52 protein-coding genes and 1 riboswitch (1 of these 53 running past the window's edge) are annotated in these 57,671 nt (G+C 38.6%); of the genes, 30 read left to right on the top strand and 22 right to left on the bottom strand.

The window, feature by feature from the left end; all coding sequences use genetic code 11:
• From mnmG to napF, 16 genes are all read left to right on the top strand, one after another.
• Positions 1-285 carry the end of a tRNA uridine-5-carboxymethylaminomethyl(34) synthesis enzyme MnmG gene (gene mnmG / locus QS62_RS02240; protein WP_066105280.1) on the top strand. It extends 1,605 nt beyond the left edge of the window, so the window shows 285 of its 1,890 coding nt (coding positions 1,606-1,890); its start codon lies off the left edge, out of view; the stop codon is at positions 283-285.
• Position 286: 1 nt separating this feature from the next.
• Positions 287-916 carry a 16S rRNA (guanine(527)-N(7))-methyltransferase RsmG gene (rsmG, locus tag QS62_RS02235; protein ID WP_066105277.1) on the top strand — a complete coding sequence of 210 codons (630 nt, stop codon included), beginning with the start codon at positions 287-289 and terminating at the stop codon, positions 914-916.
• Positions 917-1,145: 229 nt separating this feature from the next.
• Positions 1,146-1,472, top strand: a complete 327-nt coding sequence (locus tag QS62_RS02230) for an ATP synthase subunit I (RefSeq protein ID WP_231923670.1) — start codon at positions 1,146-1,148, stop codon at positions 1,470-1,472.
• Between the two features lie 44 nt (positions 1,473-1,516).
• Positions 1,517-2,326 carry a F0F1 ATP synthase subunit A gene (gene atpB / locus QS62_RS02225; protein ID WP_066105270.1) on the top strand — a complete coding sequence of 270 codons (810 nt, stop codon included), beginning with the start codon at positions 1,517-1,519 and terminating at the stop codon, positions 2,324-2,326.
• A gap of 56 nt (positions 2,327-2,382) precedes the next feature.
• Positions 2,383-2,637 carry a F0F1 ATP synthase subunit C gene (gene atpE / locus QS62_RS02220; RefSeq protein WP_013746002.1) on the top strand — a complete coding sequence of 85 codons (255 nt, stop codon included), beginning with the start codon at positions 2,383-2,385 and terminating at the stop codon, positions 2,635-2,637.
• Between the two features lie 55 nt (positions 2,638-2,692).
• Positions 2,693-3,163 carry a F0F1 ATP synthase subunit B gene (gene atpF, locus QS62_RS02215; RefSeq protein WP_066105266.1) on the top strand — a complete coding sequence of 157 codons (471 nt, stop codon included), beginning with the start codon at positions 2,693-2,695 and terminating at the stop codon, positions 3,161-3,163.
• A 12-nt stretch (positions 3,164-3,175) separates the two neighbouring features.
• Positions 3,176-3,709: a F0F1 ATP synthase subunit delta gene (gene atpH / locus QS62_RS02210; protein WP_066105263.1), complete on the top strand. Its 534-nt coding sequence runs from the start codon at positions 3,176-3,178 to the stop codon at positions 3,707-3,709.
• A gap of 12 nt (positions 3,710-3,721) precedes the next feature.
• Positions 3,722-5,263, top strand: coding sequence for a F0F1 ATP synthase subunit alpha (gene atpA, locus QS62_RS02205; RefSeq protein ID WP_066105260.1), 1,542 nt, complete (start codon positions 3,722-3,724; stop codon positions 5,261-5,263).
• Positions 5,264-5,290: 27 nt separating this feature from the next.
• Entirely contained in the window at positions 5,291-6,157 is an 867-nt protein-coding gene (gene atpG, locus QS62_RS02200) for a F0F1 ATP synthase subunit gamma (protein WP_066105257.1), read from the top strand.
• Between the two features lie 20 nt (positions 6,158-6,177).
• A complete protein-coding gene (gene atpD / locus QS62_RS02195; RefSeq protein WP_066105254.1) occupies positions 6,178-7,551 on the top strand; it encodes a F0F1 ATP synthase subunit beta in 1,374 nt (457 codons plus the stop codon).
• A gap of 38 nt (positions 7,552-7,589) precedes the next feature.
• Complete coding sequence (locus QS62_RS02190; RefSeq protein WP_066105249.1) at positions 7,590-8,015, top strand: F0F1 ATP synthase subunit epsilon; 426 nt, start codon at positions 7,590-7,592, stop codon at positions 8,013-8,015.
• Positions 8,016-8,257: 242 nt separating this feature from the next.
• A complete protein-coding gene (locus QS62_RS02185; protein ID WP_066105243.1) occupies positions 8,258-10,693 on the top strand; it encodes a DMSO/selenate family reductase complex A subunit in 2,436 nt (811 codons plus the stop codon).
• A 10-nt stretch (positions 10,694-10,703) separates the two neighbouring features.
• The gene (locus QS62_RS02180; protein WP_066105241.1) at positions 10,704-11,321 is read left to right on the top strand and encodes a DMSO/selenate family reductase complex B subunit; all 618 of its coding nucleotides are present in this window, start codon (positions 10,704-10,706) and stop codon (positions 11,319-11,321) included.
• Position 11,322: 1 nt separating this feature from the next.
• Positions 11,323-12,144 (top strand): DmsC/YnfH family molybdoenzyme membrane anchor subunit, encoded by an 822-nt coding sequence (locus tag QS62_RS02175; protein ID WP_066105238.1) that lies wholly within the window; start codon positions 11,323-11,325, stop codon positions 12,142-12,144.
• Between the two features lie 55 nt (positions 12,145-12,199).
• Entirely contained in the window at positions 12,200-12,811 is a 612-nt protein-coding gene (gene dmsD, locus QS62_RS02170; RefSeq protein WP_066105235.1) for a Tat proofreading chaperone DmsD, read from the top strand.
• 4 nt (positions 12,812-12,815) lie between these two features.
• Complete coding sequence (napF, locus tag QS62_RS02165) at positions 12,816-13,361, top strand: ferredoxin-type protein NapF (RefSeq protein ID WP_066105232.1); 546 nt, start codon at positions 12,816-12,818, stop codon at positions 13,359-13,361.
• Positions 13,362-13,425: 64 nt separating this feature from the next.
• On the opposite strand, the gene QS62_RS02160 is transcribed toward napF, so the two are convergent.
• From QS62_RS02160 to ttrB, 3 genes are read right to left on the bottom strand one after another with little or no spacing between them, the layout of a single operon-like run.
• Entirely contained in the window at positions 13,426-16,515 is a 3,090-nt protein-coding gene (locus QS62_RS02160; protein ID WP_066105228.1) for a tetrathionate reductase subunit A, read from the bottom strand.
• Positions 16,508-17,545: an NrfD/PsrC family molybdoenzyme membrane anchor subunit gene (nrfD, locus tag QS62_RS02155; RefSeq protein WP_231923669.1), complete on the bottom strand. Its 1,038-nt coding sequence runs from the start codon at positions 17,543-17,545 to the stop codon at positions 16,508-16,510. Before nrfD ends, QS62_RS02160 begins: the two co-directional genes overlap by 8 nt.
• The gene (gene ttrB / locus QS62_RS02150; RefSeq protein WP_066105224.1) at positions 17,542-18,273 is read right to left on the bottom strand and encodes a tetrathionate reductase subunit TtrB; all 732 of its coding nucleotides are present in this window, start codon (positions 18,271-18,273) and stop codon (positions 17,542-17,544) included. Before ttrB ends, nrfD begins: the two co-directional genes overlap by 4 nt.
• Positions 18,274-18,404: 131 nt before the next feature.
• On the opposite strand from ttrB, the gene QS62_RS02145 reads away from it, so the two are divergent.
• The 3 genes from QS62_RS02145 to QS62_RS02135 all read left to right on the top strand — a co-directional run bounded on the left by QS62_RS02145 (position 18,405) and on the right by QS62_RS02135 (position 22,835).
• Complete coding sequence (locus QS62_RS02145) at positions 18,405-20,120, top strand: sensor histidine kinase (RefSeq protein ID WP_269147572.1); 1,716 nt, start codon at positions 18,405-18,407, stop codon at positions 20,118-20,120.
• Positions 20,117-20,710, top strand: a complete 594-nt coding sequence (locus tag QS62_RS02140) for a response regulator (RefSeq protein ID WP_066105221.1) — start codon at positions 20,117-20,119, stop codon at positions 20,708-20,710. The genes QS62_RS02145 and QS62_RS02140 overlap by 4 nt, the downstream gene beginning before the upstream one ends.
• A 61-nt stretch (positions 20,711-20,771) precedes the next feature.
• Entirely contained in the window at positions 20,772-22,835 is a 2,064-nt protein-coding gene (locus tag QS62_RS02135) for a DUF262 domain-containing protein (protein WP_066105216.1), read from the top strand.
• Between the two features lie 88 nt (positions 22,836-22,923).
• On the opposite strand, the gene cysI is transcribed toward QS62_RS02135, so the two are convergent.
• From cysI to QS62_RS02090, 9 genes are all read right to left on the bottom strand, one after another.
• Positions 22,924-24,681, bottom strand: coding sequence for an assimilatory sulfite reductase (NADPH) hemoprotein subunit (cysI, locus tag QS62_RS02130; RefSeq protein WP_066105213.1), 1,758 nt, complete (start codon positions 24,679-24,681; stop codon positions 22,924-22,926).
• 12 nt (positions 24,682-24,693) lie between these two features.
• Positions 24,694-26,493 (bottom strand): NADPH-dependent assimilatory sulfite reductase flavoprotein subunit, encoded by a 1,800-nt coding sequence (gene cysJ / locus QS62_RS02125; RefSeq protein WP_066105210.1) that lies wholly within the window; start codon positions 26,491-26,493, stop codon positions 24,694-24,696.
• A gap of 6 nt (positions 26,494-26,499) precedes the next feature.
• Positions 26,500-27,789: a sulfate adenylyltransferase subunit 1 gene (locus QS62_RS02120; protein ID WP_066105207.1), complete on the bottom strand. Its 1,290-nt coding sequence runs from the start codon at positions 27,787-27,789 to the stop codon at positions 26,500-26,502.
• A 30-nt stretch (positions 27,790-27,819) separates the two neighbouring features.
• Positions 27,820-28,746, bottom strand: a complete 927-nt coding sequence (cysD, locus tag QS62_RS02115) for a sulfate adenylyltransferase subunit CysD (RefSeq protein ID WP_066105204.1) — start codon at positions 28,744-28,746, stop codon at positions 27,820-27,822.
• 8 nt (positions 28,747-28,754) lie between these two features.
• Positions 28,755-29,492 (bottom strand): phosphoadenylyl-sulfate reductase, encoded by a 738-nt coding sequence (locus QS62_RS02110; RefSeq protein WP_066105202.1) that lies wholly within the window; start codon positions 29,490-29,492, stop codon positions 28,755-28,757.
• 21 nt (positions 29,493-29,513) lie between these two features.
• Positions 29,514-30,932: a siroheme synthase CysG gene (gene cysG, locus QS62_RS02105; RefSeq protein ID WP_066105199.1), complete on the bottom strand. Its 1,419-nt coding sequence runs from the start codon at positions 30,930-30,932 to the stop codon at positions 29,514-29,516.
• 143 nt (positions 30,933-31,075) lie between these two features.
• Positions 31,076-32,068: a sulfate ABC transporter substrate-binding protein gene (locus QS62_RS02100; RefSeq protein ID WP_066105196.1), complete on the bottom strand. Its 993-nt coding sequence runs from the start codon at positions 32,066-32,068 to the stop codon at positions 31,076-31,078.
• Positions 32,069-32,249: 181 nt separating this feature from the next.
• Positions 32,250-33,668 (bottom strand): basic amino acid/polyamine antiporter, encoded by a 1,419-nt coding sequence (locus QS62_RS02095; RefSeq protein WP_066105193.1) that lies wholly within the window; start codon positions 33,666-33,668, stop codon positions 32,250-32,252.
• Between the two features lie 7 nt (positions 33,669-33,675).
• Positions 33,676-34,569, bottom strand: a complete 894-nt coding sequence (locus QS62_RS02090; RefSeq protein WP_066105190.1) for a homocysteine S-methyltransferase family protein — start codon at positions 34,567-34,569, stop codon at positions 33,676-33,678.
• Positions 34,570-34,714: 145 nt separating this feature from the next.
• Positions 34,715-34,806: riboswitch (TPP riboswitch) on the top strand.
• Positions 34,807-34,892: 86 nt separating this feature from the next.
• Between QS62_RS02090 and QS62_RS02085 the strand changes: the two genes are divergently transcribed.
• Genes QS62_RS02085 through QS62_RS02050 form a run of 8 tightly spaced genes read left to right on the top strand, consistent with a single transcriptional unit; the run spans position 34,893 to position 41,560 of the window.
• On the top strand, positions 34,893-35,633 hold the full coding sequence (locus QS62_RS02085) for an ABC transporter ATP-binding protein (RefSeq protein WP_066105187.1): 741 nt from the start codon (positions 34,893-34,895) through the stop codon (positions 35,631-35,633).
• Positions 35,634-36,389 carry an ABC transporter permease gene (locus tag QS62_RS02080; RefSeq protein WP_066105184.1) on the top strand — a complete coding sequence of 252 codons (756 nt, stop codon included), beginning with the start codon at positions 35,634-35,636 and terminating at the stop codon, positions 36,387-36,389.
• Positions 36,390-36,413: 24 nt separating this feature from the next.
• Positions 36,414-37,067: a thiaminase II gene (gene tenA, locus QS62_RS02075; RefSeq protein WP_066105180.1), complete on the top strand. Its 654-nt coding sequence runs from the start codon at positions 36,414-36,416 to the stop codon at positions 37,065-37,067.
• A gap of 22 nt (positions 37,068-37,089) precedes the next feature.
• Positions 37,090-38,052, top strand: a complete 963-nt coding sequence (locus tag QS62_RS02070; RefSeq protein ID WP_066105177.1) for an ABC transporter substrate-binding protein — start codon at positions 37,090-37,092, stop codon at positions 38,050-38,052.
• 9 nt (positions 38,053-38,061) lie between these two features.
• Complete coding sequence (gene thiM / locus QS62_RS02065) at positions 38,062-38,874, top strand: hydroxyethylthiazole kinase (protein ID WP_066105174.1); 813 nt, start codon at positions 38,062-38,064, stop codon at positions 38,872-38,874.
• Positions 38,867-39,688 (top strand): bifunctional hydroxymethylpyrimidine kinase/phosphomethylpyrimidine kinase, encoded by an 822-nt coding sequence (gene thiD / locus QS62_RS02060; protein WP_066105171.1) that lies wholly within the window; start codon positions 38,867-38,869, stop codon positions 39,686-39,688. Before thiM ends, thiD begins: the two co-directional genes overlap by 8 nt.
• On the top strand, positions 39,681-40,343 hold the full coding sequence (gene thiE, locus QS62_RS02055) for a thiamine phosphate synthase (RefSeq protein ID WP_066105168.1): 663 nt from the start codon (positions 39,681-39,683) through the stop codon (positions 40,341-40,343). The genes thiD and thiE overlap by 8 nt, the downstream gene beginning before the upstream one ends.
• A gap of 2 nt (positions 40,344-40,345) precedes the next feature.
• Positions 40,346-41,560, top strand: a complete 1,215-nt coding sequence (locus tag QS62_RS02050; protein WP_231923668.1) for an NRAMP family divalent metal transporter — start codon at positions 40,346-40,348, stop codon at positions 41,558-41,560.
• A 46-nt stretch (positions 41,561-41,606) separates the two neighbouring features.
• Here QS62_RS02050 and QS62_RS02045 read toward each other — a convergent pair whose 3' ends face one another.
• The 3 genes from QS62_RS02045 to rapA form a co-directional block, all read right to left on the bottom strand.
• Positions 41,607-42,383, bottom strand: a complete 777-nt coding sequence (locus QS62_RS02045) for a peptidylprolyl isomerase (RefSeq protein ID WP_066105165.1) — start codon at positions 42,381-42,383, stop codon at positions 41,607-41,609.
• A 108-nt stretch (positions 42,384-42,491) separates the two neighbouring features.
• The gene (gene rluA / locus QS62_RS02040) at positions 42,492-43,145 is read right to left on the bottom strand and encodes a bifunctional tRNA pseudouridine(32) synthase/23S rRNA pseudouridine(746) synthase RluA (RefSeq protein WP_066105162.1); all 654 of its coding nucleotides are present in this window, start codon (positions 43,143-43,145) and stop codon (positions 42,492-42,494) included.
• A gap of 3 nt (positions 43,146-43,148) precedes the next feature.
• Positions 43,149-46,067, bottom strand: coding sequence for an RNA polymerase-associated protein RapA (gene rapA / locus QS62_RS02035; protein WP_066105158.1), 2,919 nt, complete (start codon positions 46,065-46,067; stop codon positions 43,149-43,151).
• A 337-nt stretch (positions 46,068-46,404) separates the two neighbouring features.
• Between rapA and pnuC the strand changes: the two genes are divergently transcribed.
• Positions 46,405-47,079 carry a nicotinamide riboside transporter PnuC gene (pnuC, locus tag QS62_RS02030; protein ID WP_066105156.1) on the top strand — a complete coding sequence of 225 codons (675 nt, stop codon included), beginning with the start codon at positions 46,405-46,407 and terminating at the stop codon, positions 47,077-47,079.
• Positions 47,080-47,119: 40 nt separating this feature from the next.
• A complete protein-coding gene (locus QS62_RS02025; protein WP_066105153.1) occupies positions 47,120-47,407 on the top strand; it encodes an antibiotic biosynthesis monooxygenase family protein in 288 nt (95 codons plus the stop codon).
• Positions 47,408-47,463: 56 nt separating this feature from the next.
• Here the strand turns inward: QS62_RS02025 and hslO are convergent, their stop codons facing one another.
• From hslO to mltF, 7 genes are all read right to left on the bottom strand, one after another.
• Positions 47,464-48,336 carry an Hsp33 family molecular chaperone HslO gene (hslO, locus tag QS62_RS02020; protein ID WP_066105150.1) on the bottom strand — a complete coding sequence of 291 codons (873 nt, stop codon included), beginning with the start codon at positions 48,334-48,336 and terminating at the stop codon, positions 47,464-47,466.
• 99 nt (positions 48,337-48,435) lie between these two features.
• Positions 48,436-48,978, bottom strand: coding sequence for a cysteine hydrolase family protein (locus tag QS62_RS02015; protein ID WP_066105147.1), 543 nt, complete (start codon positions 48,976-48,978; stop codon positions 48,436-48,438).
• 4 nt (positions 48,979-48,982) lie between these two features.
• The gene (locus tag QS62_RS12225; protein WP_156550036.1) at positions 48,983-49,087 is read right to left on the bottom strand and encodes an IS3 family transposase; all 105 of its coding nucleotides are present in this window, start codon (positions 49,085-49,087) and stop codon (positions 48,983-48,985) included.
• 236 nt (positions 49,088-49,323) lie between these two features.
• Complete coding sequence (gene nhaA / locus QS62_RS02010) at positions 49,324-50,493, bottom strand: Na+/H+ antiporter NhaA (protein WP_066105142.1); 1,170 nt, start codon at positions 50,491-50,493, stop codon at positions 49,324-49,326.
• An 84-nt stretch (positions 50,494-50,577) separates the two neighbouring features.
• Positions 50,578-51,222 (bottom strand): orotate phosphoribosyltransferase, encoded by a 645-nt coding sequence (gene pyrE, locus QS62_RS02005; protein WP_066105139.1) that lies wholly within the window; start codon positions 51,220-51,222, stop codon positions 50,578-50,580.
• A gap of 11 nt (positions 51,223-51,233) precedes the next feature.
• A complete protein-coding gene (rph, locus tag QS62_RS02000; protein WP_066105136.1) occupies positions 51,234-51,953 on the bottom strand; it encodes a ribonuclease PH in 720 nt (239 codons plus the stop codon).
• Positions 51,954-51,998: 45 nt separating this feature from the next.
• Positions 51,999-53,435, bottom strand: coding sequence for a membrane-bound lytic murein transglycosylase MltF (gene mltF / locus QS62_RS01995; RefSeq protein WP_066105132.1), 1,437 nt, complete (start codon positions 53,433-53,435; stop codon positions 51,999-52,001).
• A 149-nt stretch (positions 53,436-53,584) separates the two neighbouring features.
• Here mltF and purL point away from each other — a divergent pair, with 149 nt between their 5' ends.
• A complete protein-coding gene (purL, locus tag QS62_RS01990; protein ID WP_066105129.1) occupies positions 53,585-57,493 on the top strand; it encodes a phosphoribosylformylglycinamidine synthase in 3,909 nt (1,302 codons plus the stop codon).
• The last annotated feature ends 178 nt before the right edge of the window (positions 57,494-57,671 follow it).

Genomic DNA, 57,671 nt, shown 5'->3' with positions numbered 1-57,671 from the left:
AAAGAAGCTGTAGAACAGGTTGAAATTTCAATTAAATACCAAGGCTATATTGAACATCAAAACGAGGAAATTGAGCGTCATAAACGACACGAAAACACCTTGATTCCAGAAAAATTTGATTATACTGCAGTAGTAGGTTTATCAAATGAAGTGCGAGCTAAATTAGAACAACATCGTCCAGTGTCAATTGGACAAGCTTCTCGTATTTCAGGTATTACACCGGCAGCGATTTCGATTTTATTGGTGTATTTGAAAAAGCAAGGTATGTTGAAACGTGGGGAATAAGATGTTACTTGGCAAATTAACGCAATTATTAGCGCAAGCCAATATTTCTTTGACCGATCAGCAAAAAGCTCAACTAGTGAAGCTAGTTGAGCTTTTACATAAATGGAATAAGGCTTATAACCTAACTTCTGTGCGTGATCCACAAGAAATGTTGGTGAAACATATTTTAGATAGTTTAGTGGTAAGCCCTTTTTTAAAAGGTGAGCGTTTTATTGATGTTGGAACAGGTCCTGGTTTACCAGGATTGCCATTGGCAATTATTAATCCGACTAAAAAGTTCTATTTATTGGATAGCTTAGGCAAGCGTATTAGTTTTATTCGTAATGCTATTAGAGAGTTAGGTTTAACTAACGTAGAGCCAATTCTTAGCCGAGTAGAAGATTATCAGCCAGAACAAAAGTTTGATGGTGTTTTAAGTCGTGCTTTTGCCTCGTTACAAGATATGACTGATTGGTGCCAACATTTACCGAATGAAAATGGTATTTTTTATGCTTTGAAGGGGCAATATCAAGAAGATGAAGTCAAAATGTTAAATGATGACTTTCAAATTATTGATGTTATTAAATTAACTGTCCCAGAACTGGTAGGTGAAAGGCATTTAATATGTGTTAAATCTGTAGCAAAAATTTAACAAAAAAGTACATAAAGAAAAAAAGAAACATAAAAGTTAAATTTTTTCTTAAAAATGTTAACTTTGTAACACTTTTATAGTATTAAATTGATTGCATAAAATAGAACTCCTCGTATAATTGATGGTGTTTGAAAGGGCGTTAAAGCCCTTATATTTAGTAGTAAGTGTCCAAAATATGTCAATTTGGTTTAGTCATACTAAAACACTGTATAAAAAAGTATTCATAATAATGGCAATTTTTATTGCCGTTGTTTTTGTTGGATTGTATCCATTTCAATCTATTTATGCTTGGGCTTTTCTATTTGGTGCTCTAATTGGCTTGATTCCACAGATCTTATTTGTTGGATTTTTGCTATTTAGAGGATTAAACACGCCTCAAGTGAATAAAGTTAAAGTGTTATATCAAGCAGAACTTTTTAAAGTTTGTATAACAATTTTGTTTTTCGTGATGTTGTTTGTCATAGATAAAACAATTTCACCACTGGGTCTATTCGGTGGTTACTTTAGTGTAATCATATTGAATAACCTATTGCTGTTTAGTTTGCGAAAACAGTAGCAATTTTAATAAATTAGCATCTTAACAAATCAGTAGGAACAAATATGTCTGCAGAAGGTTCAACTCTCACTTCTATGGAATATATCAACCACCACCTTGGCAATCTTAAAGCTGGTGAAGGTTTCTGGTCATTCCATTTCGATACCCTTTTATTTTCTGTTATTTGCGGTGTAGCATTTTTATATGTGTTTTACCGCGTAGCACAAAAAGTTACCACAGGAAAACCAACCAAATTACAAGCAGCTGTTGAGATCTTAGTTGAATGGATCAATGGCATTGTGACTGAAAACTTCCATGGTAGTCGTAATGTGGTTGCGCCATTAGCGTTAAGCATTTTTGTTTGGGTATTCTTAATGAATACTATCGACTTAGTTCCTGTTGATTACTTACCTAAATTAGCAGCAATTTTATCAGGTGATGATCACATCCATCTTCGTGCTGTACCAACAACAGATATGAACTTAACCTTCTCATTAGCGTTAGGTGTATTTGTTTTAATTATTTTCTATACAATCAAGTCTAAAGGTGTTAGTGGTTTTGTTAAAGAATACACAATGCACCCATTCAATCATTGGGCATTAATCCCTGTAAACCTTATTCTTGAATCTGTAACATTACTTTCTAAACCAGTGTCATTATCTTTGCGTCTATTCGGAAATATGTACGCTGGTGAATTAATCTTCATTTTGATCGCTGTGATGTATTCAGCCAATATGTTGGTTGCTGCGATGGGTATTCCATTACAAATCATTTGGGCAATCTTCCACATTTTAGTTGTTACATTACAAGCATTTATCTTTATGATGTTAACTGTGGTTTATTTAAGTATTGCTTACAATAAATCTGAACATTAATTGTTTTTTTAACCTCAGCATCTTTGCTGTTATCTTTAACCAAACTGGAGAAAAATATGGAAACTGTAATTAGTGCAACAATTATCGCTGCATCTATCATGTTCGCTTTTGCTGCTTTAGGTACCGCTATTGGTTTCGGTATCTTAGGGGGTAAATACTTAGAATCAGCAGCTCGTCAACCAGAGTTAGCAAACTCTTTATTGACCAAAATGTTCATTGTTGCTGGTTTACTTGATGCGATTGCGATGATTGCGGTAGGTATCGGTTTATACTTTGCGTTCGCAAACCCATTCGTTTCATTGTTAGGTTAATACATAACGGTTACTCTGTTATAGAGTAAATCACCAACTTCATAGGAGGTCCGTTGTGAATATCAACGCAACATTAATTGGACAAACAATTGCCTTTATCATCTTTGTATGGTTCTGCGTTAAATATGTTTGGCCACCGATTATTAAAGCTATTGAAGAGCGTCAAGCGCAAATTGCTAATGCGTTAGCTGCAGCTGAAGTAGCGAAAAAAGAACAAGCGGATACGAAAGCACTGATTGATAAAGAAGTCAATGCGGCTAAAACGCAAGCTCAATCTATTATTGATGCAGCAAATCGTCGTCGTAATGAAATCTTGGCGGAAGTTCAAACTGAAGCAGAAGCATTAAAAGCGAAAATTGTTGAACAAGGTTATGCTCAAATTGAAGCAGAACGTAAACGTGTTCAAGAAGAGTTACGCGTTAAAGTTGCTTCGCTTGCTGTTGCTGGGGCAGAAAAAATCGTTGCTCGCAATATTGATGAAGCCGCTAATAATGACATCATCGATAAACTCGTGGCTGAATTATAAGGAAGGTAAGCTATGTCAGAATTTACTACAGTAGCTCGTCCTTATGCAAAAGCGGCTTTTGATTTTGCAGTTGAACATGATCAATTGGCTCAGTGGCAAACAATGTTAGGTTTTGCGGCAGCTGTAGTTACTGATGATAGTATGCAAAATATATTAGTCAGCGATTTATCAGCAACTAAAATTGCCGATCTAATAGTGAAAATTTGTGGTGATCAATTAGATCAATACGGTGAAAATTTTATCCGTATTATGGCTGAGAATAAGCGTTTACAAGTATTGCCAGCCGTTTTAGCACAATTTAAAGAGTATGTGGATGATTACCAATCAACCACAGAAGTTTATGTTACCTCCGCTTTTCCATTAAGTGATGAGCAACAACAAAATATTATTACTGCGATGGAAAAAAGGCTTGCTCGTAAAGTTAAATTAAATTGCAATGTGGACAGTACCTTAATTGCTGGTGCAGTTATTCGTACCGATGAATTTGTCATTGATGGAAGTAGTCGTGGTCAAATTGCTCGTTTAGCTAATGAGTTGCAATTGTAAGAGGAAAAAAAGATGCAACTAAATTCTACAGAAATTAGTGAACTGATTAAAAAACGTATTGCCCAGTTTGAAGTCGTTAGCGAAGCACGCAATACTGGTACAATCGTTTCCGTGAATGATGGTATTATCCGTATTCATGGTTTAACTGAAGTAATGCAAGGGGAAATGATTGCATTACCTGATAACCGTTATGCTATTGCATTAAACTTAGAAAGAGATTCAGTAGGTGCGGTAGTAATGGGACCTTATGCTGATTTAGCAGAAGGTATGGAAGTTCAATGTACAGGCCGTATTTTAGAAGTTCCAGTTGGTCGTGGCTTATTAGGACGTGTGGTAAACACCTTAGGTCAGCCAATTGATGGTAAAGGCGAAGTTGAACATGATGGTTTCTCTCCAGTTGAAGTTATTGCTCCGGGGGTAATTGATCGTAAGTCTGTTGATCAACCAGTACAAACTGGTTATAAAGCAGTGGACTCAATGATTCCTATCGGTCGTGGTCAACGTGAGTTGATTATCGGTGACCGTCAAACTGGTAAAACCGCTTTAGCAATCGATGCAATTATTAATCAACGTGATTCAGGTATTAAATGTGTTTACGTTGCTATCGGACAAAAAGCATCAACAATTGCTAACGTTGTACGTAAATTAGAAGAACATGGCGCATTATCAAATACTATCGTAGTAGTTGCGTCAGCAGCAGAATCAGCAGCGTTACAATATCTTGCTCCATATGCAGGTTGTGCAATGGGTGAATATTTCCGTAACCGCGGTGAAGATGCATTAATCGTTTATGATGATTTATCAAAACAAGCTGTAGCTTATCGTCAAATTTCATTGTTATTACGTCGTCCACCTGGACGTGAAGCATTCCCTGGTGATGTGTTCTATTTACACTCACGTTTACTTGAACGTGCAGCACGTGTTAATGCTGATTTCGTAGAACGTTTCACTAACGGTGAAGTGAAAGGTAAAACAGGTTCATTAACTGCATTACCAATCATTGAAACACAAGCTGGGGACGTATCAGCATTCGTACCAACAAACGTAATTTCAATTACCGATGGTCAGATCTTCCTTGAAACTAACCTCTTTAACTCAGGTATTCGTCCTGCGGTTAACCCAGGTATTTCGGTTTCTCGTGTGGGTGGTGCAGCGCAAACTAAAGCGATGAAGAAATTGTCAGGTGGTATTCGTACGGCACTTGCACAATATCGTGAATTAGCAGCGTTTGCTCAATTTGCATCTGATTTGGATGATGCAACTCGTAAACAACTTTCTCATGGTCAAAAAGTAACTGAATTATTGAAACAAAAACAATATTCACCAATGACTGTTGCTCAACAATCTTTAGTGTTATTTGCTGTTGAATTTGGCTACTTAGACGATGTTGATTTAAGTCGTATCGGTTCATTTGAATCTGCATTATTAGAATATGCACAAAATAATTACGGCGAGTTTATGCAAGAGTTGACCAAAACAGGTAACTATGATGATGCTGTAAAAGATACCTTAAAGGCAATTTTAGACTCATTTAAACAAAACGGTGCATGGTAATTACCAAAGACGTAACGGAGAGATGAAATGGCAGGTGCGAAAGAGATAAGAACCAAAATCGCCAGTGTACAAAGTACACAAAAAATTACTAAGGCGATGGAAATGGTTGCTGCCTCCAAAATGCGTAAAACGCAAGAACGCATGTCTTCTTCACGTCCGTATTCTGACACAATACGTTACGTAATTAGCCATGTATCAAAAGGTAGCATTGGATATAAACACCCTTTCTTAGTGGAAAGAGAAGTAAAAAATGTTGGTTACATTATCGTTTCAACGGATCGTGGATTATGTGGCGGTTTGAATATTAATGAATTCAAACGCGTTATGAATGAAATGAAAGCGTTTAATGATAAGGGTGTCGGTGTTCAGCTAAGTTTGATCGGTGCTAAAGCAATTAATTTCTTCCAATCATTAGGTATTGCGAAGATCATTTCGCAAAACTCAGGGATTGGTGATACACCTTCAGTGGAAGAATTAATTGGTACTGTAAATACAATGGTAGATGCTTTTAGAAATGGCGAAGTCGATGAAGTTTATCTCGTATTTAATAAATTTATTAATACGATGTCGCAAAAACCAATTCTAGAAAGATTACTTCCATTACCTTCTTTGGAAAACGATCGTTTACAAAAAGGTATTTGGGATTATATCTATGAGCCAGATCCGAAAGTATTACTTGATAGTTTATTGATTCGTTATATTGAGTCACAAGTTTATCAAGCAGCAGTAGAAAACTTAGCATCTGAGCAAGCGGCGAGAATGGTGGCGATGAAAGCCGCTACGGACAATGCAGGTAACTTGATTAAAGACTTACAACTTGTCTATAACAAAGCTCGTCAAGCAAGCATCACAAATGAATTAAATGAAATTGTCGCTGGTGCGGCTGCAATTTAAAGTAGATTAGAGGAATGATAATGGCAACTGGAAAAATTGTACAAATCATCGGTGCCGTCATTGACGTTGAGTTTCCACAAGATGCAGTGCCAAAAGTATATGAAGCCTTAAATGTTGAAACTGGGCTCGTACTTGAAGTACAACAACAATTAGGTGGTGGTGTTGTACGTTGTATTGCAATGGGATCTTCAGACGGATTAAAACGTGGTTTAACTGTAACCACAACTGGAAACCCAATTTCTGTTCCTGTTGGTACAGAAACATTAGGTCGTATTATGAACGTACTTGGTGAACCTATTGATGAATTAGGACCAATCGGTGAAAAAGAACGTTGGTCAATTCACCGTGCAGCACCAAGCTATGAAGAACAAGCAAACAGCACAGAATTATTAGAAACTGGTATCAAAGTTATCGACTTAGTTTGCCCATTTGCGAAAGGGGGTAAAGTTGGTTTGTTTGGTGGTGCTGGTGTAGGTAAAACCGTTAATATGATGGAGCTTATCCGTAATATTGCGATTGAGCACTCAGGTTATTCTGTGTTTGCAGGGGTAGGTGAACGTACTCGTGAAGGTAACGACTTCTACCACGAAATGCAAGAATCTAACGTATTAGATAAAGTATCACTTGTTTACGGACAAATGAATGAGCCACCAGGTAACCGTTTACGTGTTGCATTGACTGGTTTGACAATGGCGGAAAAATTCCGTGATGAAGGTCGTGATGTACTTTTCTTCGTTGATAATATTTATCGTTATACCCTTGCTGGTACCGAAGTATCTGCGTTACTTGGACGTATGCCATCTGCGGTAGGTTACCAACCAACCCTAGCTGAAGAAATGGGTGTATTACAAGAACGTATTACTTCAACTAAGACTGGTTCTATTACCTCTATCCAAGCGGTATATGTTCCTGCGGATGACTTAACTGACCCATCTCCAGCAACAACCTTTGCTCACTTGGATGCGACAGTGGTATTAAGCCGTCAAATTGCATCATTAGGTATTTATCCTGCGGTGGATCCATTAGATTCAACTTCACGTCAATTAGACCCACAAGTTGTTGGTCAAGAACACTATGAAGTTGCTCGTGGCGTACAATCTATCTTACAACGTTATAAAGAGTTGAAAGATATTATTGCGATTCTTGGTATGGATGAACTTTCAGAAGAAGATAAATTAGTGGTAGCACGTGCTCGTAAAATTGAACGTTTCTTATCACAACCATTCTTCGTTGCGGAAGTATTTACAGGATCACCAGGTAAATATGTGCCATTAAAAGAAACAATTCGTGGCTTTAAAGGTATTTTAAACGGTGAATATGACCATATTCCTGAACAAGCGTTCTATATGGTTGGTTCAATCGATGAAGTATTAGAAAAAGCGAAAAAAATGTAATTGCTCCTAAGGCAAATCACTCGCTAAGGAGATAAATAATGGCAACTTTTAATTTAACTGTTGTAAGTGCGGAAGATAAAATATTTTCAGGTGTTGTTGAAAGTATTCAAGTAACAGGAAGCGAAGGGGAATTAGGTATTCTTGCTGGCCATACCCCGTTATTAACTTCGATTAAACCGGGCATTGTGAAAATTATGCAAGAAGGTAAAGAAGAAGTTATTTATGTTTCTGGTGGTTTCCTTGAAGTTCAACCTGGAAATGTGATCGTCTTGGCGGATACCGCGATTCGAGGAGAAGAGCTAGATAAAGAGCGAATTCTTGCTGCGAAACGTCGCGCTGAAGAAAATATTCGTAGTTCACATAAAGATGGTAATTATGAGCTTATGGCATCTAAACTTTCTAGAGAACTTGCGAAATTACGTGCTTATGAATTAACTGAAAAATTAGTTAAAAATAAACGTTAATATTTACGCTTTTAATGTATTGACCAAAAACCAGCTATGAAACATAGCTGGTTTTTTCTTATACAGCTTGTATAAAATTAAAACATCAGCTACTAAAAATAATTCTCATTCAATGTAAAGCATTGATTTATATCATATTTTTTTAAATATTTTATCTTTCTAAAAGGCTAACTCTATATAATTACCCCGTTTTAAGTATAGCTTAACTTTATTAAGCATATTTTATGAATAATGGAGTACATATGGAGAAATCGATTATCAATCCGACCTTAAATAGAAGGCATTTTTTAAAAGCCTCTTCAGGGGTTGCAGCAGCATTAGCAGCAGCGGAAATCACTTTACCTTTTAGTGCTACCGCTTCTGAAACAAAAGCAACCGCAACAACCAATAATGATGAAAAAATTGTGTGGAGTGCATGTACGGTAAACTGTGGTAGTCGTTGTGCATTAAGAATGCACGTTAAAGATAATAAGATTACTTATGTTGAAACAGATAATACAGGTACAGAAACCTATAACGTTGATCATCAAGTAAGAGCTTGTTTACGCGGACGTTCTATGCGCCGTCGTGTTTACAATCCAGATCGTTTGAAATATCCGATGAAACGTGTTGGTAAACGTGGTGAAGGAAAATTTAAACGTATTAGTTGGGATGAAGCATTAACTGAAATTGCACAATCATTACAAAAGAATATTAAACAATATGGTAATGAGTCGATTTATTTAAATTATGGTACAGGAACATTAGGCGGAACAGTAACCAAATCTTGGCCGCCAGGATCAACTTTAGTCGCTCGTTTGATGAATTGTATCGGTGGTTACCTTAACCATTATGGTGATTATAGTACAGCGCAAATCACTGTTGGCTTAGATTATACCTATGGTGGTGGCTGGGCATACGGCAATGGTATGGCAGACATCGAAAATAGTAAATTGGTTGTTTTATTTGGTAATAATCCGGCAGAAACTCGTATGAGTGGTGGTGGATTAACCTATTGTATTGAACAAGCAAGAGCCAAATCTAATGCGAAGATGATCGTTATTGATCCTCGTTATTGTGATACAGCAGCAGGTCGTGAAGATGAATGGATTCCAATTCGTCCTGGTACTGATGCTGCTTTAGTATCTGCTTTAGCTTATGTAATGATTACAGAAGATCTTGTTGATCAGGCTTTCCTTGATAAATACTGCGTTGGGTATGATGAAAAAACTTTACCAGAATCAGCACCAAAAAATGGCCACTATAAAGCTTATATTTTAGGTCAAGGTGATGACGGTATTGCTAAAACACCTGAATGGGCATCGAAAATTACCGGTATTCCAGTTGCACGTATTATTAAATTAGCAAGAGAAATTGCTGGAACTAAACCTGCCTTTATCTCCCAAGGTTGGGGACCACAACGCCGTAGTAATGGTGAATTAATTTCTCGTGCAATCGCTATGCTTGCGATTTTAACCGGAAATGTAGGAATTAACGGCGGTAATACTGGAGCAAGAGAAAGTGCTTATAGTATTCCTTTTGTACGTATGCCAACCTTAACCAATCCAGTACAAGCAAGTATCCCAATGTTCTTATGGACAGATGCGATTGTTCGCGGTACAGAGATGACAGCAACCACAGATGGTATTCGTGGTGTTGAAAAACTTTCTGCTCCAATTAAATTTATTTGGAACTATGCAAGTAACTGTTTGATTAATCAACACGCAGAAATCAATCGTACTCACGATATTTTGCAAGATGAATCTAAATGCGAAATGATCGTGACTATTGATAACCATATGACCCCAACAGCAAAATATAGTGATATTTTGCTTCCTGACTGTACCACTTCAGAACAGATGGATTTCTGTTTAGATGCCTTTGTGTCAAATATGGCGTATGTCATTTTTGCTGACCAAGCGGTAACACCACCGTTTGAGTGCAAAAACATTTATGACATGATGAGTATGTTAGCGGAAAAATTAGGGGTAAAAGAACAATTTACCGAAGGACGTACGCAAGAAGAGTGGCTCCGTCATTTATATGAACAATCCAGAGCGAATTTACCGGAATTACCGACTTTTGAAGAGTTTAGAAAACAAGGTATTTTCAAAAAAGTGGATCCAAAAGGTTTCTATGTTGCATACAAAGAGTTCCGCGAAGATCCAGAAAAGAATCCATTACAAACCCCATCAGGTAAGATCGAAATTTACTCCAGTCGTTTAGCTGAAATTGCGAAAACTTGGAAACTTGAAAAAGATGAAGTGATTCATCCTTTACCGATTCATGTAGATAGTTTTGAGCATTATGGCGATCCATTAATGGAAAAATATCCATTACAACTTAGTGGTTTCCATTACAAAGCAAGAACTCACTCAACTTATGGCAATGTGGATGTCATTAAAGAAGCTAATCCGCAAGAAATGTGGATTAACCCAATTGATGCTGAACCGAGAGGGATTAAGAACGGTGATTTAATCCGTATCTTTAATGATCGTGGTGAAGTACAAATTCATGCCAAAGTGACACCACGTATTATTCCAGGTGTTGTTGCGTTAGGTGAAGGTGCTTGGTATGCACCAGACAATAACAGAGTGGATCATGCAGGTTGTATCAATGTACTTACAACGCAACGTCCATCACCTTTAGCAAAAGGAAATCCACAACATTCTAATTTAGTACAAGTTGAGAAAGTCTAAGGAGTAATTTATGGAACAATACGGCTTTTATTTTGATTCCGAACGTTGTACAGGCTGTAAGACTTGCGAATTAGCTTGCAAGGATTACAAAAATTTAGATACAGAAGTTAATTTCCGTCGCATTTATGAATATGCAGGCGGTAATTGGCAAGTACAAAATGATGGCACTTATCAACAAGATGTATTCGCATACTATTTATCAATTTCTTGTAACCATTGTGCAAATCCTGCTTGTACCAAAGTTTGCCCAACAGGTGCAATGCACAAAAATGAAGATGGTTTTGTTATTGTTAATGAAGATATTTGTATTGGTTGTCGTTATTGCCATATGGCATGCCCATACGATGCGCCACAATATGATGCGAAAAAAGGACATATGACCAAATGCGATGGTTGCTATTCACGTGTGAAAGCAGGACAAAAACCAATTTGTGTAGAAGCTTGTCCATTAAGAGCATTGGATTTTGCACCAATCGCAGAGCTTCGTGAAAAATATGGTAATGAAGCATCAATTGCACCTTTACCACCAGCGGAATTTACCCAACCAAATTTATTGGTAAAACCGAATAAAAATGCACGCCCAAGTGGTGATACAACTGGTTTCTTAGCGAATCCGAGAGAGGTGTAAGATGAATGCAGGGTTACATGAATTACCATTAGTCTTTTTTACTGTATTAGCGCAAACAGCAGTAGGTACATTATGGGTGTTTGCTTATGTGCTATGGCAAAAAGAAGCAACAGCAAAACAAAATTATATTCATAAATTAATGTTTTTACCTTTAATGTTATTAGGCATTGGTTTTGTGGCTTCTATTTTACATTTGGGTTCACCAATGAGAGCTTTTAATTCGCTCAATCGTGTTGGTGAATCAATGTTAAGTAATGAAATTGCAAGCGGTGCACTATTTTTTGCCGTAGCAGGTTTATATTGGCTAATCGCGATTACTGGCAAAATGTCAGCAGCACTTGGTCGTATCTGGTTAATTGTAATGGTGCTTTGTGGTGCATTATTTATGTATATGATGAACAATGTTTATCATATTGATACAGTGCCAACATGGAATAGCGCTATTACTTCATGGCAATTCTATTTAACAATAATCTTGGTTGGTGGTGCGTTAGGTTATACCTTATTGCATCAAATTACACCGTTATGTGGCTTACGTTGGTTATTTGGTTTGGCGTTAGTCGCTTCAGTAGCTGTCGTAATTTATCAAGGCTTTACCTTATCGGGTATTCATAGTTCAGTACAACAAGCAATTTCTTTAGTGCCAGATTATGCTTGGGTAAATATTATCCGTTTACTTTGTTTAGTATTAGCAAATATTTTGTTATGTAAAAGTAACTATCAAGCTGGCTTAGTTCTCGCGGTAATGTTAGTATTCGGTAGTGAAATCTTAGGAAGAGTTTTATTCTACGGTTTACACATGACAGTCGGTATGGCAGTTTAACTAACATCGACACTGTACTTGTGATATCAAGTACAGTGTACCTTTGGGAGGACACATGGAAGAAGATCTAGATGCATTTTTGGCATGGGTATCGATGAGTGGTGGTTTTTTAGGATCACTCTTTTATTTTGAACCTACACACCCTAAAGCATCAGGTTTGGTGGAGGCAATTAAAAAAATTAATTGGCAGAAAGATTGGCGTCCAACCATTAAACCAGATTTCAAAATTAAAAATTTATTGGTGCAAACCAAAAATATTTCAGAGCAATTTCAACAGCAATTTATTGGTCCAAATGCAATGCCAGCACCGCCTTGGGGATCGGTCTATTTGGATAAAGAAGCGGTGATTTTTGGTAACTCTTTACTGCAATTACGTGAATTTATGCGTAAGTACGGCGTTAAAGCAGAACTCAATGAAAATGTTCCAGAAGATCATATTGGGTTAATGTTAATGTTGGCTTCGTATATTGCGAATACCCGACCAGACATTTTGCCAGAGTATTTAGCTAAACATCTATTTCCTTGGGTATGGCGTTATTTAGAATTGTTATCTGAACAAACAGATGCGCCGTTTTATCAAGGTTTGGCATTAGTGACTAAACAAACGCTTGAATTGTGGCAGGAAGAGCTTGGCATTGTCACAGTAGAAATGCCATTGTATTTTTAAATAAATGGAAAAAGACGAACGTTATTATTCTGCTTATTTAGCGCATAACCAAATTTCTCGTCGTGGTTTATTGCGTAGTTTTTTTACGGCACCACAACCGCAAAAAACACTTGAGCAAAGAAAGGCGAATCGACCGCCTTTTGCAGCAAAAGAGAGTTTATTTCTTGCGGTATGTAGCGGTTGTGGCGAGTGTGTCAAAGCGTGTCCTTATGGCTTAATTGAATTGCAAGATCATTATCCAGTGTTAGATCTGCAATTTTCTGCGTGTGATTTTTGTGGTGAATGTGCGAAGGTATGTACTACGCATGCGCTTCACCCTGCTTTTAAAGCGGATACAGGATTACGCCCACGCTTTTTATCTTCTTGTTTACCTCAGCAAGGGCAAACTTGCCACACTTGTGAGCAAAGTTGCCCAACACAAGCAATTTCTTTTAATGAAGAAACAGCAACATTGGATATTGATATTCACCGTTGTAATGGTTGTGGTGAATGTAAGATTAGCTGTTTTATGCAAGCAGTCGTCTTAGAAAATAGCCAATTAAGTGAGTAATTAAATTGATAAAAAATAAGGTGCCTCCATTGCACCTTATTTAATTTATGTGGGGTAAGAAAGATTAAATCTTACGTAATTTTGCTGGTAAGCCTTGTCTTACCGCAGAACCACAGACCCAATCGAGCCAAGGTGAAGCAATTTCTTTGGTATTATCAAGTAAACCAAGATCATTGATATTAATGCCTTGCTTGATCTGTTCACTTCCTTGAACGACTTTGCCATCAATTTCGTAACTTGCAGCACCTAATTGCTTATGACCATAACCATGTTCAATCGCAATAGTTCCCGGCATTACACCTTCGAGTACCATCACTTGTACATTCACTTTACCGCCTGGAGTAGCTAATTCCACTAAATCGCCATGTGCAAAACCAAATTTTGCCGCATCTTGATTATTCATCGCCACAATTCCGCTTGGTTTAATACTATGTAAGCGAAGTAATGGCGCAGTAATACTGCTCATTAAATTTGATTTAAAAGAAATTAGCTCAAACGGCCACTCTTTCTTCGGATAACGACTCTCAACAGTACTATTATCCGCAAATTGTGGTGCGAAATATTTCGGACAGCCATGGTAATGTTTACCATCGTGGTGGTGGCGAGCTTTCGCTACAATTGGGTTCCAGATTTGTAAACAGTTTTTCCATTTTGCCGTCATATTTTCGCCGTCCCAAGCACTGTTATATGGAGCAAATCGTCCACCTTTACAGAAAATGGTTGCAGCCTTCAATACTTCCTCTTCTTTCAAGGTTTTGCTTAATAACGGCATAATGCGCTCTACTCCAGAAAGTAAACGATCTTCGGTAGTGGCATCATTAACCGGTTGTTTACCATCAAAAGCAATATTTGCTGCTGCACGCAAGAAATAATCTTCACTACAATTTAATGGATAAGTTTGTTGTTGATTATCGCTAATTGCATTATCACCAAATCCCGGTAAGCCCATGGCTTTTGCGATATGAATAATGAAACTTTCCATACAAATTGTTTCACCATTTGCATTTTTCGCATTAGCAGATTTAATAATCGGCCAACGTGCAGTACTGGTTTTGGTTGGAACTCCTGCCCAAGGGGTACTAAAGCCCCAGCTTTCAAAATTATGTGTATCCGGCACAATATAATCGGCTAATGCAGTGGTTTCATTCATAAACGCATCAACAGCGATAAATAAAGGCAGAATTTTTGGATCTTTTAACTTCTCTTCCGCAATATGATGGATACCTGTCATACCATATAACGGATTGGTCATATGGCTGATCCAAGCTTTTAATGGATAAGGATAACCTTGCAAAGCAGAAGTGATCATTTCTGACATTTGGCCGCCAACGAACGGATACCATGCGGCGCGTGCAGGATATGGTGAACCTTGTGCAGAACGGCGTTTAAATTCGCTTGAATTCTCATATGCTTTTTTACTACGTGCAAGATTGGTGCCTTTCGGTTTCACCATATTTGGGAAAGTGGCGAGGTTGTAACGTGGGCCCGGTGCAAAATCTTTAAATTTGCCACCAGCCATACTCATACCGCCTTTCTTATTCATATTACCGATCATAACATTCAATAAAAGAATCGCCCACGCCGTATAGAAACCATTACTTTGCATGGTGCCGCCGTGAGTAATGGCAACGGCTTTATGGCCATAAGAAGTAAATTTCTCAGCAAGAGCAGTAATTGTTTTAACTGGTACGCCACAAAGCGCAGAATATTCTTCTAACGTATGTTCAAGGCAAGACTCTTTTAATAAGGTTAAGGCGGATTTAACGGCAACTGCTGAACCATCTTTTAACGTAATGGTTTCATCAACCCAAATTAGTGCTTTTGCTGAAGATTTTGCTGGAATAAATTGATTATCTTCAGCATTTTTGACGATATTGTAATTTTCTAACACCTTATCATCAGGATTTGGCGCTACATCAAACAGATCTTGTTCGGTAATCGGTTGGCCAAAACGAGGGTGTGTTTCATCGCTGATAAAGAGATGTGCAGCATTACAATAACTCACTGCACCAGCTTGTTGCATCGCAAATTCACTTGGTAAGGCAAGATAATCTGCATTAAAACGTTCATTCTCAATAATCCAGCGTAACATCGCTAATGATAAAGCGAGGTCGCCGCCCGGTAATACAGGTACCCAACGATTATTTTGTGTAGCGTGAGTTGAAGTTAACTCTAAACGTGGGGAAACTACTACATAATCGAAATCCGATTCAGCACGTTTTTTCGCAAGTTGGCGTGCTTGTCGTTTAAATGGGTTACCTGATTGGGCAGGCGATGTTCCCATAAATAGGATAAATTCACAATTATCCCAATCCGGTTTTGCGTGTGAGTTGTTATTGAGATCATTCATCACCGCACCGGAACCAGCACGATAAGAAAGCCCACAATAAGAACCATGAGAAGCAAAATTGATAGTACCAAAACTACCATTAGCAAAACGTTGTAATAGTGGCTGACGTCCTTCTGGGCCGGCAAAAGTAACAAATAACTGATTAGCTTTAGGGCCAAAATCAGGATTATCTTTATCTACTGGAGTGGTTAAATCACGAATAGCTTTTAAGCCATCAACGTGTCCTTCGCCAAAGAGATCGCCACCATTGACGACTTCTTCCACTAATTGTTCAAAACTGATGGTTTTCCATTTACCTTCGCCGCGTTTACCAACCCGTTTTAATGGTTGAGTAATACGGTAAGGGCTATTTACGCCTTCCATAAAAGCAGCACCACGAGCACACGCAGTAGAACGATTTTCTAAACCGTTTTCTCCGGCAACGCTTAATTCTGCTTGTTGCAAAGAGCTGTTATAACTAAGGTATTCATCGGCAGAAAGCGGATGATACGGGTTACCGCTAATGCGGATAACTCGATTTTGTTTTAAATCCACACGAGCGCGTAAGCCACAAAGTGTCCAACAACCCATACATTGGGTATTACAAACAATTTGATCTGCGTTAGGGATTACTTTGTCTTTGCTGACTTGGTATTCTGGTGCGAGTGAATTGCCATGTAAATTGTGTTTCGTTTTTTCACCAGCGGTGCCATTTAATAAGCCGTTAGCAATTTCTTTCACTTTTGGCGAATAACCGGCAACGAAAGTTGCTGCACCACCGACAACTAAACCACCTTTAAGTAAATTACGACGTTTATTATCCATGATGGTACTCCTTATTAATTAAAGTGAAGATTTGCCATAAGATGACACTAACGGCTACCCATAAGCCAAAGACAGATAACATTCCTAATGCTCCATCTACGCCCCAATTAAAATGGTATGGATTCATTAAAGCGTTATATTTAGCTACAGTTTGCACTTCAAGTAATAACACCCAGCGTACCATAGCGGTTAAAGCAAGCGCGGCGATTAATAACAATGATTGCATCACTAGATGACGGCCGCTGATAAGCGCAAGAATTAAGGTAATTACCCATACTGCTGAAGTGAAAGCAACGCTAGGACGATGTTGCCAAAGTAGTGATAAATCATAATGTGTATCGGTTGAATAGAAGTCGATAGCGACAACAGTAAGCGCTAGCAACACTAAACTGCACAACATTAACGGTTTCATTGTGATTGTTTGGGTCTTACCTGTTGCAAGATAAATGGCAAAGTGAACCAACATTAGCGCACTTGGTAAAGCGCTAAAGATAATTAATGGAATGAGATACGGTTGATTCCATAATGGACGCGCTGCAACGTTGTACACTTCCATTGAGGTGTAGAGCAGAATTAAGATACTGCTGATAATGGTTAAAATGCGGAAAATTTGACACCACAACGCATTATTGAAGTTGCCCAAATATAGCCAAGCTAACCATTTTTGCGTTGGTTTGTTAGGTAATTGACGTAATAAGAACAGAATATAACCTACTAAACTGGTCATAAAGAAAGGTAAGAATAAAGAACCCCAAGCCATCCAAGACCAAGTTGCCAGATAAGCATAAAAATGCCAAACCCGACCAGGTTGATGTAAATCAGCAGTGAGTGCAATTGGTGCGACAATAGCGAAACTTAACGCCACCACTAACGCGATTAATTCCGCTTGAATTTGATAAGGTTTGACAAAAAAGCGAAAACAGAGTGCAGTAACAATCGCACATAACGCAATACCGATGAAAAAGAAATAACTTACCGCCCATGGCAGCCATGCAATAGCTTGCGGTTCAACTAATACTTCGCGAATCATAATGTTTCCTCCATTCCTTGCCAAAGCATAGGTTGGCCGTTAATGCGACTGACGAACGCTTCATCTAAACCTAAATAGAATACGTGCGGTTGGGTGCCAGCTTCAGGTTTTAACACTTTTAATTCATTAACATGACTATCAAAGAGTTTTCTGATTTGGCTATTTGGATCAGCTAAATCGCCGATAATACGGGCGCCGCCAACACAACTTTCAACACAAGCAGGTAATAAACCAGCTTCTAAACGATGAGAACAGAAAGTACATTTATCAGCGGTTTTAGTTTCTTCATTGATAAAACGGGCATCATAAGGACAAGCCTGTACACAGTAAGCACAACCAACACAGCGTTCATTATCAATAACGACAATGCCGTCTTTTTGTTGATAAGTCGCTTGAACTGGACAAACTGGAACACAAGGAGGATTGTCACAATGGTTACATAAACGAGGTAGTAACACATTATTGACGGTTTGTTTTCCATCAGTAATTTCATACTGACGGACAGTGGTTCTAAATTCACCAATCGGTGTCTGATTCTCGATATTACAACTTACAGTACAAGATTGGCAGCCAATGCAACGCCGTAAATCAATAATCATTGCATAACGGTGTTGTTGATCACCGCCTCTTCTCGGCGGTTGGAACGCGATACTTTGCAGTGGTACCAAGCTAGCACCAAAAGTCAGCGCAGTAAGCGTTTTAAGTGTTGTTCGTTTACAACTATCCATAATTTTCCCCACAATCATCGTTTTATGTTATTGTTCTAGCGTATTGTTAATTACCCTGATTTTGGTAGCTATTGTGGTTTTCCACATAAATAGTATGGGTATTGATCTGAGTCAAGAAACAGGAGGCGATTTTGCGAAAGTTAGGCTGGATTTATAGTTATTGCTTGCTGTTATGCTTAGCAATTTCTCATAATGCAATGGCGCAAGATTGGAAAATCGGTATTTTGGCGCAACGTGGTGAAAGCTATTTGCGTGAAAAATGGCAGCCATGGATTGATTGGCTTAATCAACAAATTCCCCAACAACAATTTCATTTAGTCGCCTTACAATTAGATGAACTCTCCAAAGATAAAGCGAAAAATGTCGATTTTGTCTTAACCAACCAATCGCAATTCTTTTATTTAAATAATAGTACGGTACGTTGGCTAGCAACATTACAATCACCGCGGCAAAAACATTCAGATAGCGGTAAAGTGGGCAGTGCAATTTTAGTAAAGGCAAACAGCCCTTATCACCAATTAACAGATTTAAAAGGGAAAACATTAGCCGCAGTTGGGCAAAATGCTTTTGGCGGTTTTTTACTGGGGTATAACGTACTGTATCAAGCCGGCTTAGAAGAAAATCACGACATTTTTTTCCGCTTTAGCGGTTTTCCTGCGGATAATACGGTATTTTGGCTGCAACAAGGTAAAGTAGAAGGTGCGATTGTCCCCGTCTGTATTTTGGAAGATTTAGCCGAAGAGGGAAAAGTAAAGCTGCAAGATTTTCGTGTATTAGCCAGACAAACGAATGAGATTGGTTGTTGGTCAAGTACAATCTTATTGCCAAACTGGTCGTTAGCGGCAATGCCGCAAGTGCCGGATAATATAGTGAAAAAACTAATGACCATTTTGCTTGGTGATATTCCAGAAAACTTACCGCAATGGAATCCGCCGTATTCCGATCAACAAGCTGATAATATCTTGCGCAATCTTTATCGCCACCCACAACAACAAAGCCTTTGGGCAGATGTGCAATATTGGATTTTGCAGCACAAATGGCAATTATTGGCGGGTTTACTCTTTATCTTATTTAATTATCTATGGATTACTTATCAGGTTCATCGTAAAAGCAAGCAACTGACGCAAGCGCATCAAGAAATGCGCAACTATGAACGCCAGCTAATTAAAGCCGATCGCTTAAGTATTTTAGGGGAAATGAGCGCTGGTATTGCGCATGAAATTAACCAACCGCTTACCGCAATCGGTATGTATAGCGAAGGTTTAAAACAACAATTAAAACAGCGTGAAACGGCAGCAATGGAGTTAGCGATCTTAGATAAAATTCAACAACAAGTTGATCGCAGCCGCCAAATTATGCGTAATTTAACAGGGTGGGTAAAAGGTAAAGAAGATGAAGAGCTACAAGATCTAGAGTTAAAACCGCACCTACAAAAAGCGATTGATTTTATAAAACAACATTACGCGGCACAGGCAAAAATCCGTTTAATTTGCCCAAGAAATTGGCAGGTTCGCATCAAAAAAACGATGTTAGAACAAGTAATTTGTAATTGCTTACTGAATGCGTTGCAAGCTCAAGCGGATCATATTATGGTGAGCGTAGTCGATCACCAATCTCATTTACATATTATGTTGATTGATAATGGGGTGGGTTTTTCTCAAACCGAGTTAGAGTTCCCGTTTGTGCCTTTCCGTAGTCGTAAAAAAGAGGGTTTGGGTTTGGGTTTAACGCTCTGTCAGCGGCTGATGCACTCAATGTCTGGTGATATCTATTTTCAAAATCGTAAAAATAAACAAGGCGCAGTGGTAATTTTGGAGTTACCGCTCTTGTTAAGGGAAACAAAATGAAAGTGCATATAATTGATGATGATTCAACTGTATTAGATGCAGCGACATTTTTATTAACGCAAGCGGGCTATGAGGTAACGAGCTGGTCAAATAGCAAATTATTTCTGGAACAAGCGCAGCTATTTGAGCCGGGCGTAGTGCTACTGGATATGCGCATGCCCTATTTTGATGGACGGCAGGTGCATAAAATTTTGCGCCAACAACGCAGTACGCTGCAAGTGATTATTATGACGGCTTTTGCTGATGTCGAGATGGCGGTAAACGAATTAAAACAAGGTGCGGTAGATTTTTTACAAAAACCAATTGAATTTAATCAATTACAAACAGCGCTAACCAACGCAGCCGAACGCAGTGAAAAGTGTTACCAACAATATCAAATTCAGCAATGTTATGACCAATTAAGCGAAAAAGAGAAAGAGGTTCTCAAACTAGTGCTGAATGGCAAAATTAACAAACAGATTGCAGAAGAGTTAAATATTGCAGTGAGAACCGTAGAAGTCCATCGTTCGCATATTATGGAAAAGATGTCTGCTAAGAATGTTGCTGAATTGATTAGAAAAGTGGACTTACTTTCTTTAGATAGTGACTAAGAGGATATTTTCTAAATTGGATATAGTTTTATCTGTAATAAGGTTATATGGGTAGCTCAGAATGAAAGCAAATGAAACTAAAGTAGAAACATTTTTATCTTCAAACAAAACTCAATTTATTATTCCTGTTTATCAAAGAAATTATGATTGGAATATACAACAATGTCACCAGATCTGGAAAGATATTTTAGAAGTTGGGGTTAAGAATGAAATGAACGCTCATTTTATCGGTAGTATTGTCTATATACATGATGATGTTTATACATCATCTCGAATAAAAGAATTAACTATTATTGATGGGCAACAACGTTTAACAACACTGACTCTAATTTATTTAGCTCTTTATCAGTTTACAAAAGAGCTAGGAGATAATGATTTAGCAAATGAGATAAGTGAGACCTATTTGATTAACAAATTTGCTTCCGATGATGAGAAATTAAAATTAAAGCCGACAGATAATAACAATAAAGCACTAAAATATTTGTTAAGAGCAGATAGTAGTGAGGAATTTTTAGATTTTTCTAGATTAATTGATAACTTCAATTATTTCAAAAAGATGATTAACCAAGAAAATTATTTAATTATACTAGATGGTTTATCAAAACTGATGTTTGTTGAGATTTCTTTGGAAAGAGGAAAGGATGATCCTCAACGAATTTTTGAAAGTTTAAACTCGACAGGATTAGAATTATCTCAAGCTGATTTAATTAGAAACTATATTTTAATGGGGCTTAATTATGAAAACCAAAATAAAATATATAATAATTATTGGGAAATAATAGAGAGGTTTGCACAAGTAGGGCATGAAAGTAGGGTTTCTGATTTTATTCGAGATTATTTAACATTAATAAATAAAAGAATTCCAACAAAAAGCAAAGTATATGTCGAATTTAAAAATCAGTTTCCTACATCAGATCTAAAAACATTAGAAGAAAATCTTTCTCCTATAAAATCTCTTGTTAAATTTTATAATAGACTTCTTAATCCGAATAATGAACCAGATAAAGATATTAGGAGACAATTGGAATATATTAATAGAATAGAAGTTAATGTGGCATATCCATTTTTAATGAAAGTTTATGAAGATTATGCAAATAATATTATTGATAAAAAAGTTTTTATTGAGATATTGGAGTTAGTACAATCTTTTGTATGGCGTAGATTCATTGTGGGAACACCTACGAATGGGTTAAATAAAATCTTTATGACTTGTTATGAGCAAATAGATTTAAAGAATTATTTATATTCATTTCAGAAATTTTTATTGGAGAAAAAAGGTATACAAAGATTTCCTAGAGATAAAGAAGTTAAAGAGAGTCTTAAATTTAAGGATGTCTATAATATAAAAAGTAAAAATAGAACCTATCTATTAGAACGGTTAGAAAATTTTGAAAATAAAGAACCAGTTATTATTGAAAATAATCCAGAGATAACTATAGAGCATATTTTTCCACAAAATCCAGATTCGCAATGGAAGAAAGATTTAAGTGAAGAAGATTATAATGAGCTAAAAGAAACTTATATGAATACAATTGGCAATCTTACTTTATCTGGTAATAATGGAAAATTGGGTAATAAATCTTTTAAAGATAAAAGAGATAAAGATGATGTAGGTTATAAAGATAGTAGACTTTGGCTCAATAGGTATTTAGCAACTTTGGGAAAATGGGATCTTGAAGAGATTGAAAAACGTTTTGAAGTTCTTTCTTACCGATTTTTTAATATATGGAGAATACCGAGTATAGAATTCGATTTGATATCAGAAGAGAAAATGAGAAGTGATGAAGTAAATATTTTTGATGCTGAAGATCCTAGAAATAAGAAATTAGCATATGCTATTTTTCTTGATAAGAAATTAGAAGTGAATCAAGTAAGTAAATTATATAGTGAGATTTTTAAACAACTATTTGAATTAAATCCGGAAAATTTCTTTATAACTGATTTAGCAAAAAAAATCTCATTAACTAAAACTGTAAATGGTGAAAAATTAAGACAACCAATTGTTTTAAATGATACCTATGTGATAGAAGGGAATTTAGATAATAATAGTAAGTTTAAACGTATAAAAGATGCGCTAATAATTTTTGATTTGCAAGATGAATTATTAATTAAATATGCTGAATAATATTTGGAAATTAGAAGATTGATAGAATAATAACAATTTAGATAAATAATGCCCCTTATTATGGGGCATTAATATCTTATGAAGTTACTTAGGCAATTTTCACTTCCCAAAAATCCACAGGAGCGTTAGTGACTGGTTTTACGATACCGGTACGAACGGCGAAATCACCGATACCTTCATTGCTTTGACGATTTTTTGCCCAATCACCAATCCAACCATCAAGAATTTGTAAAATCTCTGCTTCCTCAATATTTTCTTTGAATAAACGAGGAATACGGCTGCCTTCACGATTACCACCAATATAGAGATTGTAACGTCCAATAGCACGTCCAACTAAGCCAATTTCAGCTAACATTGCACGTCCGCAACCATTTGGACAGCCAGTTACGCGCAACACAATTCCCTCTTTTTCAACGTGGTGTTTTGCCATTAACAGATCTACTTTATCAATAAATTGTGGTAAGAAACGTTCTGCTTCTGCCATTGCTAATGGGCAAGTTGGTAAAGCGACGCAAGACATACTTTGCTGACGCAATGGGGTAACACGATCGTCAATTAATTTATATTCACGAGCCAATTTTTCGATTTTCGCTTTATCTCGTTGTGCCACACCCGCAACAATTAAATTTTGGTTGGCAGTAAGACGAAAATCGCCTTTATGGATTTTCGCAATTTCACGTAAGCCAGTTTTTAATGGGCGATCTGGATAATCGAGTAAACGTCCATTTTCAATAAATAAAGTTAAGTGCCATTTATTATCTTCACCTTTTACCCAACCAATACGATCACCACGTTCAGTAAAATGATATGGACGGATTGGTTTTAAAGTAATACCGGCACGTTTCTCCACTTCTGCTTTTACTACATCTAAGCCAACACGTTCAATGGTATAACGTAGTTTTGCATTTTTACGGTCACTACGATTTCCCCAGTCACGTTGTGTGGTGACGACTGCTTCAGCACAAGCCAACACTTCATCTAAGGTGACAAAACCAAGTTCTTGGGCGATATTTGGATAAGTCTTATGGTTGGCAAAATCCATTGATAAGCCGCCGCCAATCAACACATTAAAACCGATTAATTGTCCTTGCTCGGCAATAGCCACAAAATTAAGGTCATTTGCGTGTAAATCGACATCGTTTAATGGTGGTACGACAACAGTAGTCTTAAATTTACGCGGTAAATAAGTTTTACCTAAAATAGGCTCAACGGGATCGCTTGACTCTTTTAACAATGGTTTAGTGGTTTCACTTTCAAATACCTTTTCGCCATCTAGCCATACATCGGCATAAGCAGTGGTGCGTGGTAAAAGATGTTCAGAAATTTTCTTTGCCCACTCATAAGCTTGTTGATGTAGCTCGCTTTCAACAGGGTTTGGTGTGCAAAGCACATTACGATTGACATCACCAGCGGTGGCAATTGAGTCTAAACCTAGCTGATGCAACCATTGGTGCATCGGTTTAATATCACGTTTTAAGACACCATGAAATTGGAAAGTTTGACGATTGGTTAAACGAATACTGCCGTAATAAGTATGTTTAGTAGCGAATTCATCAATACCTAACCACTGTTTTGGGGTAATGATACCGCCCGGTAAACGGCAGCGCAGCATCACATTTTTATTTGGTTCAAGTTTTTGCGCTTGGCGTTCAGCACGAATATCACGATCATCCTGTTCATACATGCCATGGAAGCGGATAAGTTGGAAATTATCTTTATTGAATCCACCAGTAAGTTGTTCATTTAAATCTTGGGCGATAGTGCCATGCAAATAATCACTTTCCCCTTTCAAACGTTCATTATCGGCTAACGGGAATTTTTTCCACTCGGTTGCTTTATCAGTCATAATTCACTCCTATTAATACACATCACGCTGATAACGTTTTTCTTCTCTTAAGTCAGCGAGATAATCTTCCGCTTGTTCTACCGTTAAATTGCCTTGTTGGCTGATCACATCAAGTAATGCTTGCTCTACATCTTTTGCCATTTTATTGGCGTCCCCACAAACGTAGAGATAGGCGCCTTGTTGTAACCATTGCCATAAGGTTTCAGCTTGTTCGCGGATTTTGTCTTGTACATAAATTTTTTGTTGTTGATCGCGTGACCACGCAAAGTGGTAACGATTTAACAAGCCTTGTTTTGCATAATCTTGCCACTCTTGTTGGTAAAGGAAATCTTCGGTAAAGGTTTGATTACCAAAAATCAACCAATTTTCACCACTAGCTTCATCTGCTGCACGTTGTTGCATAAAGGCGCGGAATGGCGCAATACCGGTTCCTGCTCCAACCATAATAATGTTGCGAGTAGGGTCTTGCGGTAAGCGGAAATTTGGATTGCTTTCGACAAAAACTTTCACCTCTTCATCTTCACCAAGGCGTTCACCAAGGAAGCCGGATGCACCGCCAGTGTAAGTCTTGCCATTAAATTGATAACGCACTACGCCAACGGTTAAATGTACCTCTTCACCAACTTCACTTTGTGCAGAAGCGATAGAATAAAGACGCGGTGTTAATGGGCGTAATAGACTAATCAGTTGTTCGGCGGTTAATTTAGTTGGATAAGTTTGTAATACACCAACTAAAGGTGTCGCAACAACGTAATCTTGTAATTGCTGTGGATCAGCAATCAGTGCTTGTAGTTCTGCTTGTGGATTTAATTCAGCGTAACCTTTTACAAAACGAGCGGTATTTTGTGTCAGTTCAAAATGTTCGGTTAAGGCTTGGCGTAATGTGAGGCTATTATTCTGATAAGTGATTTGCTGATCACCATCTAACGCCACAGCAGTCAAAACTTCCTCAACTAATGCAGGATCATTGTTAAACCAAACGCCTAAAGCATCACCAGCCTGATAGCTTAAGCCGGAATCACCGAGATCGATCTCAATATGCTCCACATCTTTTGTTGAATGACGACCAGTAATTTTTTGCCGTACACTTAACGTTGCGCTGAATGGATTTTCGCGGCTGTATTGATTAACGTTACTTTTTTCTGTGTTTTGTGGTGCTTGTTGAATTGTAGTCGTAGCGGTTACTTGTTGTGCCAATACTTGATTAATTTGTTCAATCCATTGGCTTGCCGTCGTTTGATAATCAAGATCACAATCAGCACGTTCAAGTAAACGGGTTGCGCCCAATTCAGCGAAGCGTTGATCAAAATCTTTACCAGCTTGGCAGAAATTTGGATAGGAACTGTCGCCTAAACCTAGAACAGCAAATTCAATACCGGCTAAAGAAGGAGCTTTTTTACCAAATAAGAAGCGGTGTAAATTGACAGCTTCTTCTGGCGGTTCACCATCACCTTGTGTCGAAGTGACTAATAAGAGGATTTGCTCTTGATTGATTTTCTTCGCTTTATAATCGGCAGCGCTCACCAAGGTAACAGAATGCTGTTCACTCAATTTGTTTTTTAACTGTTCTGCCACTTTACGTGCATTACCGGTTTGTGAAGCAGAAATAATGGTGATGGTACGTGCTGCAGCAGCGGTAGCTGGCGCAGTTTCTGTTGCTACAGCACCTGATGGTAATACTATTGCACCATTTTGTGTGGCTTGTCCCCAACAATAACCAGAAAGCCAAGCTAATTGTAAGGAATCAAGTTGTTTTAATTGCTCTGCAATTTCAGTGGAAATTGGTAATTTTACAACATCATTCATGCCAATATCCTCCTAGGCAGCCGTTAAAATCATACCGGCAGCAACAGTGTGATAAGTTGCTTCATCAATCAAAATAAAAGAACCAGTACCAATATTTTGTTGGTAAGTTGTTGCACAAATCGGTTTTTGTAAGCTGATTTGTACTTGTCCTAAATCGTTTAATTGGAAGGTTTCTGCTGATTGCTGTTTGCTTAATGTTTTAACATCAAGTAAATGATCAATATGTTTAATCCGCGCAAAGACATTTTGTGTCGTGTGTTTTAACAAATATTTGCGTGCAGTATTTAATGGACGTTGATCAAACCAGCAAAGCGTTGCAGTGAGTTGTTGTTGTGATTGAATTGGATTTTCCACACTGACAAAAGTATCACCGCGAGAAATATCAATATCATCTGTTAAACAAAGCGTAACTTGTTCACCGGCTTCGGCTTGCTGTACTTTGCCGGAAACCGCAAAAATTTCTTTAATTGTTGAAGTGTAACCGGCCGGCTCAATACGGATTTGATCGCCAACTGCAATGCTACCTGCTTCGATTCTGCCTTGATAACCACGAAAATCATCTTGTTTGTCACTATCTAAACGTAATACCAATTGCACAGGAAAATGAAAATCTGCCTTCGCTAAAGAGATATTTTTTTGATTTGGTAACTCTTCTAGCAGACTCAATAGCGGTGCTCCTTGATACCAAGGCATATTTTCGCTGGCATAAACAATATTATCGCCGTTTAATGCGGAAATTGGCACAAACTGCACTGCGGTTAAACCAAGTTGTGCAGCTAATTGGCGATAAGCATCACAAATAGCATTAAATTTGTTTTGATCAAAATCGAGCAGATCCATTTTATTAACTGCCACAATAATTTGCGGGCAAGCGAGCTGCTGTAAAATGGCGGAATGGCGTTTGGTTTGTGGTAATAATTGTAGCGGTTGTTGGCTAAAATCTAATTGGCTGGCATCAATTAACACCACAGCGGCATCCGCAGTAGAAGCACCGGTCACCATATTTCTGGTGTATTGTTCGTGTCCCGGAGTATCGGCAATAATAAATTTACGTTTTGCAGTAGAAAAATAACGGTAAGCCACATCAATGGTAATACCTTGTTCACGTTCAGCGGCTAATCCGTCAGTTAAAATTGAAAAGTCGATTCCAGTTGCGCTATTTTTTGCTTGATTAAGATGTTGCAGTTGATCGCTTAAGAGAGCTTTGCTGTCATAAAGTAAGCGACCAATTAAAGTACTTTTTCCATCATCTACACTGCCGGCAGTGATAAAGCGTAAAGGGGCATTTTGATTAATATTCATTTCACTGTTTCCTTTGTTATTATTATTTAATTAGAAATAACCTTGTTTTTTACGTTGTTCCATTGCTGCTTCGCTAACCTGATCATCAAGTCGTGTCGCACTTCGTTCAGAAATATCCACCACCGCTGTTTCTGCGATAATATCTTGTGGAGTAGCAGCTTCACTGGCGACAGGGCAAGTACAGCTAATATCACCAACAGTACGGAAACGCACAGATAACACTTCACTTTCTTCATTTGCTGCTTTAGGCGTTAAATAGGTAACAGGAACTAACAAGCCTTTACGGCGCACCACTTCGCGTTGGTGAGCATAATAAATACTTGGTAACTCTAAATTTTCACGAGCGATATATTGCCAAATATCGAGTTCAGTCCAGTTTGAAATTGGAAATACCCGCATATTTTCGCCTTGATGTAATTTGGCATTGTAAAGAGACCACAATTCAGGGCGTTGTGCTTTTGGATCCCATTGACCGAATTCATCGCGGAAAGAGAAAATACGCTCTTTAGCACGTGCTTTTTCTTCGTCGCGTCTAGCTCCGCCCATTAGTGCATCAAAGCCATGTTTCTCAATGGTTTCAAGTAAGGTAACTGCTTGAGCTGCGTTACGAGAGTCAGTTTCTTTACGCAATACCACAGTACCGTTGGCAATCGACTCTTCTACGGAACCCACCACTAAGCGTGCATTTAATTTTTCTACTTGTTGATCGCGAAAATCGATAACTTCTGGATAGTTATGTCCAGTATCAATATGTACTAATGGAAAAGGTAATGGTGAGTTTCTACCTTCTAGTTGGAACGCTTTACGTGCCAAAGCGAGTAATACCACTGAGTCTTTACCACCAGAGAAAAGTAGTGCTGGATTACGGCATTCGGCGACGACTTCACGAATGATGTAAATTGATTCTGCTTCTAACCAGTCTAAATGGTTGTTTTGTAATAAATGTTGTTGCTGCATATTCACTCCTATGATTTATGTAATCCGCACTCTTTACTATCTTGGCTTTCCCACCACCAACGACCAGCGCGAATATTTTCTCCTTGTTTCACTGGGCGTGTGCAAGGTTCACAGCCAATGCTTGGATAACCTTGTTGATATAACGCATTAAAAGGTAAGTTAAATTGTAAAATGTATGCCCAGACATCTTCCTCAGACCAATCGAAGATAGGGTTATATTTGGCTATTTGACGTGTGTTGTCCCACTCTTTAAACGCAAGCGATTGACGTGTCACAGACTGTGATTGACGTTGTCCTGTTAACCAGGCGTCCGCATTTTGCAGCGCCAAATTAAGTGGTTCCACTTTACGAATATGGCAGCATTGTTTGCGAGCGGCGACACTGTCATAAAAAGCGTTTTGTTCAAAGGTTTCAACGTAGTCGGTGACTTTTTGTTGGTCGGGTTGGTAACGCTCAATGCTAATGGTTGGATAGACTTGCGCGAGCGTTTGTAAGAACGCTTGTGTTTCAGGATTTAAACGTCCTGTATCTAAAGTGAAAACCGTAATATTAGCGTTTAATTTGCTGATAACATCTAAAATTACGGTGTCTTCCACCGCCAAACTATGCGCGAATTTAACCTGTTGATGTTCATCGTTAATTTGTCGTAAACGCTGTTCTAAAACCGCAATTTTGTGTTGTAACTCAGGTTGATTCTGTTGAGTGAGTTGCGGAATTTGCCAAAGCGCTGGTCGATATAAATTCATTTTTCCTATCCTTTGCCTTAATTAAGCAACTTTTTGTGTTGAGGTTGCAGTGACATATTCGGTAGCACTTTGTCCAAACCATTGTAGTTGCTGTTGTAATGCCACGACTTCACCAATTACTAATAGAGCTGGCTTTTCAGCTTGTTCGGCTAATTGTGCTAAATTTTCTAAAGTACCAATTTGTGTGTGCTGCTGGCTTAATGTACCTTGGCTAATTACTGCGATTGGGGTGTTGGCGGTGCGTCCATGCGTTAATAATTGAGTTTGGATCTCTTGTGCTTTTAGCGTACCCATATAGATGACCAGGGTGGTGTTAGGTTGCGCTAGGCTATGCCATGCCAATGGTTTACCGTTTGCTTGGCGGTGTCCAGTAATAAAGATCACACTTTGTGCATAGTCGCGATGTGTTAATGGAATACCGGCATACGCTGTTGCACCTACTGCTGCGGTCACGCCCGGTACAACGCTAAATGGAATATTGGCTTGTTGTAGCGCTTGTAATTCTTCGCCGCCACGTCCGAACACAAATGGGTCGCCGCCTTTTAAACGCACAACACGTTTACCTTGTTGTGCATAGCTGACGAGCAAAGCATTAATTTGTTCTTGGGTAATGCTTAATTTACCTGCTCGTTTACCAACTAAAATCTTGTCTGCATCACGACGAACTAACGCTAAAATCTGTTCTGAAATTAACGCGTCATAAAAAACCACATCGGCTTGTTGAATCGCTTGCAAACCTTTTAGGGTTAATAAACCGGCATCACCGGGACCTGCACCAACTAAAGTTACTTCACCTAAAGAAGATGGAGCTTGTTGTAATTGATCTGCCAAAAATTGTTCTGCTTGCGCGACTTGTTGGTTTTTGGTTAATTGTTCAAATTGTGGGTGGTTAAATAAAGTTTCCCAAAAATAACGACGTTGTTTGAGCTGTACTAAAGATTGTTTTACTTTAACACGCCAACGTCCGGCAATTTCCGCCATCGTGGAAAGATGTTGTGGTAATAAGGCTTCTAATTTTTCGCGTAATAAACGCACTAATACAGGCGCAGTACCAGCACTGGAAATTGCAATTTGTACCGGGCTGCGATCAATAATTGATGGAAAAATAAAAGAACAATGCGATTGATCATCAACGGTATTTACCAAACGGTTTTCTGCTTGCGCCAGTTGGAAAATTTGTTGATTTAGTTGTGTATCGTTTGTTGCTGTTACTACCAAATAAACAGATTGTAATTGTGCTGGTGTAAAGTGCTGGGCAATCCAGTTTACTTTACCCGCTTGCCATAGTTTGTGTAATGGGGCAATTAGTTGTTCAGCCACAATTTGAATGTTAGCGCCAGCTTGACGTAATAGATCGATTTTGCGTAAGGCGATATGACCACCACCCACGACAAGTACATTCTTTTCTGCTAAATCGACAAAAATTGGTAAATATTGCATTGTCACTCCCTCTCTCAATGCCTTTTTATTTTTTATACGGCAAATAAAGTTTTGCGGAAAATAGTAAAAAATTATCTGTTATAACTTTTTATGATATAGCGTTCGCTAGTTATCACTTTTAGTTAGATGGTAAGTCACATAACTTATTGAAAATAAAGACGATCAAACTGCCCACCATCAGCGAAATAACGTTGGTTAATTTGCCGCCAATTACCAAATTGTTGGTTGACATCAAATGTGTGAATGGCTGGAAAATGAGCTTGATAAGCGGCAAATACTTCAGGGTTGTTTGGTCTAAATTCGCTTTCTGCGGCAATATGTTGTGCCTTTTCTTGCCATAATGAAGCAATAAAATGTTGTACTAATTGTTGGTTTTGATGACGTTGGCTATTTTTATGTACTTCAGCCACTAATACAGGAATATTGGCGCTGATACTTGGATAAATTAGCGAAAATTGCTGTTGGTGTTCGCTAGATTGTGCCAATAGTGCCGCTTCATTTTCGGCAGTAATCAAGACATCACCAATATCACGCTGACTAAAGGTAATGCTGGCGGCTCTGGCACCAGTATCAAAAACCGGAACATTTTTGAGGAATTGACGAATAAAGTTATCGACTTGAGTTTGTTGTTGATATTGCTTTTCTGCATAACCCAACGCAGATAGATAGACATAGCGACCGCTACCAGAGGTTTTAGGATTAGCAAAAACTACTTTTACATCAGGTCGCACTAGATCATTCCAATCGTGAATATTTTTCGGATTGCCTTTGCGGACTAAAAATACCACTACTGTATGAAACGGCTCAGCCTGATTAGGATATTGTTGCTGCCAATTAGTCTTTACTAAACCTTGTTTCACTAAGGTTTCAATATCGTTTTGTTGATTGAGTGTAACAACGTCGGCGGGTAAACCGTTTTGTACCGCAATAGCTTGCTTACTAGCGCTAGCATAGGATTGGGCAATATTTAACGTGGTTTGATGTTCTTTTGCGTAATCAGCAATGAAAACAGGCAGATAACGTTTGTAGTAATCTCGAATAACATCATAACCTGCTAGCATTATGGTTTGTTCTGCGGCAGCAGAAAATGTTATTAGCACAAGTAAGAAACCGTAAATAATGGATTTAATTCGCATATTTCACTCCATTGATCGTTATTTTTATAGTGGAGTGAAGTTATACGGTAAAAGCGCATAAGCGAAAAATAGTAAAAAATTATAATTTATAGCGTTTTGAACTATCTGTGAGCAAAAATTGTGAAGATTGCGAGGTATAAAAATCCCCTCATCAATGTATTGATAGGGGATAGTGATAAGGTTAAGCGAATTGCTGCATAAATGCTGGAATAGCTAAGAGAACCAATATTAACAACACCAATTTTTCATAGTGACGTAATTGCCATTTACCATAGAATTTATATTGCGAATAAAGGAATAGTAATACTCCAGGTAAATAGAGCAGAACGGACAATAATAGATATTCCACGCCTGCGGCATATACAATCCAAGTAGCATATAAGGTTGCGAAGCCACCGATGATTTTATAACGCCAAGCTAGTTGTTGTTGGATTGCATATTTTAATAAGAATCCGCCCACCAATAGATAAGGGATTAAAATCATTGATGTTGAAATTAACAACAAGGTTTCATAACTATTTCCTGTTTTCCAAACTAAGAAAAGACAAAGTTGTACCGTTAATGTGGTAAATAAGAGCGAAAATTGCGGTACAGCGTGTTTATTCAAACGGGTGAATAGTGGTGGAAATACGCCATTTTTAGCGCCTAAATGAGGGATTTCAGTGGCATATAATGTCCAGCTTAAGTAGGACGATAAAACCGATACGGTTAAACAGAGTGTGATTAACCATTTGCCCCAATTACCTACCATTGAAGTTAAAATACCAGCCATTGACGGATTTGGCATTTCGGCAATTTCTGCACGCGGTAAAATACCTTGTGACAATAAGGTAATTGCGACATAGATAAGTAAGGTAATCACTACCCCAATCACTGTTGCGCGTCCAACATCACTGCGGCTTTTGGCGTGTTTGGATAATACAGCGGCGCCTTCAATCCCCGTAAATACCCAAAGTGTGATCAGCATAGTATTTTTGACTTGTTCCATAAGTGTGGTTTGCTGCCCATTTTCGTTGCTAATGCCATTACCTTGCCAATCAGCAAAGAAACGAGCACCATCAAAAAAGTAAATGGCTAAACCAATAAATAATAGCAATGGGAATACTTTAACAACGGTGGCAATCAGGTTTACGCCTGCCGCTTCTTTAATCCCGCGAGCAACCAAAGCATACACTAACCAAGCGATTAACGAAGCGCCAATAAAGGAGATCATCGTATTACCTTTACCGAATAACACAGCGTCTGGTTGATCGGTAAAAGTGCCGACTGCTTCAAAGGCAACTACTAAATAGCCAACAATACCGATAGTGGTACAAAGCCAATAACCCCAAGCAGATAGGAACCCCATTAAATCACCGAAACCTGCTCGCGCATAACCATAGACACCGCCATCTAATTCAGGCAGTAATTTAGATAGGCAAGCAAAAGAAAGTCCGAGAAAAATAATCCCAACACCAGTGATTAACCAACCGATTAATAGCGCTTGTGAACCCGCCACTGCCGCCATATTTTGCGGCAAGCTGAAAATTCCTGAACCAATCATTGAGCTGATAACGAGTGCCGTCAGTGCAGAAACACCAATTTTTGTTGTCGTTGTCATAGCCACCTCAACGTAAATGCGTTGCTAATTGCGCAATATGTTCTGGTCCGATACCACAACAACCACCAATTACATTAGCACCAATTGCACGCCATTTTTGCGCCCAATATAGATAATTTTCCGGTGTACTATCGCGACGAATCTCATCAATTGCTTCGTTAGCAGCTTGCATCTCTTCCGGTTGCGGTACAAATGCGTTGGCATATACGCCTAGATTGACTGCGCGCTGTTGTTGATCGATCACTTGTTTTGCTTGTGTTAATGCTGCTGCCATCACTTCAATCTGGCTACAGTTAAAAGAAATGGTGGCGGCATTTAATGCTAAAGCCTGTTTTACCGCGTCAACGACCAGCTCACCAGAACGCAATTTTGGTTCGGTTTGTTGTGCAGAGTCGTCTAAAGTGAAGGAACACCAAAATGGACGTTGATCGTTACCTAATAGGCGTTTCCAAGTTTGTACTTCGATAATACTGCTTTGTGTTTCAGCTAACCAAAGATCAACATAAGGTGATAAACCTTGAATTAAAGGTTTTGCTAAGGATTCCGCAAGATCTGCATTAAATAAATCTGGTCGGTAAGAACCAAATAGTGGTGGCAGTGAGCCTGCAACCAACACAGCTTTACCGCTTTTTTGTACCGCTTCTCGTGCTAGTTTTCCTGCTAACGCAGCGAGTTGTTCACCACGTTGATAAAAACGTTCACCAATATGGAAAGGTACTACCGCATAACTATTGGTTGTAATCACATTAGCGCCGGCGCGGATATAGTCTAAATGTACGTCGCGTACAATATCCGGGGTTTCCATTAATGCTAGTGCTGACCATTCTGGTTGACGAAACGGTGCATTACGGCGATGGAGTTCACGTCCCATACCGCCATCAAGAATAATAAGGGGTTGCATATAAAATTATCCAAAGTAAATAAAAAAGGAAGCTAACTTAGCATAGCAATAGCGAATTACAAGTGAATTAATCTGCTGAGATATAACTTAACGTTATTATGTTATTTTAAGTTGTGTTTTGATTGATTTCCTTGTAGAGTAAAGACCGTTTTAGTCGGGGTGCTGCTTAGCAGCTGAGATAATACCCGTGAACCTGATACAGTTAACACTGACGTAGGAAACTAATTATGCACACCATTTTATCTTCATTTTTTATCTATTTTTTCCATTCTTTTTTTGTCATTGCGTTAAATCCTAATCAACACTGATTGATGGTATTGGCGATGAACGCAGTACAAATTCAGCATTTAACCCTTGCGTTTGCTGGCAAGCCGCTGTTTGTAGATTTTAATTTTGCAGTGCTACAAGGGCATTGGACAGCATTATTAGGACGTTCCGGTGTTGGCAAATCGACATTATTACGGGTGATTGCTGGGCTAGAACAACAAACCATACAACAAGGTAAAATTGAGTTTCTGACAGCTTCTGCAGCAACGAATCAACCTGTTGCCTTTATGGCACAAAATGATGGCTTATACCCATGGTTATCGGTATTAGACAATGTACAGCTAGCGCAACATTTACGTGGTCAAAAAAATCTAGCCAGCCAACAGCGTGCAGAGGAGTTATTGGATGCTGTGCATATGTTGGAACATCGCGATAAAGCCTGTTACCAATTATCAGGCGGACAGCGGCAGCGAGTGGCTTTAGCTCGCACTTTAATGCAATCAGCCGAAGTGATTTTAATGGATGAACCTTTTTCGGCGTTAGATGTGGTAACTCGCCTGCAATTACAAACTTTGGCACAACAATTATTAGTGGATAAAACGGTATTATTAGTTACACACGATCCACAAGAAGCGTTGCGCTTGTGTGATGATATTTTTGTGTTGCAAAAACAAGCGGAACAGGTTGTGCTCACTGCACCAATTTCTCCGCAAGCTATTGAACGCTCCCCAGAACATCCTAATTTTTGGCAGTTATATCAACGATTGCTGCAACAATTACAACAGGGAGAGCTTTAAATGCGCTATCTCTCTTCACTGTTTAAAGCCTTACTGCTTTCTTGTTCATTATTACTGTTATGGCAAGCGGCGGTTGTACTGTTTGATTTACCACATTATATGCTGCCACAACCGCTGGAAGTGATGACAAAACTGCATTCCCACGCAGAATTATTGTGGAGCCATAGCCAAATCACCTTATTAGAAATCTTATTGGGATTAACACTAGGTTTTATATTAGGCTTATTCTCAGCCTTGCTACTCTCATTATCACGTTGGCTTTCTTCATTACTTTTACCTTTGCTCATCATTTCACAAGCTATTCCGGTATTTGCCATTGCACCGTTATTAGTCCTTTGGTTTGGTTACGGTATGGCGTCCAAAATTGCGATGACGATTTTAATTATTTATTTCCCAGTGACCGCTGCTTGCTATGACGGTTTACGTAATACGCCGAAAACTTGGTTGGAGTTGGCAAAAACAATGAATGCCACTCCATTGCAATTATTGTTTCGTGTGCGTTTACCTGCGGCGTTGCCCTCTTTAGCGTCGGGCTTGCGCATAGCAGTAACCATTGCACCAATTGGTGCGGTTATTGGGGAATGGGTGGGTTCTAATCAAGGTTTAGGTTATTTGATGTTACAGGCAAATGCACGAATGCAAGTTGATCTGATGTTTGCAGCATTGTTTGTCTTGATGTTGATGACGTTACTATTTTTCTTTGTCACCGATAAATTATTACGTCGCTATTTACCTTGGGTGGATCAATTACGTTAACCTTTGTTTTATGTGAGGAAGTCTATGTCGTTAAGCCAACAATTACGCCAAAATGCAATGCCTTATTGGCAACAATATGTTGAACATCCTTTTGTACAGCAATTGGCTACAGGAACATTAGCAAAAGCCAGTTTTCAGCACTATTTAATTCAAGATTATCACTATCTTCTGCATTACAGTCGTGCGTTGGCATTGGCGATGTATAAATGTGATAACTTTCGTGATTTAGCTGAAATTGAAACGAGTCTGCAAGCCATTTTGGCGGAAGTGCAATTACATATTGCTTATTGCCAAGAGTGGCAAATTTCGCCTGCACAATTAGAGCAAACCGCAGAATCACCTGCTTGTGTTGCCTATACACGTTATGTTTTAGATTGCGGTATGCAAGGCACATTAGCAGAACTATATGCGGCAATTCTGCCTTGTACTTTAGGTTATGCTGAAATCGGGAAATGGATTGCCGATTCTGGCGTCAGTCCAAGCAACAATCCATATCAATCGTGGATTGATATGTATGCTAGTGCAGAGTTTCAACAAGCTGCTGTCAGTATGCAAACCTTCTTTGCATCGTTGTGCCAATCTTCATCGGCGGCACAACAAGCGAAACTCCAACATATTTTCACCACCGCAACCCGTATGGAAATTGCTTTTTGGCAAATGGGGTTAGATCGTTCGTAATTACCGTAATGAGGAAAAGAGTATGAAAAAATCATTGTTTCTATGTGGCGTTGCCGCGTTGATGGTCAACTTGTCGGCATCGGCTGCGGAAAAATTGCAGAAGCTTAATTTGCAATTAGATTGGTTTGTTAATCCCGATCACGCAGCATTAATTGTGGCGCAGCAGAAAGGTTTTTTTGCTGCTAATGGTTTAGAGGTGGAGATTGTTGAACCGGCGGATCCTGCATTACCACCTAAATTAGTCGCTGCCGGCAAAAGTGATTTAGCAGTAAGCTATCAACCGCAATTATTAATGGATATTGATCAAGGTTTGCCGTTAGTGCGTGTAGGCACATTAATTGCAACGCCATTAAACAGTTTGGTGGTGCTGAAAGAGAGCGGTATCAAATCATTAGCAGACTTAAAAGGGAAAAAAGTGGGCTATTCAGTTAGTGGTTTTGAAGAAGCCTTACTTGGCACAATGTTGAAATCAGTCGGACTAACCTTGAAAGATGTTGAAGTGATCAACGTTAATTGGTCATTATCGCCGTCATTGATTAGTAAGCAAGTTGATGCTGTGATTGGGGCTTTCCGTAATTTTGAATTAAATCAATTAGCCCTCGAACATCAACAAGGTGTGGCATTTTATCCTGAAGAGTATGGCGTACCTATCTATGATGAATTGATTTTAGTTGCTAATAAAAAGCAGCTGCATGATCCGCAATATCAAGCCAAATTATCTGCATTTTTGACCGCTCTTGAACAGGCGACAGTCTATTTAATGAATCATCAACAACAAGCTTGGCAGGATTTTGTCAGTTACAAAGCCAAAGAACTGGACAATGAATTAAATCGTCGTGCGTGGCAAGACACTCTGCCTCGTATCAGTTTAATGCCACGAGGTTTAGATCAACACCGTTATCAAAAAATGGCGACTTTTATGCACGAACAAGGGTTAATTAAACAAATACCGGCGTTAGATGATATGGCGCGACAAATTAATTAAGGACAGATTATGCAATTCAATATGATTGAAAAAATACGGCAAACTAATCCACTGATTCACAACATTACCAATATTGTAGTAGCGAATTATGTGGCGAATGGATTATTAGCTTTAGGTGCTTCGCCGATTATGGCGGATGCTGAACAAGAGGTTGCTGAGTTGGCGACTTTCACATCAGCATTGGTATTAAATATTGGTACGTTAGATGCAGTTAAAGTTAAAGCAATGCTGCTTGCGGGGAAAGCTGCAAATCAACAGGGTGTACCAGTGATCCTCGATCCTGTTGGTGTGGGAGCAACTAGTTATCGCAAACAAGCTGTTGCCGAGTTATTACAGCAAGTCAAATTTACTGCAATTCGTGGTAATGCGGGCGAAATTGCACAGTTGGCTGGCGTAGCTTGGTCAGCAAAAGGCGTTGATGCTGGGGAAGGCGGTGCGGATATTGCACAGATTGCGCAGCAAGCGGCACAACGTTATCAGTGTGTGGTGGCTGTGAGTGGTGAAATTGATTATATCAGTGATGGTAAACAATTAGCGAAAATTGCGAATGGGACGCCAATGTTCCCGAAAATTACTGGTTCTGGCTGTTTGTTGGGAGCGGTAATAGGTGCATTTTTAGCACTCGATCAACAAAATCCTTTTATCGCAGTAACACAAGCCTGTACTGCGTATGCAGTAGCAGGTGAAATAGCGGCACAACATCTGCAAGCCACTCAGTATGGACAATTCTATACAGGGTTATTGGATAGTTTGGCGGCATTAACCGATCAACAGGTACAGCAACTAGCGAAAGTAACGTTATTGGGAGGGGATGATGAGTAAGATCGCACAAGCCTTAACCATTGCCGGTTCAGATAGTGGCGGTGGTGCAGGTATTCAAGCTGATTTAAAAACGTTTCAAATGCGAGAAGTGTTTGGCATGAGTGTGATTACCGCGGTAACCGCGCAAAACACTTTAGGCGTCAGCGATATTCATTTAATTCCGATTGATACGATTAACTCCCAACTAGCAGCGATTTATCAAGATTTCTCACCAAATGCGGTAAAAATTGGTATGTTGGGTACAGCAGAAATTATTACTTGTGTGGCAGAAAATTTACAACGTTATGCAGTAAAAAATTTAGTTATTGATCCGGTGATGATTGCCAAAGGCGGAGCAAGTTTATTGGCACAAAATGCGATACAAGCAATGCGTGACTTATTGTTACCGTTAGCTGATGTAATTACGCCAAATTTACCAGAAGCTGAAGCTTTAACAGGTGTGAAGATTGTAGATGAAAACAGTGTATTGCAAGCAGCAAAAATCCTACAAGATTTAGGTGCAAAAACGATTGTGATTAAAGGCGGTCATCGTGATAACTCGCGCAGTGATATTTGTCGTGATTGGATTTTTAGCACAGAGGGTAATTTTGTATTAGAGAGTCCACGTTTTGAAACGGTGCAAACACATGGTACAGGGTGTACTTTTTCTGCTTGTTTGGCAGCTGAATTAGCTAAGGGCAAAACCATATCAGAGGCTTGCCAAATTGCTAAAGATTTTGTGACCGCAGCTATTTCTCATCCGCTTAATATCGGTCATGGACATGGACCAACCAATCATTGGGCTTATACAAAATTCGGGGTGCAAAATGGATAAGCAGATTTTACGTTGTTATTTGGTAGCAGGAACACAGGATTGCCGTCATTTACCGGAATATAAACAAAGTCCGCAATATGCACTATTAACTCGTTTGGAACAGGCATTGCAAGCAGGAATTACTTGTTATCAATTTCGTGAGAAAGGCGCATTTGCGTTGCAAGATCCATTGAAAATCGAGCAAATTGCGCGAGCTTGTCAGGAATTATGTAAACAGTATCAAGTTCCGTTTATTATCAATAATGAGGTATGGCTAGCGCAAAAATTACGAGCTGATGGGATTCATGTTGGGCAGAAAGATACACCGGTATCGTTGCTTAAGCAGCAACTCACTCAGCCAATGTTGATTGGTTTGTCAGCCAATACCTTGGCACAAGCTCAGCAACATAATGAAACAAGCTATGTTGATTATTATGGTTGTGGGCCTATTTTCCCTACCTCTTCTAAAGCGGATGCAGCTGCTGCGGTTGGTATTGAATTTATCAGAAATTTGCGTCAGCAAGGAATTACAAAACCGATTGTGGCGATTGGCGGTATTAAAACAGAAGATGTAAAACCGTTACGTGAAGCGGGTGCAGATGGTGTTGCGGTGATTTCTACCATTATGCAGGCGGGAGATATCACTAAGACGATTCAACAGATTTTGCGGAGCTAGTGGTGCGATTATCAACATTTGGGCAGAAATATGGGCCGGGTATTATTATGGCGTGTTCCTGTGTCGGTGGTTCGCATATTATCGCTTCAACGCAGGCGGGTGCCTATTATGGTTATCAATTGGCAGGTTTAATTGTCTTGGTCAATATCCTGAAATATCCTTTCTTTTGGTTTGCTTTTGATTATAGTGCGGAACAGAATAAAAGCGTGTTACAAGGGTATGCGAGTAAAGGAAAACCTTATCTTTGGTTATTCTTGTTATTTAATCTATTCGCAACGGTGGTAAATATTGCTGGTGGCACCTTATTGTCGGCAGTCTTATTAGCAATGCTATTACCGCTGGATATCGATCTAAATTGGTTAAATATTTTAGTTTTAATCAGTTTTCTGCTTATTTTGTTTTATCGGCAATATCAGCGTCTGGATCAAGTATCAAAAGCGATAATGCTGTTATTAACGATTATTACCGTTATCGCTTTGGTGTTAGCAGGAGAGAAAGCACAACCGTTACCATCTGATTTTATTGCAGCAGATGCGTGGAGTATCAGTGCGATTCCTTTTTTAATTGCGTTAATGGGCTGGATGCCAGCACCAATGGAGTTAAGCGTAGCCAGTTCGTTGTGGGTAGTGCAAAAAAATCGTATCGATGCCAATTATCGTCAGTCACGTCATCTTGATTTCAATGTGGGATATTTAGTAACTATTATCTTGGCATTGATGTTTATGGCGTTAGGTGCTTTAGTCCAATATGGACAGGTACAAGAACCATTAAGTGGCGGTAAATTTATTCATCAATTTATTGAGATGTACGCGATCAGTATTGGTGAGTGGACACGATGGTTTATGGCTTTAGTTGCTTTTATCTGCATTTATGGTACGACTATTGTTGCAGTTGATGGTTATTCTCGTTGTAATCAGCAGACTGTGCAATTATTACGTTTTGGTGAACAAGCAGATGTCAATAATGAACAAGGCTTACGCTATTTTATGATTGCGGCAGCGTTAGCGAGCTTTATTCTGATTCAATTTTTTAGTAGTGCGATTGGGAAGATGATCCCTTTTGCGATGACTGCTTCTTTTATTTCAGCACCGATTTTTGCGTGGTTAAATTTGAGTTTGGCGAAACAATTGCATTATCGCAATAAGTGGTTGTTAATCTTAGCGTGGTTAGGGTTGGTGTATTTGTTGTTGATGGTTGTGGTTTATATGGTGTATTAGATAAAAAACGCTGCAACAAGTTGCAGCGTTTTGTGGTAGTAACAAATTATTTTTCGTTAATTTGTACTTTAGCTTTTTCACGCAAAGATTCTACATATTGCGCGATTTTTTGTTGGCTAAGGTTATTTAACAAGGTATTTCTAAGTTGTTCAAAAGATGGAATGCTGACAGGACGTTCATCTTCCACTTGAATAATATGATAACCGGCAGTAGTTTTTACTGGGCCAGTCAGAACATTTTTCTTCGCAGCTTTTACCGCATTACCGAAATCTGGGATAAAGTCATTACCGTTACGCCAATTCAATTCGCCGCCATCAGTTGCTGCATTCGTATCAATAGAGTATTTTTTCGCAGCATCAGTAAAACTGATTTTATTTGCTTTTAAGTCGGCAAGGATCTCTTTTGCTTTCGCTTCATCTTTTACTACGATATGACGAACTTTATATTCGCGGCTATCTGCTAAACCTTTGACGATATTGTCGTAGGCTTTTGTTAGCTCTTCTTCGGTAACTTGATTTTTGTTAATCCATTGCTGTAATAAGTTATTGATTAACACATCTTCACTAGCAGCTTGCATATTTGCTTTAATATCAGCTTTTTTATCTAAGCCTTGTTTTGCTGCTTCTTGTAATAAGACATCACGATTAACTAATTGATTAATAATAGCTTTTCTTTGCTCTGTAGTTGGCTTGCTGATATTTAATGCACTGAAAATATTATTTACAGCGGTATCAGAAATTGCTTTGCCATTTACAGTAGCGACATCTTTTGCCATTGCTGGCAAAGCTAGACCAAGCGCAAGCGCTAAAACTAAAGGTTTCATATTTTGTCATCCTTTTCTATAGGTTATCTTTAATAATGTGTATAAAAATACCGCTATATAATACCAATAATTTAAAGAAAAAATCACATTAAATTAGCAATAAATGTATTAAAACTCTGCTGCACAAGAAAATGTCATCAATTCTTTCGTAATTGGGTGCGTAATAGTCAAACTGGCAGCGTGTAAGCAAAGACGAGGTGCCATTGCGCGCACTGCTGGCGGTGAATAAAATTTATCGCCTAAAATTGGATGCCCAAGTGCCAGCATATGAACACGCAATTGATGCGAACGTCCGGTAATCGGCGTGAGTTTTACGCGCGTGGTGTTATTTGGATAACGTTCAATCACTTCATAAAAAGTTGTTGCTTTTTTGCCAACTAGAAAATCAATTCGTTGGCGTGGACGATTTTCCCAATCACAAATCAATGGTAAATCAATTCTGCCCTGATCTTGTGCGAGATGTCCCCAAACTAAGGCTTGATAAAACTTTTTCGGTTCACGTTCACGAAATTGCCGTTTTAACTCTTTTTCTGCTGCTTTTGATAACGCAAATAACAACACACCGCTGGTTGCCATATCTAAACGATGTGCTGGTTCAGTAAAACCAAACTTAGCGGCGACGCGTGTCATAGCGCTATCTTGATATTGCGGTTGATTGCCAGGAACCGATAACAAACCGCTTTGTTTATTGATTACCGCAATATGATTATCTTGATAAAGAATATGTAATCCTGCTGGTGGCTGATAATCGATTAATGCCATAAGTTACTCTTTATTACTAATAATGACGCGTAAGCTGTCTAAACGCCAACTCGCGGCTTTTAATTGTTGTAATGATTGCTGAATAAGTTGTTCTAACTGCGCAATCTCGTCTGGACGAATATTTTTATTTACCGCCTGTAATGCAGTTAAGCGATGTAATTCAGCATACAAGGTTTTATCTGCATTTTCTGTAGCTTGTTGAATAATTTGTTGAGCTTTTGGTTCGATAACAGTTTGAGATAGCTTAATCAAACGTTCAACATCAGCTTTAGTCATTTTCACCATTTTATTAGCAACGTTTTTATTGATTGGTTTCAATTGTTTTTCTAAACCTTTAAAAGACACCTGTGGTGCCAGATCGTTGCCTTTAATATCCAATAATAAACGTATCGGTGTTGGCGGTAAGAAACGTGTTAATTCAAGTCCTTTTGGTGCTTGAGCTTCTACAACATAGATTAACTCTAGTAATAACGTACCAGCCGGTAAACCTTTATGTGGTAATAAACTAACCGCGGTTTTACCAATATCGCCAGAGGTAATTAAATCAATACCGTTGCGCACCATTGGATGATCCCAAGTGAGAAACTCAAGGTCTTCGCGTGCTAACGCCAATTGGCGATTAAAGGTAACGGTGGAGCCATCTTCTTTTAAACCTGGGAAATCTGGCACCAACATATGCCCAGTTGGTTGAATCACAATAGAATCTTCGCCTAAATCCTCTTGTTCCAAGCCAATCACATCAAATAAATTTAAACAGAAATTGATTAAATCAACTTGTCCATCTTGTTGTTCAATCTCTGCCGCTAATTGTTGCGCTTGTTCGCCACCGTTAGAATTTAATTCCAATAAACGATCGCGTCCTTGTTCCAACTCTTGTTGTAGTTGTGCTTTTTCTTTGGCGACTTTTTCAATAAATTGGCTAAATAGTTCGGTGTCTAATTCAGCTGTATTTAAGAATGTTTGCAATTGTTCGCCATATTTTGCGAATAAGGTTGCTCCCATTGGGCAAGTTTGTTCAAATGCGCCAAGCGCTTGTTGATACCAATCAACTAATACCATTTGTGAGGTTTGATTGAAATAAGGCACATAAATCTGAATATCTTTGTTTTGTCCAATACGATCGAGGCGTCCGATAGATTGCTCTAAAACATCTGGATTCAATGGCAAATTAAACAGCACTAAACGACTAGCAAATTGGAAATTGCGTCCTTCTGAACCAATGCTGGAACTTAATAAAACTTTAGCGCCATCTTCTTGTTGCGCAAAATAAGCGGCGGCACGATCGCGTTCCACAATCGACATTTTTTCATGGAATACCGCAGAACGGATAGCTTCTTTTTCCCGTAATACTTTTTCGAGTTGTAAAACGGTATCTGTTTGTTGGCAGATCACTAACACTTTTTCTTGTGGATGATTTTTTAAAAAGGTTAATAACCATTCAACTCGTGGATCAAAGTCCCACCAAGCAGCATCCGGGTTGAGTTTATGGAAAACCATTTCAGGATATAGCGAGTTTTGTTGGTTGTTTTTAGCTAATAGATTGACCACTTTGATCGCATTAGCATATTGTTTCGGCAGCTCTAATTTCACCTGGTGTAAAATCCGTTTCGGGAAACCTTTCACGCCTTGACGTGTGTTACGGAATAATAAACGGCTGGTACCATGGCGATCGACAAGGTTTGCCATTAATTCATTTTTTGCTTCGCGAATTTGTTCCGCACTGCTGGTTTTACCATTAATCACACGCAGTAATGGTTCAATATCTTGCTCGGTTAATAATTCGGTTAAGATATTTTGTTCATCATTATTTAATTTGTGATCCGACAATAAGGTATTCACTGCATCGGCAACCGGACGATAACTTTTTTGCTCCTCAACAAATGCGTTGTAATCGTAAAAACGATTTGGATCCAATAAACGTAAACGCGCAAAATGGCTCTCTTGTCCGAGTTGTTCTGGCGTTGCGGTAAGCAACAATACTGCAGGTGTTTTCTCTGCTAATTGTTCAACAAAGCAGTAAGCTTGACTCGGTGCATCAATATGCCATTGCAGATGATGTGCTTCATCGACAATTAACATATCCCATGGCGCTTCCACAGCCTCTTGCATACGGTTTGGTTGAGTAATCAACCAATCTAGCGAACAAATGACTAAAGATTCACTTTCAAACGGATTAACTTTAATACTGCGTCCGTCTTCATCTTTACGATCAAAATCTTGGCAGCGTTCTTCATCAAATAAAGAGAAATTAAGATTAAAGCGGCGTAGCATTTCTACTAACCATTGATGTTGCAACGTTTCCGGTACGAGAATTAAGACGCGTTGTACTCGACCAGAGAACAGTTGTTGTTGCAAAATCATTCCCGCTTCTAAGGTTTTTCCTAAACCCACTTCATCAGCTAACAATACGCGTGGCGATAAACGGCGACCAACCTCTTGCGCGATATGTAATTGATGTGGAATCAAACTAGCGCGAGTACCGCGTAAACCACGCAATGGCGATTGGAATTGTTGTTGCTGATGTTGTAAAGCTTGGTAACGCAAAGAGAAACGATCGTTGCGATCAATTTGCGCAGAGAACAGGCGATCTTGCGGTTTACTAAAAGTGATTTGATGAGCAAGCTCGATTTCTTTAATTACCACTTCTTCAAAGTTGGTTAAATTTTTAGCCAAATACAATGCGACACCATGGTTTTCCATTACATCTAATACTTCTGCTTGCCAGCCTTCGTGATGACTAATAATGTCACCGACTTGAAATAATACGCGGGTCATTGGCGCCGCCGCGAGGGAATAAACGCGGGTTTCATCTGCAGCAGGAAATAAAAAAGTAACAGTGCGGTTATCTATCGCGGTAACTAATCCTAAGCCTAAGTTATTTTCGCTTTCACTAATCCAACGTTGTCCGATTGTAAATGACATAGTTTTAATTCTTCTCTTTATTTGCTGATCAATTATAAAAAATAAGCGCGGATTTTACTCTGAAAGCGCTTGAATGCCAAAGGGTTTGCAAGATTTTCTGTGAAGTAAAAGTAAAATGTCATTTTAGTTTGTAGCTTAAAATGTAGCATCTATATTGATGAAATCTGTTAGCACGTGTATTTCTATGTAAAAAGAGTACTTTTTTCATATTCTTATTATCTTTCTGTATGTAAAAGCTACATTATTTCTAAAAAATTATTTTTATTAAATAAAAATAGTGCGTATCTACTACAAAATGGATAGAATGGAGCTTTTAAAAATCCTATCAGGGGGAACAATGTTTACACTTAAAGATCTCCAACAAGAATTTTTTGGCGGTTGGACAAAATTTGAAGCTTTTTGGCTACTACTATTCTTAGCACTACAAATTGGTACTTATATTCATCAACCTGACTCATTACTCGCAATGATTTCAGGTGTTGCCGGTATTTTATGTGTCGTTTTTGTTGGTAAAGGAAAAATTAGTAACTATTTCTTTGGTTTGATTTTCGCTTATACCTACTTTTATGTGGCATGGGATAATAAATTCTATGGCGAAATGACCACCACATTATATGTGTATATTCCTGCGCAATTTATTGGTTATTTCCTTTGGAAAGCAAATATGCAAAAAGATGGTCAAGGTGAAAGCGTTGTGGCTAAAGCGCTTGATCTAAAAGGCTGGTTAGTCACTATTGCAAGTATTGCGATCTGTTCGGCATTATTTATTGCTTTCTTAAAAACCACTGATGGTAATTCAGTGACCTTAGATGGCGTTACTACAGTGATGGTGATTGCTGCGCAATTATTGATGTTGTTGCGCTATCGTGAACAGTGGGTACTTTGGATTGTAATTAATGTACTTTCGATTATTTTATGGGCGGAAACTGCACCAATGTATATTATGTACGGCGCCTATTTATTAAACTCATTGTACGGATATTACAACTGGACTAAATTAGCGAAACAGTAACTGTTTTTTGTCCTAGCCAATATAATTAAAGGAATTGTTGATGTTTGTGGTAATTTTCAAAGCCGAGATTGCTCAGCTTGATGCTGAATATAGTCAACTGGCGCAGTTGTTAAGACAGAAGGCGCTAACAGAGTATGGATGTATTAACTTTGAATCTTATACCGAAAATCAGCAAGAAATTGCTTTGTCATATTGGCATGATCTTGAGAGTATTCGTCGCTGGAAAGCAGATGCAACACACCAATTGGCGCAACAGAAAGGGCAAGAACGTTGGTATAAGCATTATAGTATTGAGATCTGTGAAGTTCAGCGACAATATCAAAAGTAGAAAATGTAATGAGAAAAACGCTTATCTTGCAGGATAAGCGTTTTTTATGTGACTTCTTAATGCAGGCTTTGTTGTTTTAATTTACGCACCATTTCTTCGGTGAAGATGTAGTGTGTACCACAACATTCACATTGCATATCTAAGGTTGGTTTTTCCGCAAAAATTTCGCTAATTTCCTCATCGGATAATAAAGTAATCGCTGCGCCAGAACGTTCTTGCGAACAACCGCAGAAGAATTGCACGTTATGCGGTGGATAAATCTCAACAGTTTCTTCGTGATACAAACGATACAAGAGTTCTTCAGCGGTTAAGCCAAATAACTCTTCGTCTTTAATGGTTTCAGTTAAAGTCGCTAGATGGTCGAAATCATCTGGTGAACCTTGTCCGTCAGGCATAATTTGCAATAGCATACCTGCGGCAACAGGTTGATTTTGATATTCGCCGAAACGAATAAAGAGTTTAGTTTGTAATTGTTCCGAACGGACGAAATAGTCTTCTAAACATTCTGTAATGGTTGGTTTATCTAAACCGATAACCCCTTGATAACGTTCACCTTCTTCCGGAATAATTGAAATTACCAACACTGCTTTGCCAACCATATCAGCAAGGCTCATATCATCAGTAATTTCACCTTGTAAACGCGCTAAAGCACGAATTTGTTGTTGATCATTACCATTTACTAAAGCGAGTTTTAATGGCCCATCACCTTGTATTTGCGCAGTAATATTCCCTTTAAATTTTAAGGTCGCGGTTAAAAGACTTGTTGCAACTAATAATTCACCTAATAGATCTTGTACTTTGCGTGGATAATGATGAGTGTTGAGTGTTTCAGTAAAGGCTTGGTTTAGGCGTACCCATTCGCCGCGAACAGCACGATTTTTAAATAAAAAACGATAAAGTTTATCGTTGTCTTGTGTATATGTTGTCATAAGTAATCCCTCGAAAAAATCTTTCCCAATATGAGGATAGATTTGTGATTTACAAGTAGGGGGGTGTGTGGCTATTTAGGTTTCGCCCTAAAGGGCAACCTACTTTTCTTTATCTGTATATTGTTGAGTAGTCATAATTTTAGCAAATTCTTCATTTAAAGCTGCCAAATGACAGTGATGGATGCAATCTGCCTCTAGGAATTTTCCATCCACATCAGTTAATGCATAGCTTACAGTCGCATCACTAATTACAGTAGTATCAAATCCTAAATTTCCCGCCATTCTAGCTGTTGTAGAGACACAATGCGGCAAAGTAAATCCCACCATAATCAATTGATTAATCCCCTGCTCTTTCAAATACTGTTCTAAATTTGTTCCGATAAAAGCGCTATTTACATGCTTTTGAAAAACAACTTCATCTGCTAATGGTTCAAAACCATGCATAAAGGCATAACCACTTGGCTTAGAAAAAACAGATTGTGGATCTATACTTACATGCTGAATATGAATGACGGGTTTATTTTGTTTTCTAAATAGTTCGAGTAAAGACGCAATATTCTTCTCTGCATTAAGGTTATTTCTAGGTGGGCGATCGTTTTCTAAAAATCCTTGTTCGAGATCGATTAATAATAATGCCTGCATATAATCATTCCTTTTTATCTACTTTATCTACTGTATTTAATTTCAATTGTATGTGCTCCTCATTATAATAGCGAACATAATCTTTGATAGCCGATTCAAGTTCTGCGATCGCCTGAAATTAGTGTAGCTCTTTCAGAGAGCCGAGTGATAGCTTGGAATACCATCCGATTGCTTGTTTGGATATATTTAGTCATAAAAAATCTGCACCTCTGTTTGTTGGATAATCAGTCCAGCTTTTAGGGTACAGATCAAAAAGAGATTTTTCTCGCAAGCTCGAAAATTTACGGCTTTTTCTGCCTAAAAATTGAATTTGGGCAAGAGCGAGAGAAACCTCAAAATTTTTTATTATTTTGTGACTTGTCTTAAGGTAATGAAGCCCAGAATAGCAGAAAGCGTTGAAGCGGCTAAAATACCAATTCTTGCCAAAATATTTAAATCATGTGCTTCTTGTTCGAAAGCCAAACCTGATAAGAACATTGACATAGTAAAACCGATACCGCACAGCAAAGAAACGGCAAAAATATGGCGGAAATTAACGCCTGCCGGTAATTGCGTTAGTTTCAATTTGATAGATAAATAACTGAAACCGAAAACACCGATAGGCTTACCGACAAATAAACCTAACAATACGGCGAAAAGTAAAGGTGATGATAATAGTTGGGTGTTGATACCTTGAAATGAGATACCAGCGTTAGCAAAAGCAAATAGCGGTAAAATCATAAAAGTTACCCAAGGCGCAAGAGTATGTTCTAGGCGATGAACTAAATTTGCACCATTACTCGCTTTTAATGGGATAGCAAAACCGATAATGACTCCTGCTAATGTGGCGTGAACCCCTGATTTGAGTACACAAACCCAAAGGATAATACCAACAACACCATAAGGTGTTAGTGAACTCACCTTATAGCTATTAAGTAAAAAGAGTAACAAGATTGAGATAGCCGCACCAACCAGCGCCACTGTCCCTAATTCATGTGAGAAGAAAATCGCAATGACAACAATAGCACCAAGGTCGTCAATAATTGCTAATGCTAATAAAAAGATCTTTAACGCCGGCGGAACATTTTTGCCAACCAACGCCATAATACCTAAGGCAAAGGCAATATCTGTTGCCATTGGAATCGCCCAACCTTTGGTTAATTCAGGAGAAGATGCTGTTACCAGATAGAATAGTAGTGCAGGCACAATCATCCCACCAAAAGCAGCAATTGCTGGAAAGAGCGCCGTTTTATAATTAGAAAGAGAACCAGTGAACAGCTCTTTTTTGACTTCTAAACCAATAGATAGAAAGAAAATCGCCATTAGACCGTCATTGATCCAAAGAAGTAGTGGCTTATGCAGACGAAATTCACCAAATTGAAAAGCAAGAGTAGTATTGAGTAATTGTTGATAACAATCAGCACTAAAGGAGAAGTTTGCTAAAGCAATTGCTAGAAAAGTCGCAATTAATAATAAGATTCCTCCCGCCGGCTCGCTTTTAAAAAATTGTTGTAGGCGTAGTGAAAGATTTTGCATACAGTCTCCTTAAAATGAAAAGTATAAAGATAAAAAATGCCGCTACATAGGCGGCATCTGTGTTTAGTATTATTAGGTTTTGAATTAAACAATGCCATATTGTTGACGATATGCGAGCATTTTCGGTAAAAAAGCTGCATATTGCTCAGATTGTTGTAAGTAAGTTAATAAATGTTCAAAGGTAATAATCGAACTAACGCGACAATGATAATCACGTTCTACTTCCTGAATGGCGGAAAGTTCACCTTTGCCTTTTTCTTGTCTATCTAAAGCTATCATAACACCGCTTAAAGTCGCTTGATGTGCATCAATGAGCTGCATTGATTCGCGAATTGCCGTACCAGCGGTAATGACATCATCAATCAATAATACTTTACCTTGTAGTGGGCTACCGATCAAATTACCGCCTTCACCATGATCTTTAGCCTCTTTACGATTAAAGCAGACTGGCTTATTAAGTGAAAATTGATGATAAAGAGCAACCGAAGTCGCGGTAGCAATAGGGATTCCTTTATATGCTGGGCCAAAAATAACGTCGTAATCTAATTGTTGCGCTTGAATGGCTTTTGCATAGAAGCGTCCTAATTTGGCAAGATCTTCGCCGGTGTTAAATAGACCAGCATTAAAAAAATAAGGACTAATACGGCCAGATTTTAACGTGAATTCGCCAAATTTTAATACTTGGCGACTTAATGCAAATTCAATAAATTGTTGTTGATAAGTTTGCATATTTTTTCCTATTAGTTTTGTTGTAATGCTATTTTTTGCGCTTGGTTAATTTGTGCAATACCTTGTTTTGCTAAAGCGAGTAGTTCGAGCAGCTCTTCGTGGCTAAATGGTTCGCCTTCGGCAGTGCCTTGGATTTCAATCATTTTGCCTTCGTCAGTCATCACTACATTCATATCGGTTTCAGCATTGGAATCTTCGACATATTCAAGATCGCAAACTTTTTGATCATCCACAATACCGACAGAAACCGCGGCAACTAAACCTTTAATTGGGTTTTTAGTTAATGAACCGTTATCTAATAATGTTTGAATGGCATCATATAAGGCAACAGCAGCGCCGCTGATTGCTGCAGTTCTCGTACCGCCATCAGCTTGGATTACATCACAATCTAAAGTAATCGTGCGTTCACCTAATAATTCAAGATCGATCATTGCACGTAAGGAACGACCGATTAAACGTTGAATTTCCATCGTACGTCCGCTTTGTTTGCCTTTAGCTGCTTCACGTTGAGTACGCACGTTGGTTGCACGTGGCAACATACCGTATTCCGCAGTAATCCAGCCTTGATTTTGTCCTTTTAAAAAACGTGGTACAGAGTCTTCAATAGAGGCATTACATAATACTTTAGTGTCGCCAAATTCAATTAATACTGAACCTTCAGCGTGTTTTGTATAGTGACGAGTAATTTTAATTGGGCGCATTGCATCATTAGCGCGATTATTTGGGCGCATAAAAAATCTCCGAATTAGCAAAAAATATGCCAAATTTTAGCATAATTACAGTGGGTTTTGGCTGACTTCTGGCAGATTTGTTTCTGCTGGTGAGTCATTTACTTGGGTTTGTTCTTGAATACGATAGTAATTGATGATGCTGTTATGATAACGACGAATATTTTCAACATATTGATAGGCTTCATAACCGCGAGCGTAACCAAATTTAAGTTTGCTGTAATATTTTTTATCTGCAAGTAGTGGTAATTTAGCTTTAACATCTAACCAATTATTAGGATCACCACCAAGGCTTTCAGTTAAGCGACGAACATCTAATAGATGCCCTAAACCTAGGTTATAGGCAACAAGTGCAAACCAAATTTTATCTTCTTCCGGGATCGTTTCAGGCATTTTGCTTAATAGCATATGAAGATATTCTGAACCTGCCTTAATACTCTGTTCAGGATCATTTCGATCATCAATCTTCATACGGTTAGCTGTTTCTTTAGTTAGCATCATAATGCCTCGTACACCGGTTGGCGACGTTGCATTAGCATCCCAATGTGATTCTTGATAAGAAATAGCAGCTAACAGCTTCCAATCTAATTGATCGGCATAACGTTGGAAAAGTGTTAAATAAGTTGGCAAGGTATTTTCAATTGCTGAAATATAGGTTCTCGCGTCGACATAATCAAAGCGGGAAAGATGACTAAAATATTTTTCCTCAATACGTGAAATGAGCCCCGATTCTTTGGCAGAGTTCATGAAATCCAACAGCGCTGTTTGTAATTCATTATATGGATTTTGCGGTAGATACCAATTCACCGAAGTTTCTTCTGTTAAATCGAAGCCAACAGCCAAATTGGGTTTCACTTGCTGAATTGAAGCCACATCAATTGAGCTGGCAATAGTGTAATCCGCTTTACCATCCGCAACTGCCAATAAAGTTTCTTCTGGCGACATATTGTGATCAACCTGCCATTCAAGTTGCGGATATTGTTGTTTTAATTGAGATAATTTTTTTTGTAAATCAGGATTGTTCGGAATTAATAATTTACCGCTTAACTGACTTAAATCATAAGGTCTGGCGCTATTTTTCCGATAGACTAATTGCCAAGAAGCAGAGTAGTAGCTTGGTCCGATTTGGAAACGTTCCGCTTTATCTGTTTGATACATTAAGTTTGCTGCAGCAAGATCAATTTGGTTTTCTTCAAGCGCTTGTAACAATTCTTCTGAATTATCAAAAGTTTGTATAGTGAGTTGTACACCAAGATAATCAGCAAAGGCTTTGGTGAGTTCATATTCTAAGCCTGCTGCACCATTCGGATTAACGAAATAAGAGAACGCATTATTGATAGTGCCGACAACCAGTTCTTGACGTTTTTGAATGGAAGAATAGAGGTTATCGTCTGAGCGCATAATTTTTTGCCATGGAAAGACCATATCAATAGCCCATAATAATAGACCGATAGCTAAGATAATTCTGACTGATAACCCTTTCAAATAGACCTCAACTTGTGTTCTCGAAAAGTGCGCATTGTATAAGATCTAATCGATAAGTACAAATAAGCCAGAACGCAAACGTTTCCGTTTAATGGGAGTTTAGGTATAATAAGCGCCGATTTTTTCATTTTAAATTAGGTGATAATGCTATGATGCTGATTTTCCGTGGTGCAACCGCTCTTTCTGATTTTCGACTTTCCCGCCTTTCTTCACAACTTGCAGAACAACAAATTTCACTGGGTAATTGTGAGACCAATTATCTCTATTTTGTGGAAGTCAAAAATCCGCTGAATCAATTGCAAATCGATCATTTAATTCAACTTTTTGAGGCAAATGCCGTTATGAGTTTTCCTGCTGACAATGCAGCAGAGAATTTCTTACAAGGACAAATTGTTATTCCTCGTATTGGTACCATTTCACCTTGGTCATCAAAGGCAACAGATATTATTCATAGTTGTGGGTTAAGTGAAGTAGTACGTGCAGAAAGAGGAATTTTATATCATTGCGAATTCGCTTCTGCTTTGAACGCAGAACAACAAGCGTTTTTTGTTAAATTGATCCACGATCGTATGATGGAAGAAGTGGTTGAGGATTATGCACGTTTAACGGAAATTTTTGCGCAACAAGATCCAAAACCATTGAAAACCGTTGATTTACTTGCTGGTGGACGAACAGCATTAGAGAAAGCTAACGTAGAATTAGGTTTAGCTTTAGCAAGTGATGAAATTGATTATTTGCTTGAACAATTCACCTTATTAAAACGTAATCCAACTGATGTTGAGCTATATATGTTTGCTCAGGCAAACTCTGAACATTGCCGTCATAAAATTTTCAATGCGGATTGGACGATTGATGGTGAAGCACAGCCAAAATCACTGTTTAAAATGATTAAAAATACTTATGAAAAAACACCGGATTATGTGTTATCTGCGTATAAAGATAATGCTGCAGTGATGGAGGGTTCAGCAGCAGGACGTTTCTTCCCAGATCAAGATGGTACCTATCGTTATCACCAAGAACAAATGCCAATTTTGATGAAAGTAGAAACGCATAACCACCCAACAGCAATTTCTCCATTCCCAGGTGCGGCAACAGGTTCTGGTGGTGAGATTCGTGATGAAGGGGCGACAGGTCGCGGTTCAAAACCAAAAGCAGGGTTAGTCGGTTTCTCTGTTTCTAACTTATGTATTCCAGGATATGAACAACCTTGGGAAGGGCCATTATCAAAACCAAATCGTATTGCGTCAGCATTAGATATTATGTTGGAAGCACCTTTAGGTGGTGCGGCGTTTAACAATGAATTCGGTCGTCCATCATTATTAGGTTATTTCCGTACTTATGAAGAAAAAGTTAATAGCTTTAATGGCGAAGAGGTGCGTGGTTATCACAAACCGATTATGTTAGCTGGTGGTATGGGAAATATTCGTGAAGAACATATCCAGAAAGGCGAAATTCCTGTTGGTGCGAAATTAGTCGTCTTAGGTGGACCAGCAATGAATATCGGTTTAGGCGGTGGTGCGGCTTCATCAATGGCATCAGGAAAATCAGCGGAAAATCTGGATTTTGCTTCTGTACAACGTGATAACCCTGAAATGGAACGTCGTTGTCAAGAAGTAATCGACCGTTGTTGGCAAATGGGTGTGGATAACCCAATCCTCTTTATTCATGACGTTGGTGCTGGCGGATTATCAAATGCAATGCCTGAGTTAGTGCATGATGGCGGTCGTGGCGGACGTTTTGAATTACGTAAAATCTTAAGTGATGAACGTAATATGAGCCCATTAGAAATTTGGTGTAACGAATCACAAGAGCGTTATGTGCTTGCTGTTAATGCTGATAAATTGCCATTGTTTGAACAATTATGTGCACGTGAGAAAGTGCCTTATGCGGTAATTGGTGAGGCGACAGAAGAACAACATTTAACCTTACACGATGATCATTTTGCTAATAAACCGATTGATTTACCAATGAATGTGTTACTTGGTAAAACACCAAAAATGCAACGTAATGAGGTATCTAAACAAGTTAATTCAGCAGCATTAGCAACACAACAAATTGATTTAACAGAAGCATTGCATCGTGTTTTACGTTTACCAGTAGTAGCAGAGAAAACTTTCTTAATTACAATTGGCGACCGTTCAATTACTGGTATGGTGGCGCGTGACCAAATGGTTGGTCCTTGGCAAATTCCAGTAGCCGATTATGGTATGACTACAACAAGTTTTGATACTTATCATGGTGAGGCAATGTCGATTGGTGAACGTGCACCAGTAGCATTATTAGATTTTGCTGCGTCGGCTCGTTTAGCGGTAGCGGAAGCAATAACCAATTTGGCAGCAGTGAATATTGGCGAACTTAAACGCGTTAAATTATCGGCAAACTGGATGTCAGCAGCCGATCACCCTGGAGAAGGTGTTGGATTATATCAAGCTGTGAAAGCGATTGGTGAAGAGCTTTGTCCAGCATTAGGTTTAACTATTCCTGTTGGTAAAGATTCTATGTCAATGAAAACAACGTGGCAGGAAGATGGACAACAAAAAACAGTTACTGCGCCACTTTCATTAGTGATCAGCGCTTTTTCACGTGTAGAAGATGTTAGAAAAGCAGTTACACCACAGCTTCGTACCGATAAAGGTGCAAGTGAGTTAATTCTTATCGATCTCGGTGAAGGTAAGAATCGTTTAGGCGCAACTGCATTAGCTCAAGTATATAAACAACTTGGTGATAAACCTGCTGATGTAGAAAATCCACAACGCTTGAAGGCCTTCTTTGATGCGATGCAACAATTAGTGCAACAACAAAAATTATTGGCTTATCACGATCGTTCTGATGGTGGTTTGATTGTAACGCTTGCAGAGATGGCATTTGCGGGAAATTGTGGCGTCAATGTTGATATTGAAAAATTGGGTGCTGATGATTTAGCAGTATTATTTAACGAAGAATTAGGGGCAGTATTACAGATTCGTCAGGCTGATCATCAAGTAGTGTGGGATACGCTTAAACAATATCAACTTGATGCTGTTGCAACAGTATTAGGTAACGTGACAGCTGATAACAATATTATTGTGAAACGTGGTGAGCAAGTAGTGTTACAGCAAGCACGTTCAGCTTTACGTCAAATTTGGGGTGAACTCACCTGGCAAATGCAACGTTTGCGTGATAATCCAGCTTGCGCGGATCAAGAGTATGAAGCGAAACAACAAGCCGATAATCCAGGATTATCGGCAAAACTCAGCTATAACCCTAATGAAGATGTTGCAGCACCTTATATTGCTGTTGGCGCGAGACCAAAAATTGCGATTCTGCGCGAACAAGGTGTGAACAGTCATGTAGAAATGGCAGCAGCATTTGATCGTGCAGGTTTCCAAGCATTTGACGTGCATATGAGTGATTTAAGTTCAGGTCGTCATAATTTAGTCCATTTTGATGCGTTAGTTGCTTGTGGTGGCTTCTCTTATGGTGATGTACTCGGCGCTGGTGGCGGTTGGGCAAAATCCATTTTGTTCCATAATGATTTACGTGAGCAATTTAGCCGTTTCTTCGCAGATCAAAATAAAATTGCCTTAGGAGTATGTAATGGTTGCCAGATGATTTCTCATCTGAAAGAGATTATTCCTGGTGCAGACTTATGGCCGAAATTTGTGCGTAATCGTTCAGAACGTTTTGAAGCGCGTGTTGGTTTAGTGAAAATCAATGACAATAATTCCCTTTGGTTTGCTGGAATGGCTGGTTCACATATGCCAATTGCAGTATCGCATGGTGAAGGACGTACAGAATTCTCTTCAGAGCAGGATATTGTCGCATTACAGCAAAACCAACAAATTATTGCACAATATGTCGATAATTATCTCAATGCAACAGAACAATATCCAGCGAATCCAAACGGTTCACCACTAGGTATTACTGCAATTAGTAATAAGGATGGACGTATTGCGATTATGATGCCACATCCAGAGCGTGTGTTCCGTAGTGTGACTAATTCTTGGTATCCAGAAGATTGGAGCGAAGATGGTGCGTGGATGCGTTTATTCCGTAATGCGCGTGTTGCATTGAAGTAGGATTAAACATAAAAAGTATGGAAATTAGTCGTTTCGTTGAAAAAAACAGCGAACAATAAAAAAAATAAAAAATAGGGTTGCAAGGCAATAAAAAATCCCTATAATGCCGCCTCACGCAACGAGAGCAAGGAAGCACAGTGCTGAAGTAAAGTGGTGCTGAAAGTTTCCGAAATTGATT

This window comes from Gallibacterium salpingitidis (assembly GCF_001678495.1).
Taxonomy (GTDB): Bacteria; Pseudomonadota; Gammaproteobacteria; order Enterobacterales; family Pasteurellaceae; genus Gallibacterium; species Gallibacterium salpingitidis.
The sequence above is the reverse complement of the archived record's forward strand: the minus strand, read 5'-3'. Positions and strand labels throughout refer to the sequence as shown.

Excerpts from the sequence above, each read along its gene's own strand:
- QS62_RS02095 (WP_066105193.1), bottom strand. The coding sequence starts at position 33,668 with ATGACAACGACAACAAAAATTGGTGTTTCTGCACTGACGGCACTCGTT.
- napF (WP_066105232.1), top strand. The coding sequence starts at position 12,816 with ATGGAAAAAGACGAACGTTATTATTCTGCTTATTTAGCGCATAACCAA.
- tenA (WP_066105180.1), top strand. The coding sequence starts at position 36,414 with ATGTCGTTAAGCCAACAATTACGCCAAAATGCAATGCCTTATTGGCAA.
- QS62_RS02160 (WP_066105228.1), bottom strand. The coding sequence starts at position 16,515 with ATGGATAATAAACGTCGTAATTTACTTAAAGGTGGTTTAGTTGTCGGT.
- cysI (WP_066105213.1), bottom strand. The coding sequence starts at position 24,681 with ATGACTGATAAAGCAACCGAGTGGAAAAAATTCCCGTTAGCCGATAAT.
- purL (WP_066105129.1), top strand. The coding sequence starts at position 53,585 with ATGATGCTGATTTTCCGTGGTGCAACCGCTCTTTCTGATTTTCGACTT.
- pyrE (WP_066105139.1), bottom strand. The coding sequence starts at position 51,222 with ATGCAAACTTATCAACAACAATTTATTGAATTTGCATTAAGTCGCCAA.
- rph (WP_066105136.1), bottom strand. The coding sequence starts at position 51,953 with ATGCGCCCAAATAATCGCGCTAATGATGCAATGCGCCCAATTAAAATT.
- atpE (WP_013746002.1), top strand. The coding sequence starts at position 2,383 with ATGGAAACTGTAATTAGTGCAACAATTATCGCTGCATCTATCATGTTC.
- atpA (WP_066105260.1), top strand. The coding sequence starts at position 3,722 with ATGCAACTAAATTCTACAGAAATTAGTGAACTGATTAAAAAACGTATT.
- atpD (WP_066105254.1), top strand. The coding sequence starts at position 6,178 with ATGGCAACTGGAAAAATTGTACAAATCATCGGTGCCGTCATTGACGTT.
- QS62_RS02135 (WP_066105216.1), top strand. The coding sequence starts at position 20,772 with ATGAAAGCAAATGAAACTAAAGTAGAAACATTTTTATCTTCAAACAAA.
- rluA (WP_066105162.1), bottom strand. The coding sequence starts at position 43,145 with ATGGCATTAATCGATTATCAGCCACCAGCAGGATTACATATTCTTTAT.
- QS62_RS02175 (WP_066105238.1), top strand. The coding sequence starts at position 11,323 with ATGAATGCAGGGTTACATGAATTACCATTAGTCTTTTTTACTGTATTA.
- rsmG (WP_066105277.1), top strand. The coding sequence starts at position 287 with ATGTTACTTGGCAAATTAACGCAATTATTAGCGCAAGCCAATATTTCT.
- pnuC (WP_066105156.1), top strand. The coding sequence starts at position 46,405 with ATGTTTACACTTAAAGATCTCCAACAAGAATTTTTTGGCGGTTGGACA.
- QS62_RS02140 (WP_066105221.1), top strand. The coding sequence starts at position 20,117 with ATGAAAGTGCATATAATTGATGATGATTCAACTGTATTAGATGCAGCG.
- thiE (WP_066105168.1), top strand. The coding sequence starts at position 39,681 with ATGGATAAGCAGATTTTACGTTGTTATTTGGTAGCAGGAACACAGGAT.
- QS62_RS02185 (WP_066105243.1), top strand. The coding sequence starts at position 8,258 with ATGGAGAAATCGATTATCAATCCGACCTTAAATAGAAGGCATTTTTTA.
- QS62_RS02230 (WP_231923670.1), top strand. The coding sequence starts at position 1,146 with ATGGCAATTTTTATTGCCGTTGTTTTTGTTGGATTGTATCCATTTCAA.
- QS62_RS02015 (WP_066105147.1), bottom strand. The coding sequence starts at position 48,978 with ATGCAGGCATTATTATTAATCGATCTCGAACAAGGATTTTTAGAAAAC.
- QS62_RS02070 (WP_066105177.1), top strand. The coding sequence starts at position 37,090 with ATGAAAAAATCATTGTTTCTATGTGGCGTTGCCGCGTTGATGGTCAAC.
- QS62_RS02080 (WP_066105184.1), top strand. The coding sequence starts at position 35,634 with ATGCGCTATCTCTCTTCACTGTTTAAAGCCTTACTGCTTTCTTGTTCA.
- QS62_RS02100 (WP_066105196.1), bottom strand. The coding sequence starts at position 32,068 with ATGCGAATTAAATCCATTATTTACGGTTTCTTACTTGTGCTAATAACA.
- cysG (WP_066105199.1), bottom strand. The coding sequence starts at position 30,932 with ATGCAATATTTACCAATTTTTGTCGATTTAGCAGAAAAGAATGTACTT.
- QS62_RS02025 (WP_066105153.1), top strand. The coding sequence starts at position 47,120 with ATGTTTGTGGTAATTTTCAAAGCCGAGATTGCTCAGCTTGATGCTGAA.
- QS62_RS02090 (WP_066105190.1), bottom strand. The coding sequence starts at position 34,569 with ATGCAACCCCTTATTATTCTTGATGGCGGTATGGGACGTGAACTCCAT.
- QS62_RS02110 (WP_066105202.1), bottom strand. The coding sequence starts at position 29,492 with ATGAATTTATATCGACCAGCGCTTTGGCAAATTCCGCAACTCACTCAA.
- atpB (WP_066105270.1), top strand. The coding sequence starts at position 1,517 with ATGTCTGCAGAAGGTTCAACTCTCACTTCTATGGAATATATCAACCAC.
- QS62_RS02190 (WP_066105249.1), top strand. The coding sequence starts at position 7,590 with ATGGCAACTTTTAATTTAACTGTTGTAAGTGCGGAAGATAAAATATTT.
- QS62_RS02120 (WP_066105207.1), bottom strand. The coding sequence starts at position 27,789 with ATGAATATTAATCAAAATGCCCCTTTACGCTTTATCACTGCCGGCAGT.
- thiD (WP_066105171.1), top strand. The coding sequence starts at position 38,867 with ATGAGTAAGATCGCACAAGCCTTAACCATTGCCGGTTCAGATAGTGGC.
- nrfD (WP_231923669.1), bottom strand. The coding sequence starts at position 17,545 with ATGATTCGCGAAGTATTAGTTGAACCGCAAGCTATTGCATGGCTGCCA.
- QS62_RS02180 (WP_066105241.1), top strand. The coding sequence starts at position 10,704 with ATGGAACAATACGGCTTTTATTTTGATTCCGAACGTTGTACAGGCTGT.
- thiM (WP_066105174.1), top strand. The coding sequence starts at position 38,062 with ATGCAATTCAATATGATTGAAAAAATACGGCAAACTAATCCACTGATT.
- cysD (WP_066105204.1), bottom strand. The coding sequence starts at position 28,746 with ATGCAGCAACAACATTTATTACAAAACAACCATTTAGACTGGTTAGAA.
- atpG (WP_066105257.1), top strand. The coding sequence starts at position 5,291 with ATGGCAGGTGCGAAAGAGATAAGAACCAAAATCGCCAGTGTACAAAGT.
- nhaA (WP_066105142.1), bottom strand. The coding sequence starts at position 50,493 with ATGCAAAATCTTTCACTACGCCTACAACAATTTTTTAAAAGCGAGCCG.
- rapA (WP_066105158.1), bottom strand. The coding sequence starts at position 46,067 with ATGTCATTTACAATCGGACAACGTTGGATTAGTGAAAGCGAAAATAAC.
- ttrB (WP_066105224.1), bottom strand. The coding sequence starts at position 18,273 with ATGGATAGTTGTAAACGAACAACACTTAAAACGCTTACTGCGCTGACT.
- hslO (WP_066105150.1), bottom strand. The coding sequence starts at position 48,336 with ATGACAACATATACACAAGACAACGATAAACTTTATCGTTTTTTATTT.
- QS62_RS02045 (WP_066105165.1), bottom strand. The coding sequence starts at position 42,383 with ATGAAACCTTTAGTTTTAGCGCTTGCGCTTGGTCTAGCTTTGCCAGCA.
- atpH (WP_066105263.1), top strand. The coding sequence starts at position 3,176 with ATGTCAGAATTTACTACAGTAGCTCGTCCTTATGCAAAAGCGGCTTTT.
- dmsD (WP_066105235.1), top strand. The coding sequence starts at position 12,200 with ATGGAAGAAGATCTAGATGCATTTTTGGCATGGGTATCGATGAGTGGT.
- QS62_RS02085 (WP_066105187.1), top strand. The coding sequence starts at position 34,893 with ATGAACGCAGTACAAATTCAGCATTTAACCCTTGCGTTTGCTGGCAAG.